The following is a 55209-nucleotide window of genomic DNA, read 5'->3' as shown; positions in this document are numbered from 1 at the left end:
TGGCAAGAATCCGTTTGCGACGTATCCACGCGTGATCGGGCATGAGTTCGTCGGCCATATCGATGCGGTCGGCTCTGGCGTCGGCGCTGACCGCATCGGTGAGCGCGTGGTGGTGGATCCGGTGATCAGTTGCGGCCAGTGCCATGCCTGCCGCATCGGCCGGCACAATGTCTGCCAGCGGCTCCAGGTGATAGGCGTGCACCGCGATGGCGGCTTCAGCCAATTCGCATGCGTGCCGGCGCGTAACGCCTACACTGTCCCTGACGGCATGCCGAGCGCCAGTGCAGCGGTGATCGAGCCGTTTGCCGTGGCGGCCAACGCCACCCACCGCACCGGTGTGCTGCCCTCCGACGTGGCGCTGATCTACGGTGCCGGGCCGGTCGGCCTGAACCTGCTGCAAGTCTTGAAGCGTGTGTATGGCGTACGCACCTTCATCACCGATCATGTCGATGAGCGGCTGGCCCTGGCGCGCGGCTGCGGCGCGGAAGAAGACGAGATCATCAACACCGCGCGCGAACCCCTTGCCCGCGCCCTCGAACGGCGCGGCGTGGGCGGCGGGCCAACGCTGATCTACGACGCGGTCTGCCATCCCGCCATCCTCGAGGAAGCCGTGGCGATGGCCGCGCCGGCGGGCCGCATCGGTGTGCTCGGGTTTTCCGCCGCGCCGTCGGCCGTGCCGCAGCAGGCGCTGACCAGCAAGGAACTGACCTTGTACGCCTCGCGGCTGAACTGCGCGATGTTTCCCACCGTGATCGACTGGATTGCACGGGGGCTGGTGGACCCGGGCCGTATCGTTACGCACCAGATCAACTTCCGCGACGTGGCCGGCGCCTTCGACCTCGCCGAAAGCCATCCGCGCGCCTGCTGCAAGGTGCTGCTCGACCTGGGCGAGGACGCGTGACATGCGTGCGACCTTCGACATCGTCGCGCTCGGCGAGCCCATGGTCGAGTTCAACCACGCCGGCCCGCGCGATTCGCGTACCTATGTGCAGGGCTTTGGCGGCGATACCTCCAACGCCATCATCGCCGCGGCCCGCCAGGGTGCGCGGTGCGCCTACCTGACCAGGGTGGGCGACGATGAATTCGGCCGCATGTGCGTGTACCTGTTGCGCACCGAGCGGGTCGACACCAGCGGCGTGGTCATCGACGGCTCGGCGCCTACCGGCCTCTACTTCGTCCATCACGGGCCGGATGGCCACATCTTCACTTATCGGCGCACGGGTTCCGCCGCGAGCCGGATGCAGCCCGCCGACCTGCCGGTGGCATTGCTGGAACGTGCCACGTGGCTACACGTCTCCGGCATCAGCCAGGCCATCAGCGCGTCTGCCGCGCGCACCGTGCGCGAGGCCATCCGCATCGCCCGCCAGGCCGGCACCAAGGTGTCCTACGATCCCAACCTGCGCCTCAAGCTCTGGCCCCTGGAGCGGGCCCGCGAGGTCATCCTCGCTACCCTGTCCCTGTGCGACCTGTTCCTGCCCAGCCTTGACGACGTGCGCCAGCTTGCCGGCATCGACGATCCCGAAGGCATCGTCGACTGGTGCCACCGGATGGGCGCACCGCATGTGGTCTTGAAGCTGGGCAGCCAGGGTTGCCTGGTGTCCGCCGGCGGACAGCGGACCGCGGTGGCGCCCTTCCCCGTCGACGCTGTCGACGCCACCGGCGCAGGCGACTGCTTCGACGGCACTTATCTGGCGCGGCTGGTAGCCGGGGATGACGCTGTGTCCGCTGCCCGATGGGCGGCGGTGGCAGCCGCGCTGGCCACCACCGGCCAGGGCGCCGTGGCCCCGCTGCCGGAGACGCAGGCGGTCTGGAATGCGCTGAAAGCGCAATCTTGAAGGTGGCGACGCCGCGACATTCACGCTGACTGCGCGCCCGCTCGCGAACGGAATCCGTCGATTCAGCCCATGGGCCTGGAACGGCGCCAGGCGGTGGCCTATACCTGTCGCATGCCAATCTTCCTGACGACGAGGTATCCCATGCACCACGCCTTCCCGCCCAACGATCCCAACGCCATGGCCTACTGGCGCGCGCGCCGCATGGTGCGCGCGCTGCGCGGCTGGTATATCCACCTGCTGGTCTACGCCGTGGTCAATGCGTGGCTGTGGTTCCGCTTCTTCTACTTCCCGTCGCCGCCGTGGTCGCATTACGCCACCACCGGTTGGCCGTGGCCGCTGACCACCACGCTGGCCTGGGGACTGGGACTGGCCCTGCATGGATTGCTGGTCTGGAGCAGGCTGTCGCGTCGCGGCCGCGACTGGGAACAGCGCAAGATCCAGGAATTCATGGACCGGCACTAGCCGGACCTCTGGCCGGCGGCGCGTGGCGCCGGCCAGCTTACATTTGCCGGAACCGATGCATGTAGGCACGCGACACCGGCAGTTCGGCATCGCTGCCGCGCATCCGGACAAAGAGTCGGCCCGACTCGTCGCGCCGCGTGCCGGCCACGTATTCCATATTGACGATGGATGAGCGGTGGATCTGCCAGAACACCTCCGGGTCCAGGCCGGCGATCAATTCCGCCAGCGGCGTGCGGATCAGGTGCTCGCCATCGCGGGTATGGACTACCACGTACTTGTCGTCGCTCTGGAAGTACATCACCTCCTGGATCGGCACGTGGCTGGTGGTATTGCCGCGGCTGGCGCGGACCCACCGCAACTGGCCGCCGCCCTCCGCGCGCGGCTGGGCGCGGGTCAGCTGGTTCAGCAGTTGTGCCAGTTCGGGCAGGGGCGCCGCTTCCTGCAGCGCCTTGCGCAACCGCTCGATGGTGCGGCCGAGCCGTTCCTCGCTGACCGGCTTGACCAGATAGTCCACCGCCGCCCGCTCGAAGGCATCGAGCGCAAATTCGTCATAGGCCGTGACGAACACCAGCCGCGTATCGGTTTCGATGCCCTGCGCCACTTCCAGCCCGGACAGGCCAGGCATCTTGATATCGAGGAAGGCGACGTTCGGCGACAACCGTGCGATGGCTTCGGCGGCCTCGATGCCGTTGGTCGCCTCGGCAACGATCTGCAACTCCGGCCACAGGCGCTGCAGCTTGCCGCGCAGGTACGCACGCAGGTGTTCTTCGTCATCGGCGATCAGGGCGGTTGGCGTCATCGGGCGTCTCCGGTTCAGGATGCAGGCGGCAGCGGCAGATCGATCAGCACCGCGGTGCCCGGCGAGCGCTCTTCGATCCTGACGTGGGCATCGCCGTCATACAGCACCGCCAGCCGTTCGCGCAGGTTCGACAGGCCGACGCCGGCGCCCGCCGACGGCCGGAAGCCCATGCCATCGTCCTCGATCGTCGCCAGCATGCGCGCGCCGCGCCGCTCCAGCCGGACCAGCAGCCGCCCGCCCTCGATCTTCGGCTCCAGGCCATGCTTGATCGCATTCTCGACCACGGGCTGCAGCAGCATCGGTGCGAGCGGCATCGCTTCGAGCTCCGGGTCGACATCGACCGCGTAATGCAGCCGCTCGCCCATGCGGATGCGGATCAGCGCCAGATAATCGCGCAGCAGCTTCGCCTCCTGCGCCACCGTACCCTGTGTCGCGCGGCTGGCGGCAAGCGACGCGCGCAGGTAGGCGATGAAATGCTCCAGCATCATCGTGGCCTTCTGCGGCGCGGGCTCGATCAGGCTGACCACGTTGGCCAGCGTATTGAACAGGAAGTGCGGCTCGATCTGCGCCTGCAGCAGCTTCATGCGCGCCTCGACCAGCTGCTTCTCCGTCGACAGCGTGCGCACCTGTTCCTGCGCCATGTACTCGGCAATCTTGCGCTCTTCCCACCGCCGCCCAAGCAGACCGACGCGGCCCCAGGTCATGATGCCGTGCACCGCGAGGCCGATGCCCCAGCCCAGCAGCGGGCCACCCGCCCACGGCCGGTGCGACGGGCCCAGCAGATGGAAGCCGATCAGCATCGCGTTCACCACCACGTAGACCATGGCATGCAGATAGAAGAAGCGCAACGCGCGCACGCGGTGGCGGGCTTCTTCATAGGCACGCTGCTCGGGGGCGGCGCGCCAGAGGCGCGAGTGGGGGAAAGGCACGGGCGGTGGTTGGGGTGCGAATTTGTGCAGGTTACCACCGGCCCCAAGGGGGCTGATATGCGGGTGCCGGGAATCGACGGGATGGCGGCGTGAAACGACGGAAATCAGGCGTCGACGCCCGGGTGTGGGCCGGCTACCGCTGTGACACCGCCTCGGACATCCCAAAAACAAAACGGGCCACGCCATGCGTAGCCCGTCTTTCAATTCTGGTGCCGGCTGCAGGACTCGAACCCGCCACCTGATGATTACAAATCAACTGCTCTACCTGATGAGCTAAGCCGGCATATTGATGCAGACCGCGATTCTACTGCATTGCGGTCGGCTTTGGGATGGCTTACTTCACTACTTTCAGTGCAGGCTTCTTGCCGCCGATGCGGGGCACCGGGGGCGGCGTGTCGTCGTCGCCGGGGCCGGTGTCGCTGGTGGTTGCCGGGGTTTCGGCTTCGACCGGGGCGAGCTTGGGCGGCGGGTTGTTTTCACGTTCGGTGGCGGCCTGGGTCTCCGGCACGCTGCGTTCGACCGGGAAGGCCATGCCCTGTCCGTTCTCGCGCGCGTAGATCGCCAGCACGTTCTCGACGGGCACGTCGATCTTGCGGGATACACCGCCGAAGCGTGCGCTGAAGGTGATCCACTCGTTGCCCATGTCCAGGCCGCTGGTGGCGTCGAAGCTGACGTTCAGCACGATCTCGTTGTTCTTGACGAACTCGCGCGGCACGTTGGTGTTGGCGTCGACGAAGACGGCGATGTACGGCGTGAAGCCGTTGTCCGTGCACCATTCGTAGATGGCGCGGATCAGGTAGGGCTTGGTGGAGGTTTCAGGCATTGTGCTTCCAATGGCGCCGCGATGGCCCGAGGGCGGTTGCCGTCGGGCCGGTGCCGGTTAGCGGCGCATCACCTTTTCGGACGGGGTCAGCGCTTCGATGTACGCGGGACGGCTGAAAATGCGTTCAGCATACTTCAGCAGCGGCGCGGCGTTCTTCGACAGCTCGATGCCGTAGTGGTCCAGGCGCCACAGCAGCGGCGCGATAGCGACGTCGAGCATCGAGAACTCTTCGCCCAGCATGTACTTGTTCTTGACGAAGATCGGTGCCAGCTGCGTCAGGCGGTCGCGGATCGCGGCGCGGGCGCGTTCGTGGTTCTTTTCCGCGGCCTTGCCCTTTTCGTTCTCCAGCGTGTAGACGTGGGTGAACAGTTCCTTTTCGAAGTTGAACAGGAACAGGCGGGCGCGGGCGCGCTGCACCGGGTCGGCCGGCATCAGCTGCGGGTGCGGGAAGCGCTCGTCGATGTACTCGTTGATGATGTTCGACTCATACAGGATGAGGTCGCGCTCGACCAGGATGGGCACCTGGCCGTACGGGTTCATCACCGAAATATCTTCGGGCTTGTTGAACAGGTCGACGTCGCGGATTTCAAAATCCATGCCCTTTTCGAACAGGACAAGGCGGCAACGTTGGGAAAACGGGCAAGTCGTACCCGAATACAACACCATCATGGTTGGATTCCTTGGGCTTAGCCGGAGCTGGGTCGGACAGTAAGGTCTGCCATTCTGCCAAACTCGGCTACCGAAAAGCAAATAAGTGACAAATGCGGCGCTTTTGCTCAGGCTTCTAGCTGCTACAAATTAGAAAGGCCAGGGGCGGCGCTGCTTTCGCAGCAACCGCCCCTGGCCTGTCTGGATCAGGGCCTGAACCAGGCCCTGGCACAACTTACTTCACATCTTTCCAGTACGCCGCGTTCAGGCGCCAGGCGAACACGGTGAACACGCCCAGGAACAGCAGCACCCAGACGCCCAGGCGCTTGCGGTGGTTCTGCGCGGGCTCGGCCATCCAGTCGAGGAAGCTGACAAGGTCGGCGGCCATCTGGTCGTACTCGACCTTGCTCAGCTTGCCCGGGCTCAGTTGCTCGAAGCCGGCGAACTTGTGCACCTTCTCGCCATGCTCTTCCACTTCGGTGAACTTGGCGGCGCGCTGGCCCTGCAGTTCCCACAGCACGTGCGGCATGCCGACGCTCGGGAACACCAGGTTGTTCCAGCCGGTGGCGCGGCTGTCGTCACGATAGAACGTGCGCAGGTAGGTGTAGAGCCAGTCGTCGCCCCGGGCGCGCGCGATCACCGACAGGTCAGGCGGCTGCGCGCCGAAGAAGGCCTTGGCTTCCTTCGGCTGCATGGCGATGTTCATGGTCTCGCCCACCTTGTCCGCGGTGAACAGCAGGTTCTCGCGGATCTGGTCGTCGGTCAGGCCGATGTCCTTGAGCCGGTTGTAGCGCATCATCGATGCGCCGTGGCAGTTCAGGCAGTAGTTGACGAACACCTTGGCGCCGCGCTGCAGCGACGACAGGTCGGCGGTGTTCACCGGCGCCGGCTCGAGGGGGAAGCCCCCCTCGGCAGCCATGGCGGGCGCGCCGGCAATGCAGGCGCCGGCCAGCGCGAGGATCGAAAGCAGCTTTTTCATCTTGTGTCCTTGTGCTCTTGTCGGGGTTCGCTTCGCTCAGTGCGGGTGGAACGTGACACGCTCCGGGACCGGCTTGAACTCGCCGACACGGCTCCACAGCGGCATGGTCAGGAAGAAGGCGAAGTACAGCAGCGTACCGAGCTGCGACACCTTCTCACCCACCGGCGACGGCGGTTGCACGCCGAGATAGCCGAGCACCAGGAACACCACCACGAAGACGATCAGGATGGTCTTGTGGAAGGCGGGACGATAGCGGATGGACTTGACCGGCGAGCAGTCGAGCCACGGCAGGAAGAACAGGATCACCACCGAGCCGCCCATCACCAGCACGCCCCAGAACTTGGCGTCGATGAAGTAGAAGCCCACGGCCAGAATCACCGCGATGGCGATGGCACCGATCTTGACGCGCGCATCCTTGCTGCGCAGGAACACCATGCCGAGCAGCAGCGCGAAGAACACCCACAGGATCGGCAGGAAGTTCGACGTGGTGGCGCGCAGCATCGAGTAGAACGGCGTGAAGTACCAGACCGGCGCGATATGCGGCGGGGTCTTCAGCGGATCGGCCGGGAAGAAGTTGTTGGCTTCCAGGAAATAGCCGCCCACTTCGGGGAAGAAGAAGATCACGGCCGAGAACAGGATCAGGAACCCGCCCACGCCGAGCAGGTCATGCACCGAGTAGTACGGGTGGAACGGGATGCCGTCCAGCGGGATGCCGTTTTCGTCCTTCTTGGCCTTGATCTCGACGCCGTCCGGGTTGTTCGAGCCCACTTCGTGCAGCGCGATGATGTGGGCGATCACCAGGCCCAGCAGCACCAGCGGCACGGCGATGACGTGGAACGAGAAGAAGCGGTTCAGGGTCGCGTCGCTGACCACGTAGTCACCGCGGATGAACAGCGACAGGTCCTGACCGATCACCGGAATGGCCGAGAACAGGTTCACGATCACCTGGGCGCCCCAGTACGACATCTGGCCCCACGGCAGCAGGTAGCCCATGAAGGCTTCGGCCATCAGGCACAGGAAGATCAGGCAGCCGAAGATCCAGACCAGCTCGCGCGGCTTGCGATACGAACCGTACAGCAGGCCGCGGAACATATGCAGGTAGACCACGACGAAGAAGGCCGAGGCGCCGGTCGAATGCATGTAGCGCACCAGCCAGCCCCACGGCACTTCGCGCATGATGTATTCCACGCTGGCAAAGGCCACCGGAATGCCGGCGGCATTCAGCGTGCCGTCCGGCTTGTAGTTCATCACCAGGAAGATGCCGGTGACGATCTGGATCACCAGCACCAGCAGCGCCAGCGAACCGAAGAAATACCAGAAGTTGAAGTTCTTCGGCGCGTAGTAGCGGGACAGGTGGTCTTCCCACAGCTGGGTCGCGGGAAAGCGGGCGTCGATCCAGCCCAGCAGGCCGGTCGTCTTGACTTGTTTTTCGGCCGCCATGATCAGGCTTCTCCTTTCTCGTCCTTGCCGATCACGATCTTGCTTTCGGACAGGAACTGGTAGGGGGGAACATCGAGATTCTGTGGAGCCGGCTTGTTCTTGAAGACGCGCCCGGCCAGGTCGAAGGTCGAACCGTGGCAGGGGCAGAGGAAACCGGGATCAGTGCCGAGTTGAGGATTGGCACCGGGGGCGAAGGGGCCCGAGGGGGAACAGCCGAGATGGGAACAGATGCCCACTACCACCAGCACGTCCTTGTGTTCCGGACGCGAACGGGTTTCGTTCTTGCAGTACTCGGGCGTCTGCATGGTGAACGGGATATCGGAATTGGGATCGGCCACTTCGCCGTCCGTCTTCTTCAACGACGCCAGTTGCTCCTCCGTGCGCCGCATGATCCAGACCGGTTTGCCGCGCCACTCGACGGTCATCATCTCGCCCGGCTTCAGGGCGCCGATATCCGCCTCGACTGGGGCACCCGCGGCCTTGGCCTTCTCCGATGGTGCAAAGGTACTGACGAAAGGAACCGCTACCGCTACGCCTCCGACGCCGCCAGCGACGGATGTCGCGATCAACCAATTGCGGCGACCTTTATCCACGCTCTTCACGTCTTGCTGGTCACTCATTCCAAACCCCAGGGGAAGTCAATTTAGATTTTGCGTCAACCATAAAGTGTACCTTAGACACCTGCGCACTAGATAGGCAGAAAATGCCACGGCCGCGCGCGATTATCGGACATGCACCCCGGAAATCCGCCTGCACGCTTGATTTCCGGTGAGTGATGCGGCAGGCTTCCAGCTTGAAACCGTTCATCCATAGCCACAAGAAGGAGAACCCCCCATGGGCATGATCTCGGAATTCAGAACCTTCGCCGTACGCGGCAACGTCATCGACCTGGCTGTCGGTGTGATCATTGGCGCGGCCTTCGGCAAGATCGTGGATTCGGTGGTCAACGACCTGATCATGCCGTTGGTGGGCCGTGTGGTGGGCAAGCTGGATTTCTCCAGTATGTTCATTGTTCTGGCGGATCCCCCTCCCGGGACACCGCTGACGCTCGATGCCCTGAAGAAGGCCGGCGTGCCGGTGTTTGCCTATGGCAATTTCCTGACCATCGTTGTCAACTTCATCATCCTGGCCTTCATCATCTTCCTGATGGTGCGCGCCTTCAACCGGATGCGCGCGGCGGAACCGGCGCCGCCGCCCGCCGCCCCGCCCGAGGAAGTGGCGCTGCTGCGTGAAATCCGTGACAGCCTGAAGGCGCGCTGATTTCGAATCCCGAACGATAAAACGGCCCCGCTGGGGCCGTTTTGTTTTGTGTCAGATCAGACCGGATTCGGAATATCGATAAAGGTATGGCGCAGGCCGAAGCGCTCGGCCACATGCTGGCCCAGCGAGCGAATGCCATAGCGCTCGGTCGCATGATGGCCCGCCGCCAGATACGCCACGCCACTCTCGCGCGCCAGGTGCGTGGTCTGCTCCGAGACTTCGCCGCTCAGATAGGCGTCGACGCCGGCGGCCACCGCGGCATCGAAGTACCCTTGCGCCCCGCCCGTGCACCAGCCAACGGTGCGGATCATCTGCTCCGGCGCGCCGATCGCCAGCGGTTCGCGCCCGAGCACGCCGCCGACATGCGCAGCCAGCGCGGACAGCGGCATCGGCGCGGGCAGCGTGCCGGTCCAGCCCAGCTGGTCGTCGCTGAAGCGGCCGGTGGGCGTGAAGCCGAGCTGCAGGCCAAGTTGCACGTTATTGCCGAATTCCGGGTGATTATCCAGCGGCAGGTGGTAGGCGAACAGGTTGATATCGGCGCCGAGCAGGCGCTTCAGGCGCGCATGCTTCTGCCCCACCACGCGCGCATCCTCGTTTTTCCAGAAATAGCCGTGGTGCACGAGAATGGCGTCGGCGCCCGCCTCTACCGCGGCATCGACCAGTGCCAGGCTTGCCGTCACCCCGGTCACCACATGTGTGATCTCCGAGCGACCTTGCACTTGCAGCCCATTGGGACAATAGTCCTTGTAGCGGGAAACTTCCAACAGGTCGTTCAAGTACAATTCAAGCTCTTTTGTTTTCATTTTCTGCTCAAAACTCCAATATGTTGCGGCGCTTTTGGCTGTTCTTTGCCCAGGCTGTCACCGTCGTGCTGGCGGTCTGGTTCGTCGTGGCAACGCTGAAGCCTGAATGGCTGCAGAGGGGGCGCGTCGCGGTCCAATCCGGCTCGCCCATCGTGGCGCTCAAGGAGGTCGTGCCCAACGTGTCCGGTCCTGCGGCCGAAGGGTCATACAGCGAAGCCGCCCAGCTGGCCATGCCGGCGGTGGTCAATATCTTTACCAGCAAGAACGGCAACAAGCGCTCGCCCAATCCGCAGGCCGAGGATCCGTGGTTCCGATTCTTCTTCGGCGACCGCCTGCCCGAGCGGCAGGAGCCGGTCTCCAGCCTGGGGTCGGGCGTCATTGTCAGCGCCGAGGGTTACATTCTAACCAACCACCACGTGGTCGACGGCGCCGACGAGATCGAGATCGCGCTGACCGATGGCCGCAAGGCCAATGCCAAGGTGGTCGGCTCCGACCCGGAAACCGACCTGGCCGTGCTGAAGGTGACGCTCAAGGACCTGCCGGCGATCACGCTGGGCCGGCTCGAGAACGTGAAGGTCGGCGATGTGGTGCTGGCCATCGGCAACCCGTTCGGCGTGGGCCAGACCGTGACGATGGGCATCGTGTCCGCACTTGGCCGCAGCCACCTGGGTATCAACACCTTCGAAAACTTCATCCAGACCGATGCCGCGATCAACCCCGGCAACTCGGGCGGCGCGCTGGTAGATGCGCAGGGCAACCTGCTGGGCATCAACACGGCGATCTATTCGCGTTCGGGCGGCTCGCTGGGTATCGGTTTCGCCATCCCGGTATCGACGGCCAAGCAGGTGATGGAGTCGATTATCTCGACCGGCAGCGTGACGCGCGGCTGGATCGGCGTCGAGCCGCAGGATATGACGCCGGAGATCGCCGAGTCGTTCGGCCTCGATGCCAAGGAAGGTGCACTGATTGCCGCCGTGGTCCAGGGCGGCCCGGCCGACAAGGCGGGCGTGCGGCCAGGCGATGTGCTGACCAAGGTGGATGGCTTGTCGATCACGGACACCACCGCGCTTCTGAATGCGATTGCGCAGCTCAAGCCCGGTGTGGACATCAAGATGACGGTGATCCGGCGCGGCAAGCCGACGGACCTGACGGTCACCATTGGCAAACGGCCGCCGCCGCCGCGCCGCTCGTTGCCGTTTGAAGAAGAGGAGTAAGCCGGGCCTTGCCCCTATCGGAGTCAGCAAACCCGCCAGCGATGGCGGGTTTTTTTATGGCCGCATTCCCCCGGGCACGTGGCGGTGACGGGACGGGTCGGCGTGCTTCGACTTGCGACATAGCCGCAGGTGTCATGCCGCGCGACGCCGGTTGTTCAGGCGATAGCAGCCCATCGGGATCGGTCCACCGGCGTGCCATGCTAGGCGGCCACGATCCGTGTGGCGTGCATGCGAGCTGATCGGATCCGCGGACCAATGGAGCCGTCGCGCGGTCCGGCGGCAATGCGGAAGCGGCGCAAGGCCCCAGCCGTGTCGCTGATTGCCGCCATCGAATTGCACAAAAGAAAACGCCGGCATCCTTGCGGATGCCGGCGTTTTTCAAGTCAACCTTAAGCGGGCAGAAGCCCGCGTCAGATTAGAACTTGTGGCGCAGGCCGACCACAGCACCGAACTGGTCCTTGCCAGCTTGGACGGTGTTGAAGCCGTTCACACCCAGCAGCGAACCGTTGTCGTTCAGAGCGTACGACAGCGAGGTGTACACGTCGGTACGCTTCGACAGCGCGTAGTCGGCGGTCACGACGAATTGCCACGGATCGGCGTCGGTCTTGCGGAAGTCTTGGTAGTACGCAGCGCCCGACAGCGAGAACGCCGGGGTCAGCTGGTAACCCAGACCCAGCCAGTACAGGTTGGAGGTGCCGTTGGTGCCCAGCGGGTTGGCGGCAGTGCCGACTTGGCCCGGCAGAGCCGCGCCGTCAGCAGCCTTGGCCCAACGGTAGCCAGCGTAGACCTTGGCCGGGCCGAAGGCGTAGTTGGCACCAACGGTGGCGCGGCGGATACGCTGACCGCTTTGGTCAACGCCACCAGCCGACACGGTACCGTGGACTTCGTCATAGGCAGCACCAACCGAGAACGGGCCAGCTGCGTAGTTCAGCAGCGCGCCGTACTCTTGGCCGCGGCGGAAGGCGCCGGCGGTTTCCTGGCCGTTGTTGTTGAAGCTGTAGAAGGCCGAAGCGGTCAGGCCACCGAACTTGCCGATGTACTTGACGGTGTTGTCAGCGCGCGAAGCGAAAGCGGCGTCCTGAGCCAGGATACCGTAGCGCGACGAGATGGCCATCGGGTCATAGATCAGACCGAAGTCGTAGAAGGCGGTCTGTTGACGGCCCAGCAGCAGCGAACCGAAGTTGCTTTGCAGACCGACGTAGGCTTGACGACCGAACAGACGACCACCTTGGGCCGAACGACCGTCATCCAGGTCAAAACCGCTTTCCAGGACGAACACGCCCTTCAGACCGCCACCCAGGTCTTCCACGCCACGCAGGCCCCAGCGCGAACCGGACTGGTTACCCGACGACATGCGGAACAGATCGTCGCCGGCAGCGTTGGCCTTGCTGACGTATTCGAGGCCGACGTCAGCCACGCCGTACAGGGTCACGCTCGACTGGGCATACGCGCCACCAGCGGCCAGAGCGGCGACGGCAGCAGCAAACAGTTTCATCTTCATATCGACACTTTCCTTGTCAACTGATTGGGAAATCTTGGTTGCCCAAGTGCTTGGGCGACGCATTTACATTCACGTCTGCTGCGTATTATGTGCCAGCCCCCCCGGCCGTCAGAAGGCTTTTTCGGCGTAAACCATGCTTACTGGCGGTTTTTGTTGTCGGAGAGCAACAGGAATGCGGGCAAGAATCCCCATTTTGGTGCAAACGAACAGCACACCCTGCGAAAAAGCCTGCCTCAGCGCGATTCATCCGGCTGCGTTTCTGCGGAAGTGGCCTCCTCGGCTTCCGGGCGGCCGATGAAACGGGCCAGGATCAGGCCAAGTTCATAGAGGGCCACCAGAGGAATCGCCAGCAGCAGCTGCGACAGCACGTCCGGCGGCGTGACAATAGCGGCGATGATGAAGGCCCCGACGATCACATAGGGGCGGATCTGCTTGAGCTTTTCCAGTTCCACCACGCCGAATCGCACCAGCACGATCACCACCACCGGCACTTCGAAGGTGATGCCGAAGGCCAGGAACGTGGTCATGGCGAAGCTGAGGTATTTGTCGATGTCGGTGGACATCTCCGCCCCCAGCGGCGCGTTGTAGTGCGCCATGAAATGGAACACCGTGGGGAATACCAAAAAATACGCAAACGCCACGCCGCACAGGAACAGGAAATAACTGCTCGATACCAGCGGCAGGATCAGGCGCTTCTCATGCTGGTACAGGCCCGGCGCGACAAACTGCCAGACCTGGTACAGCACCCATGGCAGCGCGATCAGGAATGCCACCAGCAAGGTCACCTTCATCGGCACGAAGAACGAGCCGGTCACGTCCGTGACGATCATCTTGCCGCCCTTGGGCAGCGATTCCATCAGCGGCGCGGAGAACAGGTTGAAGATGACCGGCGCCCAGTAGACCAGCGAGACGAACACCAGGATGATGCCGGCCACCGCCTTGACCAGTCGCTGGCGCAACTCGATCAGGTGGGAGATGAAGGTTTCCTGCTGCGACTCGTCTTGCGGGTCTTGGGGATCGGAGGACCGGGTGTCGCTCATGGCGTGAACCGCTCAGCCGCGGGGGCTGGCAAGTGGATCGATGAAACCGCAACGTGGCGGCGGGGGAAGGCGGACACAACGACAGCGGCCACGGCGGCCGGCAGGAGTTCGCCGCGCGCCATGCTTATTCGAAGAAGGAACGGGAGGGCCGGCTCGCCGGCCGGTGCCGCTTGACGCGAGCCGCGCCCGACTGCACCCAGACGCGGACATTGTGCTGGCGCTTGAACCACAGTGGACGCGCGCCCTGCTTGACGCGCCAGCTCTTGCGCCCGTTGTGCGCCTTGTGCGCCGCGTCCCAGCTGGGCACGAAGCCGCCGCCGGCGTCGCTGCCGCTGCCGGCGCCGCTGGCTGCGCCGGTTTCGGCGCCGCCGAGGGCTTCGTTGAGCGCCTGGGTCTGCTCGCTGACTTCCTTGTGGATGGTGCGCTCGACATCGCGCGCGGCGTCCTCGAACTCCGTGCGCATCTTGCGCAGTTCTTCCAGCTCCACCTCGCGGCTGACTTCCGCCTTGACGTCGTTGATGTAGCGCTGCGCACGGCCTACCAGCGCGCCTACCGTGCGCGCGACCTTGGGCAGCCGTTCGGGACCGATCACGATCAGTGCCACGGCGCCGATCAGCGCCAGCTTGGAAATGCCGAGATCAATCATGCGGACACATCATGCGGACAACATGCGGAATAGCGCGGGCGCGCAACGACACGCGCAGCGAGGTTTGCGTGGAAGGGAGGGCACACCGCCGGCTTATTGCTGGCGGGATTTTTCCTTGGCGTCGACGTCGATGGTGGTGGAATCGCGCAGTTCCTTGGACGCGCCCGGCTGGGCACCCTTGTCCTCGCCGTCCTTCATGCCGTCCTTGAAGCCCTTGACCGCGCCGCCCAGGTCCTGGCCGATATTGCGCAGCTTCTTGGTGCCGAACACCAGCATGACGATCACCAGCACGATCAGCCAGTGCCAAATGCTAAACGAACCCATCTCTTGCTCCTGATGCAGCCGCGGGCGCGATCATTGATGCCCGGACCCGTTGTTCCGTCCCGTGATGGCCGCGCCGGGCGACGGTTGCCGGCGCAGCTTCTGCCCGGGCGTTGCCGCCGCGGACACTCCCCTGCCAAGGCCGCCCGGTCAGGGCAGCGGTCCTTTCCAGGCGTGGCGCGGTCCACCCAGCACATGCAGGTGCAGGTGGTAGACCTCCTGTCCGCCGTCTGGGCCGGTGTTGATCACCGTCCGGAAGCCGTTGGAGCAGCCGGCCGCGCGCGCCAGTTCTGGCACCTTCAGCATCATTCTAGCAAGCACCTCTCCATCGCCGGCGCCGCAATCGGCCAGCGAGTCGACATGTGCCTTGGGAATGACCAGCAAGTGTACCGGGGCCTTGGGATGGATATCGTGGAAAGCCAGCATGTCGTCGTCTTCATAGACTTTGTTCGACGGCAGCTGGCCGGCCACGATCTTGCAGAAGATGCAATTATCCTGAGCGTTCATGAAAATTTCATTGCGACGGCCGTGGCTCCGGTGACCACCTATGCATCGGCTGCCCGACCTCAGAACTGCTGGTCCGGGTACATCGGCTTGCTGTCGTTCAGATACAGCCAGCCCTTGACGATACGATACAGCATCCACAGCGACAGCACGCCCCACACGGCAAAGGCCAGCGGCATCAGCACGACTGTCGCGAACAGCACCCCGCCCAGCACGCCCCAGGCCACCGACCACCAGAACGAGCGGATCTGCCAGGCGAAGTGCGAGGCATACAGCGAGCCGCGCGCGTCATCGCGCTTGACGTAATCGATCACGATGGCGATCAGCGCGGTGATGCCGCCGGTGAGCCAGAAGATCGCATACAGCGCGTAAAGGATGTGCAGCAGCTTGCGCAGGCTGCCCAGCTGTTCGCCGCTGGGAGTGGTGACCTGCCCGGTGTAGTCGTTCGCCATCATCGCCCTCGGTTGAAAGCCTGCCTCGCGGCAGGCGGGAAACCGGCCGGCACCCGCGCCGGCTAGTCCTTGCGCCGGGCCTTTTCTTCCAGGCCGGACAGCCCTTCGCGCCGCGCCAGCTCGTTGACCACATCCGCCGGCGTCAGGCCGAAGTTTGCCAGCAGCACCATGCTGTGGAACCACAGGTCGGCCACTTCATAGACTACCTTGCCGGCCGCGGCGCCGCTCTCGCCGGCGGCGCGCGCGTCCTTGGCGGCCATCACGGTCTCGGTGGCCTCCTCGCCGATCTTCTTCAGGATGGCGTCGTCGCCCTTGCTGAACAGGCGCGCCACATAGGACTTGTCGGGGTCGCCGCCGTTGGCGGGCTTGCGCGATTCCAGCACCTCGGCCAGGCGCGCCAGGACATCGTTGCTGCTGAGTGCGTTGTCGCTCATGGCTTGGTGTAGATCTGGGCAGGGTCCTTCAGCACCGGCTCGACCGTCTGCCAGTCGCCGGCGTCGGCATCGCCCTCGAATTTCTGGAAGAAGCAGGAATGGCGCCCGGTATGGCAGGCGATGCTGTCAATCTGCGTCACCTTCAGCAGCACCACGTCTTCATCGCAGTCCAGACGGATCTCGTGCACCTTCTGCACATGGCCCGATTCTTCGCCCTTGTGCCACAGGCGCTTGCGCGAGCGCGACCAGAACACGGCCTCGCCCAGCTCCACGGTGCGCAACAGCGCCTCGCGGTTCATGAACGCGAACATCAGCACGTCGTTCGATCCGACTTCCTGCACGATCACCGGCACCAGGCCGTTGTCGTCCCATTTCACCTTGTTGAGCCACTTCTTCGGCATGATCAGATCCGCACGGGTATGCCCTCGCGGGCCATGAATGCCTTGGCTTCGCCCACGGTATGCTGGCCGTAGTGGAAGATGCTGGCGGCCAGCACCGCGTCGGCGCGGCCCTGGGTGATGCCGTCGGCCAGGTCCTGCAGGCCGCCGACGCCGCCCGAGGCGATCACTGGCACCGGCACCGCGTCGCTGACGGCGCGCGTCAGTTCCAGGTCGAAGCCGCTCTTGGTGCCGTCGCGGTCCATGCTGGTGAGCAGGATCTCGCCCGCGCCGCGGGTCGCCATCTCACGCGCCCATTGCACTGCGTCCAGCCCTGTCGCCTTGCGCCCGCCATGGGTAAAGACTTCCCAGCGCGGCGCTTCGCCCGGGGCGGAGCTGCGCTTGGCGTCGATCGCCACCACGATGCACTGCGAGCCATAGCGCGCGGTGGCGTCCGAAACCAGTTGCGGATTGGCGATCGCCGACGAGTTGACGCTGATCTTGTCGGCGCCGGCATTGAGCAGCCGGCGCACGTCTTCGACGGTGCGCACGCCGCCGCCCACCGTCAGCGGGATGAATACCTGCGAGGCGACGTCCTCGATAATATGCAGCATCAGGTCGCGCCCGTCGCTGGTCGCGGTGATGTCCAGGAATGTGATTTCGTCGGCGCCCTGCTCGTCATAGCGGCGCGCGATTTCCACGGGATCGCCCGCGTCGCGCAGCTCGACAAAGTTGACGCCCTTGACCACCCGCCCGTTAGTCACGTCCAGGCAGGGGATGATACGTTTGGCTAGCATGAGATTCCTTGTCCGCCACCGCTGCCGTGCCGGCAGCGGCCAGGCGGCCGCGCCCCGCGGCGCCGTTGCTTATTGCCCGTTGCGCAGCTTGTCCGCAAGTGCCTGTGCGTCGGCAAAGTTGAGGTCGCCGGAATAGATTGCGCGGCCGCAGATGACCCCTTCCACGCCCTCGCCTTCGACCGCGCACAGGTTGTCGATATCGGCCAGGTTGGACAGCCCGCCGCTGGCGATCACCGGGATCGACATCGACTGCGCCAGCTTGACGGTGGCATCGATATTGATCCCTTGCAGCATGCCGTCGCGACCGATGTCGGTGTAGATGATGGCCTCGACCCCGTAGTCTTCATACTTGCGCGCCAGGTCCGCCACCTCGTGGCCGGTCAGCTTGCTCCAGCCGTCGGTGGCCACCTTGCCGTCCTTGGCATCGAGCCCGACGATGATATGGCCGCCGAAGGCCGAGCACGCGTCCTTCAGGAAGCCGGGGTTCTTCACCGCCGCGGTGCCGATGATGACGTACGAGAGCCCGTCGTCCAGCCAGCGCTCGATGGTGTTCAGGTCGCGGATGCCGCCGCCCAGCTGCACCGGGATCTCGTCGCCGACCTCGGCGATGATGGACTTGATGGCGGCCTCGTTGCGGGGCTTGCCCACGAACGCGCCGTTCAGGTCCACCAGGTGCAGGCGGCGGGCGCCCTGCTCCACCCAGTGGCGTGCCATGGCGGCGGGATCTTCGGAAAAGACGGTGGCCTGGTCCATGTCGCCTTGTTTGAGGCGTACACACTGACCGTCCTTCAGGTCGATGGCCGGAATGAGCAACATATGCGTGACGAGCGTGGTTGAGTGAGTGAGATTGAGCGAGACCGGCGCATGCCGGTCAGGTCGGGTCGATAGTCGATCGGAAACAGGTCAGGTGCCGGGTCGGTCAGCGGTCGAGCATCGGGTCAACAAGCGAAAACAAGCGAATCGCGAATCGGCAAGCTGCGCTTCAGGGATTCCAGTGGACGAAGTTCCGGTACAGCTGCAGGCCCATGGCCGCGCTTTTCTCGGGGTGGAACTGCGTCGCGAAAATATTATCGCGCGCTACCGCGCTGGTAAACACGACTCCGTATTCCGTTTCGCCGGCAATATGGGCCGGATCCTGCGCCTGCACATAGTAGCTGTGGACGAAATAGAACCAGCTGTCGTCCGGGATACCGTCCCACAGCGGGTGCGGCCTGGCCTGGCGCACCCGGTTCCAACCCATCTGCGGCACCTTGAAACGCGAGCCGTCGGGCTGCGTCATGCCATCCAGCGCAAACCGTACGACCTGCCCGGGCATCAGCGCCAGCGCCGGGGTGCGATCCGTGCCGGCGCGGCTTTCAGTGCTGAATTCGAACAGCATCTGCTCGCCCACGCACACGCCCAGCATCGGCTTGCTCGCGGCGGCCTCGACCACCGCTTGCTGCAGCCCGGACGCGCCCAGCGCCGACATGCAGTCGGGCATCGCGCCCTGGCCCGGCAACACCACGCGGTCCGCCGAGCGGATGCCTTCGGGCGCATCCACCACCCGGACATCGGCTTCCGGTGCCGCGGCGCGCAGCGCCTGCGCCACCGAGCGCAGGTTGCCCATGCCGTAATCCACAATTGCTATGGTAGTCATGATTTCAAAACAGGCAACAATGTCTTCAGCCCGTCCACGATGAATTCCACGGCCAGCGCCGACAGGATCAAGCCCATCAGACGCGTGCCGATATTGATGCCGGTGCGCCCGATCACCCGGGCGATCGGGTCTGCCGCGCGGAATACCAGGTACACCACCGAACCCAGCAGCACGCCGATGCCGACCAGGATCAGCAACTGGTACCAGTGCTGGGTCTTGCCGGCATAGACGATCACCGTGCTGATCGAACCCGGCCCGGTCAGCAGCGGCAGCGCCAGCGGCACCACCGCAATGCTGGACTTTACCTCGGCCTCGTCCTCTTCTTCCGGCGTGGCCTTGGTGCGGCTGGTTTGCGCATTCAGCATGTTCATGGCCATCATGATCATGATGAGCCCGCCGCCCACCTGCAGCGATGCCACCGAGATATTGAAGAACTCGATGATCTGCTGGCCCAGCAGCGCGGACACCGCCACCACGATCGCCACCGAGATCGACGCGATCTTGATGGTACGCAGCTTTTCCGCTTCGGTCTGCTGGCTGGTCAGGCTGATGAAGAACGGGATCGCCCCGATCGGGTTGATCAGCGCCAGCAGCGAGATAAACGACTTGAGCGTATCCATCGGTTGCGGTTGCCAGCATCGCTGGCCGTATTGGCTAGAGAGGTGGGCGGGCGCCGCAACCAGCCGGCACGCCTACGGTTTCAGGAAGCTCAGAGCGTACCCTTGGTCGACGGGATCGTGTTGGCCGCGCGCGGATCCAGCTCAACCGCCATGCGCAGTGCCCGGCCGAAGGCCTTGAACACGGTCTCGCACTGGTGATGGGCGTTGATGCCGCGCAGGTTGTCGATGTGCAAGGTCACGCCGGCATGGTTGACGAAGCCGCGGAAGAACTCGATGGTCAGGTCCACGTCGAAGCTGCCCACGCGCGCGCGCGTGAACGGAACGTGGAACTCCAGGCCCGGGCGGCCGGAGAAATCGATCACCACGCGCGACAGGCATTCGTCCAGCGGCACGTAGCTGTGGCCGTAGCGGGTGATGCCCTTCTTGTCGCCGATGGCCCTGGCCACCGCCTGGCCGAGCGTGATGCCCACGTCTTCCACCGTATGGTGGTCGTCGATATGCGTGTCGCCGGTGGCTTCGACCTCCAGGTCGAACATGCCATGCCGGGCGATCTGGTCCAGCATGTGGTCGAGGAACGGCACGCCCGACGCCAGCTTCTGGCGGCCGCTGCCGTCGAGATTCAGGGAAACGCGAATCTGCGTTTCCGAAGTATTGCGGGTGACCTCTGCAACACGCATGGTGTTAATCCTGCAGCGAAGCTGCGAATGCCTCAAGGAACTGCGCGTTTTCTTCGGGCGTGCTGACCGTGACGCGCAGACAATTGGCCAGCAACGGGTGCATTTTACTCACGTTCTTGATCAATACCTTCCGCGCCAGCAGGCGCTCGAAGGTCTGTGCGGCATCCGGCACGCGCACCAGCAGGAAATTTGCCGCGCTGGGGAACACGGTGACCCCGCGCAGCGCCGCCATGCCGTCGGCCACGCGCGTGCGCTCGGCACGCAGTTGCGCGGCCTGTTCGTCCAGCACCGCCACATGCTCGAGCGCGAACAGCGCGGCGGCCTCGGTCAGCACGTTGACGTTATAGGGCGGGCGCACCTTGTCGAGCTGCGACAGCCATTCCGGCGCGCCGGCCAGGTAGCCCAGGCGGATGCCGGCCAGGCCGAGCTTCGATACGGTGCGCATCACCAGCAGGTTGCCGAAGTCAGTCAGCCGCGGCATCCAGCTGTGCTGGGCGAACGGCTGGTAGGCTTCGTCGACCACCACCAGGCTGTTGCAGACCTCGCCCTGCGCGGCGCGGATGATGGCCTTCATGTCTTCGGCGTCGAACAGGTTGCCGGTGGGGTTGTTCGGGTAGGCCAGATAGATGATGGCGGGCTGCTGCGCGGCCATCGCCGCCAGCATCGCGGCGCGGTCGAGCGTGAAGTCGGCGCGCAGCGGCACGCCGACGAACTGCAGGCCGGCAAACTGCGCGGACATCGCATACATGACAAAGCCCGGCACCGGCGCCATCACCTTGGCGCCCGGCCTGGCCGCGGCCAGCGCCAGCATGCTGATGAGTTCGTCCGAGCCGTTGCCGAGCAGCACGTCCATGCCGGCCGGCACCTGCATCACGCGCTTGAGCGCGGCGCGCAGCGCTTCGCTGCTCGGCACCGGGTAGCGGTTCAGCGCCACCTCGCCCAGCCGCTCGGCCAGTTGCTGGCGCAGCGCGGGCGGCAGGCGGTACGGGTTCTCCATGGCGTCGAGCTTGACCAGACCGTGCGAATCCGGCACGTGGTAGGCGCCCATGGCGCGCACGTCGTCACGGATGATGCGTTCGATCAGGGAGGGCTCTACGGCTGACATGGAAGCTCCAGTGTGGGTTGGGTCAGGGGTTCAGCTACGCTTGAAACGGTATTCCGCGCTGCGGGCGTGGGCCTGCAGCCCTTCGCCATAGGCCAGTTCGGCGGCGATCTGGCCCAGCATCTGCGCGCCGCCCTCGCTCACCTCGATCAGGCTCGAGCGCTTCTGGAAGTCATAGACGCCCAGCGGCGACGAGAAGCGCGCGGTGCGCGAGGTCGGCAGCACGTGGTTGGGGCCGGCGCAGTAGTCGCCCAGCGACTCGCTGGTATATCGGCCCAGGAAGATGGCGCCGGCATGGCGGATCTTCTCGCTCCACTGGCGCGGGTTCTCGGCCGAGATCTCGAGGTGTTCCGGCGCGATCGCGTTGGCGATCTCGCAGGCCTCTTCCATGTCGCGCACCTTGACCAGCGCACCGCGGCCGGAGATCGACGCGGCAATCACGTCGCGGCGCGGCATGGTGCCAAGCTGGCGCTGGATGCTGGCTTCGACGCGGGCGATATAGTCCGCGTCCGGGCACAGCAGGATCGACTGCGCCAGTTCATCGTGCTCGGCCTGCGAGAACAGGTCCATCGCCACCCAGTCGGGGTCGGTGGTGCCGTCGCAGATCACCAGGATCTCGGACGGGCCGGCGATCATGTCGATGCCGACGGTGCCGAACACGCGCCGCTTGGCCGCGGCCACGTAGGCATTGCCCGGGCCGACGATCTTGTCGACCTGCGGCAGCGTCGCGGTGCCGTAGGCAAGCGCGCCCACGGCTTGTGCGCCGCCGATGGTGAAGACGCGGTCGACGCCGGCGATCTGCGCCGCGGCCAGCACCAGTTCATTGCGCACGCCGCCCGGCGTGGGCACGACCATGATGATTTCCTTGACGCCCGCCACGCGCGCCGGGATCGCGTTCATCAGCACCGACGACGGGTAGGCGGCCTTGCCGCCCGGCACGTAGATGCCAACGCGGTCCAGCGGCGTCACCTTCTGGCCGAGCATGGTGCCGTCGGCCTCGGTGTATTCCCAGCTGTGGCTGCCGCATTCGATCTTCTGCTTCTCGTGGTAGGCGCGCACGCGCGCCGCGGCCGCTTCCAGCGCGGCACGGCGCTTGGGCTCGAGATCTTCGAGCGCGGCTTCGAGCTGCTGCTGCGAAACCTCGAGCGCGCCCATCGACGCCGCCTCGACGCGGTCGAAGCGGCGCGTGTATTCCAGCACCGCGGCATCGCCGCGCGCTTTCACGTCGGCCAGGATCTGCGCCGCGGCGCGATCGATGGCCTCGTCCTCGCCGGCCTCGAAGGCCAGCACCTGGCGCAGCGCCTCGGCAAAGCCCGGCTCGCTGGAATCGAGCCGGCGGATCGGCAGGCTTTCCATTTCGGTTGGGTTCATGACTTCTGTTCCTGTCAGGCGGCGACCCGGCCTCAGGCCAGCGCCGCTGAAGCGCGTTCGAAGGCGTCGAGGATCGGTGCCAGCCGCTCGCGCTTGAGTTTGAGCGCGGCCTGGTTCACCACCAGCCGCGACGAGATCTGCACGATCTCTTCCACTTCCACCAGATTGTTGGCGCGCAGCGTGCTGCCGGTGCTGACCAGGTCGACGATGGCATCGGACAGGCCCACCAGCGGGCCCAGCTCCATCGAACCGTACAGCTTGATCAGGTCGACGTGAACGCCCTTTTTCGCAAAATGCTCGCGCGCGGTCTGCACGTACTTGGTGGCCACGGCCAGGCGCGCGCCCTGGCGCACGGCCTTGGCGTAGTCAAAGCCGGCCGGCACCGCCACCGACATGCGGCAGCGTGCGATGTTGAGGTCGATCGGCGCATACAGGCCGGCCATGCCGCTTTCCATCAGCACGTCCTTGCCGGCCACGCCGAAGTCGGCCGCGCCGTACTGCACGTAGGTCGGCACGTCCGAGGCGCGCACGATCACCACGCGCACCGCCGGATCGGAGGTCGGCAGGATCAGCTTGCGCGAGGTCTCGGGATCCTCGGTGACGCGGATGCCGGCAGCTTCCAGCAGCGGCAGCGTCTCGGTGAAGATGCGGCCCTTGGACAGCGCCAGCGTCAGCTGGTTGGGCGATGCGTTGAAAGCGGGGCTCATCGGGCTTCAGTCCTTGGTGCTCAGGCAATGCGGCGGATCTTCGCGCCCACTGCCGACAGCTTGTCTTCCATGCGGTCGTAGCCGCGGTCCAGGTGATAGATGCGGTCGATCACGGTTTCGCCGTCGGCCACCAGGCCGGCGATCACCAGGCTGGCCGAGGCGCGCAGGTCGGTCGCCATCACGTTGGCGCCCGACAGCCGCGGCACGCCGTTGACCACCGCGGTGTTGCCTTCGACGGTGATGTCGGCGCCCAGGCGGTTCAGTTCCTGCACGTGCATGAAGCGGTTTTCGAAGATGGTCTCGGTCACGCGCGCGGTGCCTTCGGCGACCGCGTTCAGGGCCATGAACTGGGCCTGCATGTCGGTCGGGAAGGCGGGATATTCCGAGGTGCGGAAGCTCACCGCGCGGGCGCGGTGCGGCATCGCCAGGCGGATCCAGTCGGCGCCGGTCTCGATGCTGGCGCCGGCTTCGCGCAGCTTGTCGAGCACGGTATCGAGGATCTCGGGCTGCACGCCGCGCAGCACCAGGTCGCCCAGCGTCGCGGCCGCCGCGCACAGGAAGGTGCCGGCCTCGATGCGGTCGGCGATGACGCTGTGGCTGGCGCCGTGCAGGCGCTCGACCCCATGCACCACCAGCCGGTCGGTGCCGATGCCGTCGATCTTCGCACCCATCTTGACCAGCAACTGGGCCAGGTCGGTCACCTCGGGCTCGCGCGCGGCGTTTTCCAGCACGGTCTCGCCTTCGGCCAGCGTCGCCGCCATCAGCAGGTTCTCGGTGCCGGTGACGGTGATCATGTCGGTGACCACGCGCGCGCCCTTCAGGCGTTTCGCGCGGGCATGGATAAAGCCATGCTCGATGGTGATCTCGGCGCCCATCGCCTGCAGGCCCTTGATGTGCTGGTCGACCGGCCGTGCGCCGATGCCGCAGCCGCCAGGCAGCGACACGCGGGCCTCGCCAAAGCGCGCCACCAGCGGGCCCAGCACCAGGATCGAGGCGCGCATGGTCTTGACCAGCTCGTACGGGGCCTCGAGCACATTGACGTCGGCGCCGTTCAGGGTCACGCGGGCGCCGTCGAATTCGGCCTGCATCCCCATCAGGCGCAGCAGCTTGAGCGTGGTGCGCACGTCCTGCAGGTTGGGCACGTTGTCCAGCGCGACGGTATCGGCCGTCAGCAGGCCCGCGCACAGGATCGGCAGGGCGGCGTTCTTGGCGCCCGAGACGCGGATTTCACCCTTGAGCGGGCCGTTGCCGTGAATCTGGAATTTGTCCATGTTCTGTGGTCTGGTCCGGGCACGCGCCCGGGCATCATTGTTCTGGAGCCGCGCGTTCGCGCGGCGCACGATTCTTACTTGCCTTCGCCCGCCTGCCACTCCGCGGGGGTCAGGGTCTTCATCGACAGCGCATGGATCTCGGCGCGCATGCGGTCGCCCAGCGCCGCGTAGACACGCTGGTGGCGCTGGATCAGCCGCTGGCCTTCGAATTCGTTGCTGACGATGGTGGCAAAGAAATGCTGGCCATCGCCCTCGACTTGCAAGTGTTCGCAGGGCAGTCCTTGGGCAATGTAGTCCCTGACTTGTTCCGGTGTAGGCAGCATGGGGTTCTCTTCAGCGTGATTCAGCTTGATTCAACAGGGCCGGCCGCCGCTCAGTGGCGCAGCTTGTATCCGGACTTCAACAGGCGCAGCGCCAGCGCGGCCAGCACCACGAACGCCGATCCGACCACCGCCAGGCTGAACAGCGGCGACACGTCCGAGACGCCGAAGAAGCCATAGCGGAAGCCGTCGATCATGTAGAAGAACGGATTGGCATGGGACACCGCCTGCCAGAAGGCCGGCAGCGAATGGATCGAATAGAACACGCCCGACAGGAAGGTCGCCGGCATGATCAGGAAATTCTGGAACGCGGCGAGCTGGTCGAACTTCTCGGCCCAGATGCCGGCAATCAGGCCGAGCGTGCCCAGGATGCCCGCGCCCAGCAGCGCGAACACCAGGATCCAGCCGACGTTGGCGAAATGCAGGTTGGCGAACCACGCCGTCACCAGCAGCACGCCCAGGCCGACGGTCAGCCCGCGGATCACCGAGGCCACCACGTAGGCGCCGAACATCTCCCAGTGCGACAACGGCGGCAGCAGCACGAACACCAGGTTGCCGGTGATCTTGGACTGGATCAGTGATGAAGAACTGTTGGCGAACGCGTTCTGCAGCACGCTCATCATCACCAGCCCGGGCACCAGGAAAGCGGTGTAGCTGATCTGGTCATAGACCTTGACCCGGTCTTCCAGCACATGGCCGAAGATCAGCAGGTACAGCACCGCGGTCAGCACCGGCGCGGCCACGGTCTGGAAGCTCACCTTCCAGAAGCGCAGCACCTCCTTGTACAGCAGCGTGCGGAAGCCCACCAGGCCGCCGACGGCCATCGGGCCGAGGCGGGTGTCGTCGAGGATTTCGATGTCGCCAGGCTGCTTCATGCCGCGGCCTCCATCGCCGGGTCGGGCAGCGCGCCGGGCATATGCCCCTCGCGGCGCATGATCTGCACGAATACGTCCTCGAGGTCGGCCTTGTTGATTTCCATGTCTTCGATGTCACAGCCCGCTTCGCGGCAGGCGGCCAGGATCGGCTCGACCGCCTGGTAGCCCGACAGCCGCAGCCGCACCGCGCGCTCGCCGGGGTTGGCCGGCATGCGCAGCGGCTCCAGCGCGGCCGGCAGGCTGCCGCGCGCGAAGGTCAGCACCAGCTGCAGGCCGGCAAACTGCGTCAGCAGGTTGCTGGTGCGGTCCAGCGCCACTACTTCGCCGAACTTGAGCATGGCGATGCGGTCGCACAGGGCCTCGGCCTCTTCGAGGTAATGCGTGGTCAGGATGATGGTGTGCCCTTCGCGGTTCAGGCGCGAGATGAACTTCCACAGCGTTTGCCGCAGCTCAACATCGACGCCCGCGGTGGGCTCGTCGAGCACGATCACCGGCGGGCGGTGCACCAGCGCCTGCGCCACCAGCACGCGCCGCTTCATGCCGCCGGACAGTTGGCGCATGTTGGCATCGGCTTTCCCGGTCAGGTCCAGGTTGGCCATGATTTCGTCGATCCAGTCGTCGTTGCGGGTCAGGCCGAAATAGCCTGACTGCAGCCGCAGCGTCTCGCGCACCGTGAAGAACGGATCGAACACCAGCTCCTGCGGCACCACGCCCAGCATACGCCGCGCCATCCGGTAATCGGCGACGACATCGTGCCCCAGCACACTGACGCGGCCGGAATCGGCCCGGTTCAAACCGGCGAGGATCGAGATCAGCGTGGTCTTGCCGGCGCCGTTGGGCCCGAGCAGGCCGAAGAATTCGCCGCGTTCGACGGTGAAGCTGACGCCCTTGAGCGCCTGCAGGTTGCGGTAGCGCTTGCGAACGTCGTGGATTTCAATGGCTTTCATGGCCGATTGTTTGTGGCGGGTCCGGCTCTTTCGGCGCCGGCCGCCAGGAAATGGGGAGCAAAGCGTGCCCGGATATCCTGCTCCGGCATGGATCGGGCCGGCAACAGGCGGGGGGATGGGCGAACAACCCGGAATTATAGGGGATGCGGGGTGGATCCCGCTTGATCCCCGCCGGATCCGCCCCGGGGGCTCGGCGGCCGCGCCAGCGGTCGCCGCGGCATCGCGTGAGGCCGCGTGGATGGCGACCGGCGATGCCGGATCAATGTCGGTGATGGTGTCCCGGTGGGATGGCGGCGGGCGCCGCCGCGCTCGCCAGGCCGAGCAGGCCGTCGACGCCGTACAGGCTGGCCAGTTGCGCCAGCTGCGCCGGCACGCCGCGCAGCACCAGCGCCTGGCCGCGCGCCGCGGCGGCCCGATGCCATGCCAGCAGCACGGCGACGGCGGAGGAGTCCACCTGCGCCAGGCCCGTGCAGTCCACTTCGACGTCGCCCTGCGCCACGCGTGCCAGCCCGTCGCGCAGCACCGCGGCGGCATTCTGGTTGGTCAGCGAGTTGCCCGGCGAAAGCATGGCGTCAGTGGCCTGAATGCGGAAGGAAAGTAAAGGGATCTGAAAACGAAGACTCCCGCGCGGAGCGGGAGCCTGTGTCGCGAACGGCCATTGTAGTGCAACTTCGGCGCGCCGTGCTGCATTGCAACGGCGCACCGCGGGCGTGCCCGGTCAGCTCTTGGCGTTGGCGAGCTGGCGGTTGCGGTCCTGCAGCGTCTTGATCACGCCCTCGACGCCCTGCTGGCCGACGATGGTGTTGAAGCTGCCCTTGTAGGCCTCGGTCAGCCATGCGCCCAGCACGTTGATGTCATAGACCTTCCAGCCCTGCGCGGTCTTTTCCAGGCGGTAGTCCATCTGGATCGGTTCGCCCTTGTTGATGACCTGGGTGCGGATGGTGGCATCGGTATCCTCGGCGGTGCCGCGGTACGGGCGGTATTGCACGGTCTGGTCGCGGATCTGCGCGATGGCGCCGGCGTAGGTGCGGATCAGCAGGGTCTTGAATTCCTCGGTGATCTGCTTCTGCTGCTCGGGCGTGGCCTTGGACCAGTTGCGGCCCATGGCGATCTGCGTGGTCTTCTGGAAGTTGGCGTTGGGGATGATCTTCTGTTCGACCAGCGCGGTGATCTTGCCGATATTGCCGGCCTGCATGTCCTTGTCGGCCTTCACGGTCGACATCACGTCATTGACCACGGCCTTGACCAGCCCGTCCGGGGTGGCCGCGTCCTGAGCCGATACCTGGGCCTGCGCGGTCCCCGCGAAGGCAACCGCCGTCAGGAGGGGGAGCAACAGTCGCTTGAGCATGTGAGATTTCCTTCTTTATCAAAGAGGTCGCGACCCGCGCCTGCGCGTCGATACGCGGCCGGAAGGCCACGGGTCCTTGCAGATTGGAACATAGCGGCGTCGCGCGCGTTGCCATCAAAAGCGCACCATACACCACCTACAAACAATTTGTTTCAGCGGTCACAGCGCATTCACAGCGCCAGTGACGCCTTCGCCGCGTCAGCGGAAGCGCACTCCGGGCATACCCGGCAGCACCGGCGGCAGAGGCATGCTCTGGCCTTCCGGCTGGGTCTCGCCGGCGGCACCGGGCTTGGGCGGCTCCGCGGCCGGGGCCGAAGCGCCCTCCACCGCCGGAGCCGGAGCCGGAGCCGGAGCCGGAGCCGGAGCCGGAGCCGGAGCCGGTGCGGCACCTGCGTCGGGCGCGGCGGGCGCCGGCGCCGCGTCCTCGGTCTTGGCCTCGTCGTCGCCACCCGGCGGATTGCCGTCGTAGATCAGGTACTGGCGCCGCTGCAGGTAGGAATCACGCAGGAACGAGTACTTGTCCAGCGCCGCCTGCTCCAGCAGGTTGCTGGCACCCAGCAGCTGGGCACGGCCGGCGACGATGCGCACCCCGACCAGCGAATTGCGCAGCGAAACCGGATAGAAGTACGCCGACGGATCGGCCTGGCGGTCGACCAGCATGCCGGCGGTGTCGCGGAAGGTGCTCGGGCCGAACAGCGGCAGCACCAGGTACGGACCGGCCGGCACGCCCCATACGCCCAGCGTCTGGCCGAAGTCTTCCTTGTACTTGGGCAGGCCGGCCGGGGTGGCGATGTCGATCAGGCCGCCGATGCCCAGCACGGTGTTCATCGCCACGCGCATGGTGTCTTCGGCCGCGCGCGTCGGCTTGCCCTGCAGCAGGTTGTTCACCGCCGAATAGACATCGCTGACATTGGAGAAGAAGTTCTCGACCGCGCGCTGCACCGGCGTCGGCATGTAGTCGGCATAGAGTTCGGCCACCGGGCGCATGACGCCCTTGTCGAAGTCCTCGTTGATCTTCGAGACTTCGCGGTTGAACGGCTCAAGCGGGTCTTTCGGGTTGGCGGTGGGGCCGGTGGCGCAACCGGCAAGCGCCGCGGCGGCGGCGGCCGTGGCCAGCAGGTTGCGGATGGGGCGGGCGGCGTTCACTTGAGATCTCCAGCCGGGGCCGGCGCGCTGGCGCCGGGGGACGAGCCGCCGCCGGCATCGGCGGCCTTGTTGTACAGGAACTGCCCGATCAGGTTTTCGAGCACCACCGCCGACTGCGTCATGGTGATGCGCGCGCCGTTGGCCAGCATGGCGGTGTCGCCGCCGGCTTCGAGGCCGATGTACTGCTCGCCCAGCAGGCCCGAGGTCAGGATCTTGGCCGAGGTGTCCTTGGGAAACTGGTAGCGCGTCTCCAGGCTCATCTCGACGGTGGCCTGGTAGGTCTTGTCGTCGAAGCGGATCGCGGCGACCCGGCCGACCACCACGCCCGCGCTCTTGACCGGCGCGCGCGGCTTGAGCCCGCCGATATTGTCGAAGCGGGCCTGCACGCTATAGGTGTCCTGGAAGCTGAAGGCGCTCATGTTTCCCGCCTTGAGGGCCAGGAAGAGCAAGGCGACGAACCCTGCCGCCACAAACAGCCCCACCCAGAAATCGAGTGTGTTCTTTTTCATTGGAATCTCTTTCTTCAACCCCGTAGTGTCTGTCGCTGCCGTCTTGTTATCGTAGCGCCCGCATCGTTGCGGCGGGCATCCGCCTCAATTGCTGAACATCAGCGCCGTCAGCAGGAAATCCAGTCCCAGCACCGCCAGCGACGCGATCACCACGGTGCGGGTGGTCGCGCGCGAGACGCCTTCCGGCGTGGGCTTGGCCTCGAACCCCTGGTACAGCGCAATGAACGTCACCGCAATGCCAAAGATAAAGCTCTTGATGACGCCATTGAGCACGTCGGCGCGCACATCGACGCCGCCTTGCATCTGCGACCAGAAGGCGCCGGCATCGACGCCGATCAGCTGCACCCCGACCACGTAGCCGCCCAGGATGCCCACCGCGCTGAAGATCGCGGCCAGCACCGGCATGGCGATCACGCCCGCCCAGAAGCGCGGCGCGACCACGCGCTGCAGCGGGTTCACCGCCATCATTTCCATCGCGGTGAGCTGCTCGCCCGCCTTCATCAGCCCGATCTCGGCAGTCAGCGACGTGCCGGCGCGGCCGGCGAACAGCAGCGCGGTCACCACCGGCCCCAGTTCACGCACCAGCGACAGCGCCACCAGCAGCCCCAGCGCCTGCTCGGAGCCGTAGCGGTTGAGCGTGTAGTAGCCCTGCAGCCCGAGCACGAAGCCGACGAACAGGCCCGACACCGCGATGATCACCAGCGACAGGTTGCCGACAAAGAACACCTGGTCGGTCACCAGCCGGAAGCGGCGCAGCAGCGCCGGCGACAGCGCCAGCACCGTCAGGAACATGCGCGTGGCATGGCCGAGCCCGGCAATGCTGCGGCGCACGGCGCCGCCAATGGCGCTGAAAAAGCCCACCAGGAAACCGGTCATCGCGCGCCCCCGACGAAATCCTCGGCCAGCGACGGTCCGGCGTAGTGGAACGGCACCGGGCCGTCGGCCTCGGCGTGGACGAACTGGTGCACGAACGGATCGGTGGAGGCGCGCAGGGCCTCGGGAGTGCCTTCGGCGGCAATGCGGCCGTCGGCAATGAAATAGACGTAGTCGGCGATCTGGAAAGTCTCGTGCACGTCGTGCGAGACGATGATGGTGGTGGCGCCGAGCGCGTCGTTGAGGCTGCGGATAAGCCGCGCGGTCAGCCCCAGAGAGATCGGGTCCAGGCCGGCGAAGGGCTCGTCATACATCAGCAGCGCCGGATCCAGCGCGATTGCGCGCGCCAGCGCCACGCGCCGCGCCATGCCGCCGGAGATCTGCGACGGCATCAGGTCGCGCGCGCCGCGCAGGCCGACCGCGTTGAGCTTCATCAGCACCAGGTCGCGGATCATCGACTCGGGCAGGTCGGTGTGTTCGCGCAGCGGGAACGCGACGTTGTCGAACACCGACAGGTCGGTAAACAGCGCGCCGAACTGGAACAGCATCCCCATCTGGCGGCGCACGGCGTACAGGCCGGCGGTGTCGAGCTGGTGGATGTCGGTGCCGGCAAAGCGCACCGCTCCCGCCTGCGGCCGCACCTGGCCGCCGATCAGCCGCAGCACCGTGGTCTTGCCGCAGCCCGATCCGCCCATCACCGCGATCACCTTGCCGCGCGGGAATTGCATGGTCAGGCCGGACAGGATCGGCTTGCCGTGGTCCGCGTAGGCGAAATCCACCGCAGTCAGTTCGACAAGGTTTTGAGCAGAATCGGTCACGTTGGCACCGGTCGGGACAGGGGCGCATTATAAGGTGTACTACCTAGCCCTGCTGGCACCCGTGTGTCTCGCGCCACATGAAGCGTGCCTGTGGTGCCTCAGAATTCTCCTGGCCGCCAGGCAATCCGGCCGGTTTCCGCAGGAAACCGGCCGGTGTCCCGCCGCGCCACAGTGCCGCTCAGGGCTCCTGCGCGATCGGCACGTCCTTCAGGATGACCTGCCATTGGATCGATTCCGAGCGGATCGCGGTGGCAAACGCCTCCGGCGAGTCGCGCAGCGGCGTCAGGCCGGCGGCCTGCAGGCGCGAGCGCACCTCGCGCTCGGCCATCACGCCGTCGAGCTCGCCGGCCAGCCGCGCCACGATGGCGCGCGGCGTCTTGGCCGGCGCCATCACGCCAAACCAGGCCGCCGCGGCGTAGCCGTCCTGCCCGGATTCCTGCAGCGTCGGCACCAGCGGCGCCAGCGGGGAACGCGCCACGCCGGTCACACCGACCAGCCGCAGCCCGCCGCTCTTGACCTGGCTCTGGACCGCCGCGAACGAACAGAAGCAGGCGCTGATGCGACCGGCCAGCATCTCCTGCACCACCGCGGCCTCGCCCTTGGCCGTGACCAGCGGCACGCCGCCGCGCAGGCCGCGCACCGCGTACTCGGCGTACAGGTGCGAAGGACTGCCGGACTGACCGTAGCCGTAGCTGTAGGAACCGGGACTCGACTTCACCGCGGTCACCCATTGTTCCGGGGTGCGCATCGGCAGGCGGGCGTCGATCACCAGGAACAGCGGCGTGGTGGCGACGCGCGCCACCGGCGTGAAATCGCGCACGACGTCGTAGGGCACCGGCTCCAGTCCCGGCTGGATCAGCATGTTGGCCTGGTGGAACAGCAGCGTGTGGCCGTCGGAGCTGGCCTTGGCGACGACATCGCCGGCAATGGTGCCGGCGCTGCCGGGACGGTTGTCGACCTCGACCGGCACGCCGAGCCTGGCCGACAGGCGCTCGGCCAGCATCCGCGCCACGGCGTCGGCGACGCCGCCGGCCGGGAACGGCACGATCAGGCGCATCGGCCGATCCGGGAACGACATGCTGCGCGCAAGCGGCTGGGTGCCGGCATGCGCTGGCCTGGCTGGCACGGCGAACGCCAGCGTGGCGCATCCCAGGGCCACCAGGCACAGCACGGGCGGGAGCCAGCGCCGGGCAGCGGCCGCGGGCAGGCGCGGCGCGATTTTCGCTTTACCTCGCCAAAGTCGCGACAAATTGCGCACTTCGGACATCGTTTTCCTCCGGCCCGTCTCCTGAGGAGACGGCAAACTGGTTCTGGGGAAAAAGGATTGGCGAGGCAGTTTCCGTTATTTGTTTTTGAAAATTGTAAGGACAATGTCGGGGCCGCCACAGGCACGTAAACCATAGCCGGGAGAACCCTGAAGGCCTTGCTGCGCCTTGCCAAATGCGCCCTTGCGCCTGGCCACGCAAAGCGCGCCGCTATAATCCGCCGATGACGAATTTCACCGTGCGGCCCATGGTCTTGTCCGACCTGCCGGCCGTGCTGGCGGTGCAGGCCAGCTGCTATACCGAAGTACTGCTGGAAAGCGAGGCGGCGCTGGCCAGCCGGCTGGCGCTGTCGCCGGCCACCTGCTGGGTCGCGCACGAGCCCGCGCAGCGCGGCACCCTCGCCGCCTACCTGTTCACCCACGCCTGGCCCGAAGACAGCCTGCCGCCGCTGGACGGCGTGCTCGACGATGGCTGGCGCCCGCATGCCGCCCCGGACACCCTGACCTGGTTCGTGCACGACATGGCCGTGGCCCCGGCCGGCCGCGGTGCCGGGCTGGCGCCGCGCCTGTACGCGGCGGCGCAGGCGGCCGCGCACGCCGCCGGGCTGCAGCGCTCGCGGCTGATCGCGGTGCAGTCCGCGGCGCCGTGGTGGCGCAGGCTCGGGTACGCCCCGGTGCCGGCGCAGACGGCGGCGCGGCACGCCGGCAAGCTGGCCGCATACGGCGTCAGCGCGGTGCTGATGGAGCGAACGCTGGAGATACCGCCGGCCGGCTGAACGCTGCCATCGCGCACACAACAAAAAGCCCGCCGGCTTGCGCCAGGCGGGCTTTTTGTTGGGATGACGAAGCCGAATCAGCGCGGCAGGTCGCTATGCCCCATCAGGAACGCATCGACCGAGCGCGCGGCCTGGCGGCCTTCGCGGATCGCCCACACCACCAGCGACTGGCCGCGGCGCACGTCGCCGGCGGCGAACACCTTGGGCACGTTGGTGTGGTAGGCGCGCTCGCCTTCGGTCGAGGCCTTGGCGTTCTTGCGCGCGTCGGTGTCGACGCCGAAGGCTTCCAGCATGGAACCCACCGGGTTGGTAAAGCCCATCGCCAGCAGCACCAGGTCGGCCGGCAGGATGAACTCGCTGCCTTCCACTTCCTGCATGCGGCCGTCCTTCCATTCGACGCGGCACGCCTTGAGCGCGGTGACCTTGCCGTTCTCGCCGATGAATTCCTTGGTGGCGACCGACCAGTCGCGCTCGCAGCCTTCGTCGTGCGACGACGAGGTGCGCAGCTTGATCGGCCAGTACGGCCACACCAGCGGCTTGTTCTCTTCTTCCGGCGGCTGCGGCAGCAGCTCGAACTGGGTCACCGAGGTGGCGCCGTGGCGGTTGGACGTGCCGACGCAGTCGGAGCCGGTATCGCCGCCGCCGATCACGATCACGTTCTTGCCCTCGGCGCGGATCTCGTTGGCGCCGTCGCCGGCCACTTCCTTGTTCTGCGGGATCAGGAATTCCAGCGCGAAGTGGATGCCGGCCAGGTCGCGGCCCGGCACCGGCAGGTCGCGCGGCACTTCCGAGCCGCCCGCCAGCACCACGGCGTCGAACTGTTCCATCAGGGCCTGGGCCGAGATGGTTTCGCGCGCATAGTTCTTGATGCCGGCCGGCAGTTCGCCGTCGGTCACCATCACGCCGGGGCGGAAGGTCACGCCTTCGGCCTGCATCTGTTCCATGCGGCGGTCGATCAGCGACTTCTCCATCTTGAAGTCGGGGATGCCGTAGCGCAGCAGGCCGCCGATGCGGTCGTTCTTCTCGAACACGGTCACGTCATGGCCGGCGCGTGCCAGCTGCTGCGCGGCGGCCATGCCGGCGGGGCCGGAGCCGACCACGGCGACGGTCTTTCCGGTCTTGTGGCGCGGCAGCTGCGGCCTGACCCAGCCTTCTTCCCAGGCCTTGTCGATGATGGCGTGCTCGAGCGACTTGATGCCGACCGGCAGCTCGTTGATGCCCAGCGTGCAGGCGGCCTCGCACGGTGCCGGGCAGATGCGGCCGGTGAACTCGGGGAAGTTGTTGGTCTGGTGCAGCACCTCGATCGCCGACTTCCAGTCCTGGCGGTACACCAGGTCGTTGAAGTCGGGGATGATGTTGTTGACCGGGCAGCCGTTGTTGCAGAACGGGATGCCGCAGTCCATGCAGCGCGCACCCTGGAGCTTCGCTTCGCTGTCGGACAGCGCGAACACGAATTCCTTGTAGTGCTTCACGCGCTTGACTACCGGTTCGTAGCCCTCATTCTGGCGCGGAAATTCGAGAAAGCCAGTCGCCTTACCCATGTTGCGTCCTTGGTCATGCTGCGCGGGACCGGCGGCGTCGCCGGCCCTGCGGTGGGGTCAGTATCTTGTCGGGGCCGCGGCGGCTTGCCGCGGCCCTTCGCTACGTTGGTTTGCTGCGCTCGTCTGGCTCAGGCCGCGATGGCTTCGCGGTCGCTGTCGCGGGCGGCCTGTTCCTTGGCGTACATCTCGCCCAGCGCGCGCTTGTACTCGGTCGGGAAGACCTTGACGAACTTGCGGCGTGCCGTGGTCCAGTCGGCCAGCAGCGCCTTGGCGCGCTCGGAACCGGTGTAGCGGAAGTGCTGCTCGATCAGGCTGCGCAGGATGGTTTCATCCAGCACGCGCTTGCCGTCGACCTTGTGCCACGAGGCCTGGGGCTGGCCCTTCTCCTGGTCGGCCGAGGCCAGCACCGCTTCCAGCGCCACCATCGAAGTGTTGCAGCGCTTGTCGAACAGGCCGTCTTCGTCGTAGACGTAGGCCACGCCGCCCGACATGCCGGCCGCGAAGTTGCGCCCGGTGCCGCCCAGCACCACCACCGTGCCGCCGGTCATGTACTCGCAACCGTGGTCGCCAGTGCCTTCCACCACTGCCACGGCGCCCGAGTTGCGCACCGCGAAGCGCTCGCCGGCAACGCCGTTGAAGAACGCCTCGCCGGCGATGGCACCGTACAGCACGGTGTTGCCGACGATGATGTTGCGGGTCGGATCGCCGCGGAACTCGTGCGGGGCGCGCACGATCACGCGACCGCCCGACAGGCCCTTGCCGACGTAGTCGTTGCCGTCTCCCACCAGGTCCAGCGTGATGCCGTGCGCCAGGAACGCGCCGAACGACTGGCCGGCGGTGCCCTGCAGCTGGATGTGGATGGTGTCGTCGGGCAGGCCTTCATGGCCGTACTGCTTGGCGACCACGCCCGACAGCATCGCGCCGACGGTACGGTTGACGTTCTTGACCGGCTGGATGAACGAGACGCGCTCGCCCTTCTCGATCGCCGGACGAGCCTTGGCGATCAGCACGTGGTCGAGCGCCTTGCCGGCCTCGGCCGACAGGCCGTGGTCCTGCACGTCGGTGTGGTACAGCGGCACGTCCGCGCCCAGCGAGACCTGGTGGAAGATGCGGCTGAAGTCCAGGCCGCGCGCCTTCCAGTGCTCGATGCCCGCCTTGGTGTCGAGCAGGTCGGCGCGGCCGATCAGCTCGTCGAAGGTACGGATACCCAGCTGGGCCATGATCTCGCGCGCTTCTTCGGCGACGAAGAAGAAGAAGTTGACCACGTGCTCGGGCTTGCCCTGGAACTTCTTGCGCAGCTGCGGATCCTGCGTGGCCACGCCCACCGGGCAGGTGTTCAGGTGGCACTTGCGCATCATGATGCAGCCCTCGGCAACCAGCGGCGCCGTGGCGAAGCCGAACTCGTCGGCGCCCAGCAGCGCGCCGATGACGACGTCGCGGCCGGTCTTCATCTGGCCGTCGGCCTGCACGCGGATGCGGTTGCGCAGGCCGTTGAGCAGCAGCGTCTGCTGGGTCTCGGCCAGGCCCAGTTCCCACGGCGTGCCGGCGTGCTTGATCGACGACCACGGCGAGGCGCCGGTGCCGCCGTCATGGCCGGCGATCACGACGTGGTCGGCCTTGGCCTTGGACACGCCCGCGGCGACCGTGCCGACGCCCACTTCGGACACCAGCTTGACCGAGATATCCGACGACGGGTTGACGTTCTTCAGGTCGTGGATCAGCTGCGCCAGATCCTCGATCGAGTAGATGTCGTGGTGCGGGGGCGGCGAGATCAGGCCCACACCCGGCACCGAGTAACGCAGCTTGCCGATGTAGTCCGAAACCTTGTGGCCCGGCAGCTGGCCGCCTTCGCCCGGCTTGGCGCCCTGCGCCATCTTGATCTGGATCTGGTCGGCCGAGGCCAGGTATTCGGCGGTCACGCCGAAACGGCCCGACGCCACCTGCTTGATCTTCGAGCGCAGCGAGTCGCCGGCCTGCAGTTCCAGGTCCTTCTCGATCACGCCGTCGCCGAGCACGCCCTTGAGCGTGTCGCCCTGCTTGATGGGGATGCCGCGCAGTTCGTTGCGGTAGCGCTTCTCGTCCTCGCCGCCTTCGCCGGTGTTGGACTTGCCGCCGATGCGGTTCATCGCCAGCGCCAGCGTGGTGTGGGCCTCGGTCGAGATCGAGCCGAGCGACATCGCGCCGGTGGCGAAGCGCTTGACGATCTCCTTGGCGGGCTCGACTTCTTCCAGCGGAATCGCCTTGGCCGGATCGACCTTGAACTCGAACAGGCCGCGCAGCGTCATGTGGCGCTTGCTCTGGTCGTTGATGATGTTGGCGTATTCCTTGTACGTCTGGTAGGCGCCCTTGCCGTCGTCGGCGCGCACCGAGTGCTGCAGCTTGGCGATCGAGTCCGGGGTCCACATGTGCTCTTCGCCGCGGATGCGGAAGGCGTACTCGCCGCCGGCGTCGAGCATGTTTTCCAGCACCGGGCTGTTGCCGAAGGCGTCCTTGTGCAGGCGCAGCGCTTCCTCGGCGACCTCGAAGATGCCGATGCCCTCGACGTTCGACGGCGTGCCGTGGAAGTACTTCTGCACCAGCTCGCGCGACAGGCCGATGGCCTCGAAGATCTGTGCGCCGGTGTACGACATGTAGGTCGAGATGCCCATCTTGGACATCACCTTGAACAGGCCCTTGCCGATCGCCTTGACGAAGTTCTTGACCGCCTTTTCCGGCGACAGGTCGCCCGACAGGCCGCTGGCCATGTCGGCCAGGGTTTCCATCGCCAGGTACGGGTGCACGGCTTCGGCGCCGTAGCCGGCCAGCAGCGCGAAGTGGTGGACTTCACGCGCGGTGCCGGTCTCGACCACCAGACCGGTCGAAGTGCGCAGGCCCTTCTCCACCAGGTGGTGGTGGATCGCGGAGGTGGCCAGCAGCGCCGGGATGGCGACATGGTCGGCATCGACCGGGCGGTCGGTCACGATCAGGATGTTGTAGCCCGAACGCACCGCATCCACGGCTTCGGCGCACAGCGAGGCCAGGCGCGCTTCGATGCCTTCCTTGCCCCACGCGGTCGGGTAGCAGATGTTCAGTTCGTAGGAACGGAACTTGCCGCCGGTGTAGTGCTCGATGTTGCGGATCTTGGCGATGTCCTTGAAGTCCAGCACCGGCTGGGACACTTCGAGGCGCATCGGCGGGTTGATGTTGTTCAGCTCGAGCAGGTTCGGCTTCGGGCCGATGAACGACACCAGCGACATCACCATGTTCTCGCGGATCGGGTCGATCGGCGGGTTGGTGACCTGGGCGAACAGCTGCTTGAAGTAGTGGTACAGCGTCTTGTTCTTCGACGACAGGATCGCCAGCGGCGAGTCGTTGCCCATCGAGCCGGTGGCTTCCTCGCCGGCCAGCGCCATCGGCGCCATCAGGAACTTGACGTCTTCCTGGGTGTAGCCGAACGCCTGCTGGCGGTCCAGCAGCTTGGCCACGGGCTTCTTCTCGGCGGCGACATCTTCCGGCTTGGCGTCGATCTCGTCCAGCTTGATGCGCACGGCGTCGATCCAGCTCTTGTACGGCTTGGCGTTGGCCAGGTTGTCCTTGAGCTCCTTGTCGTCGATGATGCGGCCCTGCTCCATGTCGATCAGGAACATCTTGCCCGGCTGCAGGCGCCATTTCTGCACGATGCGCGACTCGGGGAACGGCAGCACGCCGGCTTCCGAGGCCAGCACCACGACGTCGTCCTCGGTCACGTAGAAACGTGCCGGGCGCAGGCCGTTGCGGTCCAGCGTGGCGCCGATCTGGCGGCCATCGGTGAAGCAGATCGCGGCCGGGCCGTCCCACGGCTCCATCATGGCGGCGTGGTATTCGTAGAAGGCGCGACGGTTGTCGTCCATCAGCGTGTGCTGTTCCCACGCTTCCGGGATCATCATCATCATCGCGTGGACCAGCGGATAGCCGGCCATCGTCAGCAGTTCGAGGCAGTTGTCGAACGATGCCGTATCGGACTGGCCCGGGTAGATCAGCGGCCACAGCTTGGGCAGGTCGTCGCCCAGCACCGGCGACGAGATCGCGCCGGTACGCGCGTTGATCCAGTTCACATTGCCCTTGACCGTGTTGATTTCGCCGTTGTGGGCGACCATGCGGTACGGGTGGGCCAATTCCCACGCCGGGAAGGTGTTGGTCGAGAAGCGCTGGTGCACCAGGGCCAGGGCCGACACGGCGCGCTGGTCCTGCAGGTCCAGGTAGTACTCGCCGACCTGGTTGGCCAGCAGCAGGCCCTTGTACACCACAGTACGGGCCGACATCGACGGCACGAAGTATTCCTTGCCGTGCTTGAGCTTGAGCGCCTGGATGGCGTGGCTGGCGGTCTTGCGGATGACGTAGAGCTTACGTTCCAGCGCGTCCGTGGTCATGATGTCGCGGCCGCGACCGATGAAGATCTGGCGGATCACCGGCTCGGTCTTGCGCACCGTCGGGGACATCGGCATGGCGGCGTCGACCGGCACGTCGCGCCAGCCCAGCACGACCTGGCCTTCCAGGCGGACCGTGCGCTCCAGCTCCTGCTCGCAGGCCAGGCGCGAGGCGTGTTCCTTCGGCAGGAAGATCATGCCCACGCCGTACTCGCCGGCGGGCGGCAGGCTCACGCCCTGCGCGGCCATTTCCTCGCGGTAGAACTGGTCGGGGATCTGGATCAGGATGCCGGCACCGTCGCCCATCAGCGGGTCGGCGCCGACGGCGCCGCGGTGGTCCAGGTTCTCCAGGATCTTCAGGCCCTGGGAAATGATCTCGTGCGACTTCTTGCCCTTGATATGGGCGACCATGCCGACGCCGCAAGCGTCATGCTCGTTGCTCGGGTCGTACATGCCTTGCGCCTGCGGACGCAGGGCGTGCAGGTCTGGGGCGGGGGAAGACTCGCTGATTTGCTCGCTGGTCTGCGCTTGGGCCGAAAGGTTCTTCATTTGGTCCACGGGCTGAATTCCGGTGAAGGCTGCGCGAACTGCTGGACTACCGGAACGGGGACCGCGCGCTTTCTGAAATCCACCCGGACCGGTGGACCGGCGGGAAGGGAAATGGGGACGAAGCTGTCAGCGGGCCGCAGCGGCGTACACGAGCGTGACGCGCCGCACAATGACTGTGGGTGGAGCAACTATATGGGAATCGCCTGCGGCTCGCAAAAAAATTAAATGGGGTCGGATCACGTTAAATAACGCACCGTTTCGGTGAATCAATTAAATGGGGACACATTAAATTTATGACGCTTTTGCCGCATTCCCTGATGGAGTTTGCACCTTTTTGGGGCGACCTTTCGGCAAGGGCTGGACACGTCGTGAACCATGTCTCTCCAACTGCGCCAGGAACGCGTCGCCTCCGAGCGGCCAGCCGCTATGCGCGTGGGCACGCAACGTCTCGAGCGTCTTGCCGGACAGGCCCTCGGCGCTGAGCATGCGGTAGTTCGACTGCCGTTCGAACGGGGTATTGCCCAGTTCCCAGTAGGCCGCGTGGTCGCTGACAAAGGGACTGGCCTCGATGCCGGCGTGGTGGCGGTAACTGCTCCAGCGGTCGGCCTCGGGAGTGTTGACCTCGCCGGCGCGCACCGCGTTGCCCTCGACGTAGAGCATGGCCGGCAGCAGCCACTGGGCCGGATCGAACACGGCGGAGCGGAAGCGCCCCTCCCACAAGGTGCCGGTCCGGCCCGCGACCCGATTGAAGTAGCGCGCGTAGCGGCGCCCGACCGCCTGCATGGTCAGGCTAAGCGCGTCCTCACTTTTTGGCGTTGCCACCAGGTGTACGTGATTGGGCCGCAGCGCATAGGCGTGGATGGCGAGGTCATGCTCGCGCGCTGCCATGCGCAGGCTGTCGAGGTAGTGCAGGTAGTCGTCGGGGCCGAGGAAGACCGGCTGGCGGTTGTTGCCGCGCTGCAACACCAGCGCGGGCAGTCCGGTGGGGGAAAAACGGGGAAGGCGGGCCATGACAGGGTCGTGCGGGCTGCGATGCCCGCATCATAGCCTGATCCGTCCCTAATTTTCAGGGGGCGGTGCCCTCACTGACCGCGAAGATGCGGCGATGCTCGCGGATGGCGTAGCGGTCGGTCATGCCGGCAATGTAGTGGGCGATCAGCCGCGACTGGTCGCCGCCATGGCTGGCCTGGTACTGGGGCGGCAGCAGGCGCGGGTCGGACATGAAGGCCTGGAACAGGTCGCCGACGATGCGCTGGGCCTTGGCCGACATCCGCATCACCAGGTAGTGCCGGTACAGGTGCCGGAACAGGAAGCGCTTGAGCGCCGCGGCTTCCTCGTGGATCTGCGCACTGAAGCCGACCAGCGGGCCGGCGGCACGCACCGCGTCGATATTGCGCGGGTTGGCGTCGGCGATATTGCGGCTGGTGGTTTCGATCAGGTCGACGATCAGCGTGTTGATCATGCGCCGGACCGTCTCGTTGATGGCGCGCCGGCCATTGATGCCGGGGAAGGCCTCGGCCACCTCGGCGCGGTGGCGGCCCCACATCGGCACTTCGTCGAGCTGCTCCAGCGTCAGCAGCCCGGAGCGCAGGCCGTCGTCGATATCGTGGTTGTTGTAGGCGATCTCGTCGGCCAGGTTGGCCAGCTGGGCCTCCAGCGACGGTTGCGTGCCTTCGAGGAAGCGCCGGCCCAGCTCGCCCAGCGCCGACGCATTGACGCGCGAGCAATGCTTGAGGATGCCCTCGCGCGTCTCGAAGGTCAGGTTCAGGCCGTTGAAGCCGCCGTAGCGCTCTTCCAGCTCGTCCACCACCAGCAGGCTCTGCAGGTTGTGCTCGAAGCCGCCATGGTTCTTCATGCACTGGTTCAGCGCGTCCTGGCCGGCGTGGCCGAAGGGCGTGTGGCCCAGGTCGTGCGCCAGCGAGATCGCCTCGACCAGGTCCTCGTTCAGGCGCAGGTTGCGCGCGATCGAGCGGGCGATCTGCGCCACCTCCAGGCTGTGCGTCAGCCGCGTGCGGAACAGGTCGCCCTCGTGGTTGACGAAGACCTGGGTCTTGTACTCGAGCCGCCGGAACGCCGTGCTATGGATCACGCGGTCGCGGTCGCGCTGGAATTCGCTGCGCGACAGCGACGCGGGTTCGGCGTGCACGCGCCCGCGCGTCTGCGCGGAGCGGGCGGCGTACGGGGCGAGGTGGCTTTCAAAGTCGGTCATGCAGCGCGTCCGGTGGCTGGGTCGGGGTGGCGAGGCATAACCGATCGGTCAGGCGACCGGCGCCTCGGTGGGAGGTTTCAGGACGGCGTGGGCCAGCGTCGCGCGCAAATCCGCGTCCGGCACGCTGGTAATGAACGCCTCGCCGAGCTTCTTCAGCAGGATGAACTTGATGCTTCCGGCCTCGGCCTTCTTGTCGACCTTCATCAGTTCGATATAGCGGTCGGCGCCCAGTTCCGGCGCCACCACCGGCAGCATCGCCGCCTGCGTCAGCGTGCGCACGCGCGCCAGCGTCTCGATATCGATAAAGCCGAGCCGGTGCGACAGGTCCGCGGCCATCACCATGCCGCAGCCCACCGCTTCGCCGTGCAGCCAGGCGCCGTAGCCCATGCCGGCCTCGATCGCGTGGCCGAAGGTATGGCCGAAATTGAGGATGGCACGCAGCCCGCCCTCGCGCTCGTCCTGCGCCACCACGCCCGCCTTGATCTCGCACGAGCGCTGCACGGCAACTGCCATCAGCTCCGGGTCGCAGGCGTTCAGCGCCTGGATGTTGCGCTCGATCCAGGCGAAGTAATCGGCGTCGGCAATGGCGCCGTGCTTGATCACCTCGGCCATGCCGGCGGCCAGTTCGCGCGGCGGCAGCGTGCGCAGCGTGTCGATGTCGGCGATCACCGCGTTGGGCTGGTGGAACGCGCCGATCATGTTCTTGCCGAGCGGGTGGTTGATGCCGGTCTTGCCGCCCACCGACGAATCGACCTGCGCCAGCAGCGTGGTCGGCATCTGGACGAAGGGCACGCCGCGCATGTAGCAGGCGGCGGCAAACCCGGTCATGTCGCCGACCACGCCGCCGCCCAGCGCCACCAGCGTGGTCTTGCGGTCGGCGCCGGCCTGCAGCAGCGCGTCGAAGATGCGGTTCAGCGTTTCCCAGTGCTTGAAGGCCTCGCCGTCGGGCAGCGTGACAGTGCGCACGGTCTTGCCCAGCGCCGCCAGCGCGGCCTCGACGCGCGCCGCATAGAGCGGCCCGACGGTTTCGTTGGTGACGATGACGGCGTGCTGGCCGCGCACATGCGGGCGCAGCATCTCGGCGTTGTCGAGCAGCCCGGTGCCGATATGGATGGGGTAGCTGCGCTCGCCCAGGTCGACTTCAAGGGTAATCATGGAGTGGGGTCCTGCGCCGGCGGCCCGGCATCGCCCGCGGGCGGGGACGCCGGCTGCGGGGGATCGATCCGGAAACCGGCCATTTCAAGTTGCATCAACACCATATTAGCAAGCTGCGCCACCGAGGGCTTGCCGGTTTCGATGATGAAGTCGGCGACTTCGCGGTACAGCGGATCGCGCTCGGCGTACAGCGCCTCGAGCTTGCCCTTGGGGTCTTCGGTCTGCAGCAGCGGCCGGTTGCGGTCGTGCCGGGTGCGCAGCCACAGGTCGTGCGGGCTGGCGCGCAGGTACACGACCGTGCCGCGGGCCTTCAGCACCTCGCGGTTCTCGGCGCGCAGCACTGCACCGCCTCCGGTGGCCAGCACAATGCCCTGGCGCTGCGCCAGTTCGCGGATCATCGCGGCCTCGCGGTCGCGGAAGCCGGCCTCGCCCTCAAGTTCGAAGATCACCGGGATGCGCACGCCGCAGTGCGCCTCCAGCTCGTGGTCGGAATCGAAAAACGGATAGTGCAGGCGCCGCGCCACCGTGCGGCCCACGGTGGTCTTGCCGGCGCCCATCAGGCCGACGAAAAAGAGGTTGGGTCGATCGGATTCGGGGCGCTCGGCACCGGATCGTTCGGCTTCGCGCCGATCCGGCGCCTGGCGCTGCGCCGCCGGCCCTGTCGCTGAGGCTGTCACGGGACTGTGGTTCGGGAGCGCGGCATGCGGGCCGTCCTCCCCGGTTGGGAACTGCATCATCTTCTTATGTTGTGGCGCGGCCGGCAAGTGCCGAATGCGGCATAGGCCGCATTTCTTGCCGTCGCGCCGGCATTCGTGGCCCGGCGGTTCGCGGCGCGCGGCGCAAAAAAAGGCCGCATCGGTCGATGCGGCCTGCCAGTCTACTGTATCCGGCGCCCCGGCCCTACCTGAGCGATACGCTTTCGTTCAGGATGCGCGGGGTCAGGAACACCAGCAGCTCGGTCCGGTTGCGGACCTTGGCGTTGTTCTTGAACAGGTAGCCGAGCACCGGAATATCACCCAGCAGCGGCACCTTGTCGACATCGGTGGACTCGGTCTGGGTGTAGATGCCGCCGATCACCACGGTGCCGCCGTTCTCGACCAGCACCTGGGTCTGCACGTGCTTGGTGTCGATGGCAAAACCCGAGGTGGTCTGGATGCCCACGCTGTCCTTGTTCACGTCGACGTCGAGCAGCACGTTGCCTTCGGGCGTGATCTGCGGCGTCACCTCGAGCTTCAGGTTGGCCTTGCGGAACTGCACCGAGGTGGCACCGCTGGACGTTGCCGCCTGGTAAGGCAGTTCGGTGCCCTGCTCGATCAGCGCCTTGATGTTGTTGGCCGTGACCACGCGCGGGCTGGAGATGATCTTGCCCTTGCCGTCCGCCTCCAGCGCCGACAGCTCCAGCGCCAGAAAGCGCGTGGCGGCGCTGTTGAACAGGCTCACCGCGATATTGGCCGGGTTGGTGCCGTTGATGGATCCGGCCGGCAGGCTCAGGAACGGGCCGTTGTCGGAGGTCGAGCCCGGCAGCACGTTGTTGTAGGTGTTGCCGACGCGGGCATTGTTGTACTGCCCGGCAAACCCGAGCTTGACGCCCAGGTTGCGGCTGAAGGTATCGGTGGCCTCGACGATGCGGGCCTCGATGATGACCTGGCGCACCGGGATGTCGATCTTGCCGATAAAGCTCTGCACCTCTTCCAGCTTGGAAGCGATATCCGACACAAAGAGCTGGTTGGTGCGCGCATCGGCCGTCAGCGAACCGCGCTTGGACAGCATGCGCGTGCTGGCACCCGCCGCCCCGGCGGCCCCGATGGGCGCGGCCGCGCCGCCGCCGGCGCCCATGCCCAGCAGCATCCTGCGCACGTCCTCGGCGCGCTGGTAATTGAGCTGGAACACCTGGCTGCGGATCGGCTCGAGGTCGTTGATCTGCTGCTGCGACTCGAGCTCAAGCTTTTCCTTGGTCTGCAGCTCGGCCTTGGGCGCCACCCACAGCACATTGCCGTTGCGGCGCGAGGCCAGGCCCTTCGCATCCATCACGATCTGCAGCGCCTGATCCCACGGCACGTCCTTGAGCCGCAGCGTGATGTTGCCCTGCACGCTTTCGCTGGTGATGATATTCAGGTTGGTGAAGTCGGCAAACACCTGCAGCAGCGAGCGGATGTCGATGTTCTGGAAGTTCAGCGACAGGCGCTCGCCGCGGTAGCCCGGCCCGCTGATCAGCTTGGTCGGGTCTTCCTTGACCGGCCGGACCTCGACCACGAACTGGGTGTCGGTCTGGTACGAGCTGTATTCCCAGTTGCCGCGCGGTTCGATGGTCAGGCGCGCGTTGCCGTTGGCATCGGAGGCGCGCATGCCCTGCACCGGTGAGCCATAGTCGCTGACGTCGAAGTGCCGCCGCAGGTTCTCCGGCAGCGTGGTGCCGAGGAAATCGACCACCACGTTCTTGCCCTGTTGCGCGATATTGATGCCCGACTCGCGCGAGGACAGGTCGACCACCACGCGTCCGGCGCCGTCGGCGCCCCGCCGGAAGTCGATACCGCGCACGAACGGGCGTCCCGCCGCGGCGCCAGGCGCCGTCGCGGCCGGCGCGAAGGTCGGCGCGGCGCTCTTGGCCGCCGGCGCCACGTTATCGAGCGACACCACGAAGACATTGCCGCGCTGGTCGGTGCGATAGGTGGCATTGCGCGTCAGGTCGAGGATCACGCGCGTGCGGTCGCCGATCTGCATCACATTGGCGGCCTTGACCAGCTTGCCGCCGTATTCATATTGCGCGCGCCGCTCGGCAAAGCCGGTATCGAAGAAATCGATCGCCAGCCGTGCCGGGTTCTGCGTGGTGAAGTCCGCCGGCTTCTGCGCCAGCGGCCGTTCCAGCTCGACCACCAGCACGGTCTGCTCCCCGGTCGTACTGACGTCGACCGACTTGATCCGGTTGCCCTGTGCCAGCGCCTCCGGCGCGCCAAGCGCAAGCCACAGCGCCAGCGCGGTGGCCATGGTCCTGATCACGGCGCCCGCGCGCGCACGATACCAGCGCGCGGGGGTCATGCCGCCGCGTCCAGCTTCAGGCTGGTCATTTTCTCTTTCCACTCGGATACCCCCTCCCGGACCAATTCGCGCAGCACGATCTCCTGATCGGTGATGCGGACCACCCGGCCATAGCTCTGGCCGAGATACTGACCCACCTTCACATGGTGGATCTTGTTATCAACACGGACGATGCCGAAGGTTTCCCCCTGCTTCTTCATCATCCCGAGCATCTTGAAGTTTTCGAGCGGATAGTCTTCCAGCGGCTCGCGGCGTCGGCCGGCTTCGGGCGAATCGGCCAGGGTCTTGTTCAGTTCGCCGATCTTGGCCTGCGCGAACGGCTCGGGCGCACTCGCCGCCGCGTATTCGCGCGGCACGTAGGGGCGGGCGTCGGGCACGGGCTCGGGCGGCTTGGCACGCGCGCTGCGGGTGGCATCCATCCACTGGCGCAGCGCGTCCTCGTCGCTGGCGCCGCAGGCGCCCAGCAGGCCGAGCGCCAGCGCCGCCGCCAGCGTGCGCCGCGACGCGCTCCGGGCCAGGGCACGGGTTCGAACGGTGCGGCTCATTTCGCGCCTCCTGCCTTGGCGGCGGCGGCGGCCGCGGCGGCCTTGCGTTGCGCCGCCTGTTCCTCGGCGTCGAGCGCGCGGTAGGCCATCGCCACCGCCTCCATCGACAGCCCGCCCTCCTTGGTGTTGGCCAGCTGCAGGTTCTGCATCGACACGATCCGCGACAGCGCCGCGACGTCGGCGTTGAACTGCGCCACCTCGTGATAACGCCCGGTCACGCGCAGGTTCACCGGGATCTCGGCAAAGTAGGGCTTGATCACCGCCGCCTGCGGCTTGAACAGCTCGAACTGCAGCCCGCGCGCGACGCCGGCATGGTTGACGTCGGCCAGCAGCGCGTCCATTTCCGTCTTGTTGGGCAGCTGTCGCTCCAGCAGCGCCACGCGCTGTTCGACATGCTTCTTCTGCTCGCGCAGTGCCTCGAGGTTGGCCACCTGCGCCACCTTGGACTGGTACGCCTGCTTCAGGCTTTCCTGCTCCTGGCGCTGGCGCTCGAGTTCGTCGAACTTTGCGCTCCAGTAGAACTGCCAGCCCAGCAGCAGCACCACCGCCGCGGCCAGCACCGCGAACAGCACGCGCGGCGCGGCCGGCCAGGTCTCCGGCTCGTTCAGGTTGAGCCCGCGGAACTGGCTGGTCAGGTCAGCCAGGTTGATTTCGGTATTGAGCGCCATGGTCAGGCCTTTCCGGCCGCGGGGGCGGGTGCAGGTGCGGTGGCGGGAGCGGCGGATGGCGCCGAAGCGCCCGCTGCAGCCTTCCTGCCGTCGGCCGGGGCCTCCGGCGCGCGGTACGCAAAGCGCATCGAGAAATCGAACAGCCGGCGCTGCTCGCGCAGGTTGTTGGTCATGGTGACCGCCTTGGATTCGACCAGCTCGGCCTTGTCGAGCCAGGCCACTGCGCCCAGGTTGCGCAGCAGCTCCGAAATACGTTCGTTGGACTGCGCCACGCCGGCGATGGTGAAGGCCTCGCCGGCCTGCTTCAGGCTGGTCAGGTAGACGCCTTCGGGCACCTGCCGCACCAGTTCCTCGAGCAGCTGCACCGGGCGGTTGCGCTCGGTCTGCAGGCTTTCGACGGCCTTCTGGCGCTGCAGCAGCGCGTCGATGTCTTTCTTCAGCGTGTTGACTTCGCGAATCTGCCCGTCGAGCCTGGCGTTTTCCGCGCTCAGCACCTGGTTGACCGCCACCACGGACGCGATGCGCCCGTCGATATAGGCCCCGCCCAGCAGCACCACGGCCGCGCCGGCCCCGGCCGCTGCGCCAAGCATGGTGTAGACCTTCTTGCGCCGCGCCGCCTTGCGGGCTTCATGGTAGGGCAGCAGGTTGACCGAAGGCAGTGTGTTCGTTGACATCTCTTGCCTCCGGTGCGTTATTGCAGGCCGCGCAGGGCCAGGCCGGCACTGACGATATACGCCGGCAGGTCGCGCTGCAGGTAGCGCTCATTGACCTTGGCGTTGGTCGCCATGTTGGCGAACGGATTCGCCAGCGTGGTGGTGATCCTGGTCTGGTGCTGGATCGCCGCCTGCACGCCGAACAGCGATGCATGCCCGCCGGACAGCAGGATCTCGTCGACCCGGCCCAGGCTGGAACTGGCGATGAAGTTGCCGATCGCGGACTGCACCTCCATGGCGAGGGCATCGAGCGAGGGCTTGAGCAGCTGCGCGCGCCAGGCCTCGGGCAGCGTGTTCTTGCGCTTCTTGATCTCGGCCTTGAGCGCGTCGAGCGTGAACATGCGCGCCGCGCTTTGCGTGAGCTGGTCGCCGTAGCTGTTCAGCGGCTGTTCGTACAGTTCTTTCCAGCCCTGGTAGAAGATGGCCTTGGAGCGGCTGCCGCCCAGGTGGACCACCGCCACCACCGGCAGCGCGCGCGCGTCGGCCTCGGACATCTCGTGCGGCACGCCCAGCATCTGCACGATCGAGCGCTGCACCGCGTATTCCTCGACATCCATCACCTGCGGCTTGAGGCCGGCCATTTCGGCCGCGGTCACGCGTTCCTGCACGCGGTCGCTGTTGGCCGCGGTAACGCGCACGCCGATGCCGCCCTCGGTCTCGCTGGGGCCGATCACGGCGAAGTCGAAGTTGACCGCCTGCGACGGCGGATAGAGCCGGTGCGCCTCGGATTCGACCTGGGAATAGAGTTCGTCTTCGGACAGGTTGTCCGGCAGGCTGACCGTCTGCGATTCGGTCAGCATGGAGGGAACGCCCAGCACCACGTCCTTGGAGCGGATGCCGGCCTTGCCGAGCGCACGCCTGAGCGCGATCCCGACTGCCTCGATGTTGATGACGTTGCCATCGGCAACGGCATTGCGGTCCAGCAGTTCGCTGGCGCATTTTTCCAGCCGGTAGTCTTGCCTGCTGCCCCCCACCGAGAGCTCGACTACCTTGACACTGGACGACCCGATATCCACGCCGACCGTAGTCCGGCGCAGAAGCCCCGACAAAATGCCCCGACGCAAGGTGACCCCCTGACTTTTGAACTCGCCCCTGGCTTGAACGCTCTAATCGAGCGAGCCTAGTTTCTTGAATGAAACGTGTGCTTTTTATGTTGGCCGATTCTCACAAAATCCAGCATTGGTGGCAACGTGCCGAACTGGGCCGCACTTGTTTTTGAGAAGGCCCTCATCAATCCGTTGTCAAAACCCCACGGTCGTCGGGTTCCCTTCCATGCCTGCCTGTGCCGCGCGCTTCCCCCCGTAGTCGTCCCCAACGTCGCCCTGCACGCCGGCATCCGTGGCCTTACATCTTGTAACAGCGCGATAGCGGCGCCCCCGCCACTGTGCGCGCGGGCGGGCCGATGCCGGAAGATATAATCGCGGGCACCCCTGACTAGGTATTTCCCTTATGGCCACAGCACAACACAAGCCGCCCCACCCTGCCCGCCGTTCGATCTGGACGCGGCTCATGTTCTGGGCGGTGGGACTGGTTGTCGCCGGTGCCGTCGTGATTGCGCTGCTGCTCGGCTACGCGCTGCTGGTGGCCGCGCCCAACCTGCCTTCGCTGGACACCATCACCGATTACCGGCCCAAGATTCCGCTGCGGATCTACACCGCCGACAATGTGCTGATCGGCGAATTCGGCGAGGAGCGGCGCAACTTCGTGCCCATCGCCGAAATCCCCGACGTGATGAAAAAGGCAGTGCTGGCGATCGAGGACGACCGCTTCTACGAGCACGGCGGCGTCGACTTCGTCGGCGTGATGCGTGCCGGGCTGGCCAACCTGCGCGGCGGGCTGTCGCAGGGCGCCTCCACCATCACCATGCAGGTCGCGCGCAACTTCTTCCTGTCCAGCGAGAAGACCTACACCCGCAAGATCTACGAGATGCTGCTGGCGTACAAGATCGAGGCCAACCTGAACAAGGACCAGATCCTCGAGCTGTACATGAACCAGATCTACCTGGGCCAGCGCGCCTATGGCTTCGACAGCGCCGCGCGCGTGTACTTCGGCAAGTCGGTGCGCGATGTGACGCCGGCCGAGGCGGCGATGCTGGCCGGGCTGCCGAAGGCGCCGTCGGCGTACAACCCGGTGGTCAACCCGCGCCGCGCCAAGGTGCGCCAGGAATACATCCTGCAGCGCATGCGCGACCTGCGCTACATCACGCCCGAGCAGTACGACGAGGCCGTGCAGGGGGAGCTGAAGGTGCGCACCGAGGGCAACGAGTTCTCGACGCACGCCGAATACGTCGCCGAGATCGTGCGCCAGCTGATGTACGCGCAGTACCGCGAGGAAACCTACACGCGCGGCCTGACGGTCTACACCACGCTGACCAAGACCGACCAGGACGCCGCCTATGAAGCCGTGCGCACCGGCATCATGAACTACGAGCGCAAGCACGGCTACCGCGGTCCCGAGGCCTTTATCGACCTGCCCTCCGACCCGGCCGAGCGCGAGCAGGCCATCGACGATGCGCTGGTCGAGCACCCGGGCAGCGGCGACCTGCGCTCGGCCGTGGTCACCAGCGTGTCGCCCAAGCAGGTCAAGGCGACGCTGCTGTCCGGCGAAGTCGCGACCATCGAAGGCGCGGCGCTGCGCTTTATCTCGCCGTCGCTGTCGGCCAACGCGCAGCCCAAGATGAAGATGCGCCCGGGCGCGGTGATCCGCGTGACGCAGGACGAGAAAAACAACTGGTCGGTGACGCAGCTGCCGGAAGTGGCCGCGGCGTTCGTGTCGATCAACCCGCAGGACGGCGAGATCCGCTCGATGGTGGGCGGCTTCGACTTCAACCGCAACAAGTTCAACCGCGTGACCCAGGCCTGGCGCCAGCCCGGCTCGAGCTTCAAGCCGTTCATCTACTCGGCGGCGCTGGAAAAGGGCTTCTCGCCGGCCACGGTGATCAACGACGCGCCGCTGACGATCGGCCCCGATACCGGCGGCCAGGTGTGGGAACCGAAGAACTACGACGGCCGCTTCGAGGGCCCGATGACCATGCGCCGCGCGCTGGCCAAGTCCAAGAACCTGGTCTCGGTGCGGATCCTGCGCGCGATCGGCACGCAGTACGCGCAGGACTACATCACCCGCTTCGGCTTCGAGGCCGACAAGCACCCCGCCTACCTGCCGATGGCGCTGGGCTCCGGCGCGGTGACGCCGTTGCAGATGGCGGGCGCCTACTCGGTGTTCGCCAACGGCGGCTACCGCGTCAACCCGTACCTGATCCAGAAGGTGGTCGACGCGCGCGGCAACGTGATCTCGGAAACCCATCCGCAGCGCGCCGGCACCGATGCCGTGCGCGTGCTCGACGCCCGCACCGCCTTTATCGCCGACACCATGCTGCGCGACGTGGTGCGCTACGGCACCGCCAACAGCGCCAAGCAACGCCTGGGCCGCAATGACCTGGCCGGCAAGACCGGCACCACCAACGACGCGGTCGATGCCTGGTTCGCCGGCTATACCCCCAACCTGGTGGCGATCGCCTGGATGGGCTACGACCAGCCCAAGAGCCTGGGCGTGCGCGAGACCGGCGGCGGCCTGGCGCTGCCGATCTGGGTCGGCTACATGAGCAAGGCGCTCAAGGGCGTGCCGGAATCTCCGGAACGGCCCGCGCCCGAAGGCGTGCTGATGGTGGGCGGCGACTGGACCTTCGAAGAGAATGCCGGCGGCGCTGGCGTGGCGTCGGTGGGCCTGGGCGATCCGTGGCCGGGCAAGCCGGAGGAATCCACGACCCCGTCGGTCGATACCGAATCCGAGAAACGCAAGATCCTGGAGATGTTCGGCGGCGCCTGAGCGCGCTCGCCAGACAGCAGAAAGCCGGCCGCGAGGCCGGCTTTTCTTTTGCGCTCCGAGGCCTGCGCCGGCCGGTGTCAGTGCAGGCTGAGGCTGGCGCCCGCCTGCTCGCTGACATAGCCCGACAGCGCCGCGTACAGTTCTCCGCCGTTGCGCGTATCGACCCAGCGCTCGCCCTCGCGGCGGAAGTGGAAACCGCCGGCGCGCGCGGCCACCCACAGTTCCTGCATCGGCGCCTGGCTGTTGATGATGATCTTGGAACCGTTCTCGAATTCCAGTTCCATCACGTTGCCGGTGCGGCTGATTTCAATGTCGGCATCGGCCGCGTCGGCGGCCGCCTCGACCGCGGCTTCGATGCGGTCCAGCTCGCGCGTGGCCAGGGCCAGGAACTCGCTTTCGCTCAAGGGGGGCATGCTAAACTCCGAGACCGCCGTTGCCGCCGCTGCCCGGACCGGGCGTACGTGGCGCGAACGGCTTTTTTTGTTAAGAATCCTCCGGATGGCCGGCCAGCGCGCCGGGCCATCCAACGCCTTGCCAACAAGCCAAAAGGACGACCCGATGCTGCGTCGTGTTGCGATTGTATCGGCGTTTGCCGCCGCCCTTGCGATGCCCCTGCTGGGCGGATGCGGTATCCGCGGGCCGCTGACCCTGCCCAAGGTGCCGCCCGAGCCGACCCCGCCGACCGTGCCGGATCCGGGCCTGGGCCGTGCCGATGCCGTGCCGCCTGCAGCTGCCACGCCGGCACCGGCATCGTCCCCCGCCGCCCCCACCACCCGATGACCATGACCGCATTTTTCCATCGCCAGGACGGCGCGCTTGCCGTCGAGCAGGTGCCGCTGGCGCGCATCGCCGCCGAGTTCGGCACGCCCACCTACGTCTATTCGCGCGCGGCGCTGACCGCCGCGTACCAGGCCTACGCCACCGCCTGCGCGGGCCGCAAGGCGCAGGTCCAGTACGCGATGAAGGCCAACTCCAACCTGGCGGTGCTGCAGGTGTTCGCCCGCCTGGGCGCGGGCTTCGACATCGTCTCGGGCGGCGAACTCAAGCGCGTGCTGGCCGCCGGCGGCGATCCGCGCAAGGTGGTGTTCTCGGGCGTGGGCAAGAGCGCCGCCGAAATGGAACTGGCGCTGGCGCAGGACGTGCGCTGCTTCAACGTCGAGTCGATCCCCGAGCTGGACCGCCTCAACGAAGTGGCCGGCCGCGTCGGCAAGCGTGCGCGCGTGTCGCTGCGCATCAACCCCGACGTCGACGCCAAGACCCATCCCTATATCTCCACCGGCCTGAAAGGCAACAAGTTCGGCATCGCCTTCGAAGACGTGCTGCCGACCTACCGCGCCGCCGCCGCACTGCCGCACCTGGCGGTGACCGGCATCGACTGCCATATCGGTTCGCAGATCACCGAGGTCGAGCCCTACCTGGAAGCGCTGGACAAGGTGCTGGACGTGGTCGAGGCGCTCGAGCGCGAAGGCATCAGCCTGGAGCACATCGACGTGGGTGGCGGCCTGGGCATTACCTACACCGACGAGACCCCGCCGGACATCACCGGCTTCGCCACCACGCTGCTGGAGCGCGTCGCCGCGCGCGGCCATGGCCATCGCGAGGTGCTGTTCGAGCCGGGCCGCTCGCTGGTCGGCAACGCCGGCGTGCTGCTGACACAGGTGGAGTTCCTCAAGCCGGGCGCGGCCAAGAACTTCTGCATCGTCGACGCCGCCATGAATGACCTGGCGCGCCCTGCCATGTACGAGGCCTACCACCGCATCGAGCCGGTGGCGCTGCGCGATGGCGCTGCCGTGACCTATGACATCGTCGGCCCGGTGTGCGAATCGGGTGACTGGCTCGGCCGCGACCGCGCCCTGGCGGTGCAGCCCGGCGACCTGCTGGCGGTGATGTCGGCCGGTGCCTACGGCTTCACCATGAGCTCCAACTACAACACCCGCCCGCGCGCCGCCGAAGTGATGGTCGACGGCAGCAAGGCGCATCTGGTGCGCGAGCGCGAGCTGGTCGAAGACCTGTTCCGCGACGAACGCCTGCTGCAGGACTGAGTCCCACAGGCCCGGCCCGCCGCAGCTTACGCGGCGGGCTGGCGCGTCCCCCCGGCTGGCTTGCGCAGCCGCCACCACACCCGCATCCCCAGCAGCACGAACACCACCGCGGCGTAGATCGAGACCTCGCCGAAGTCGTTCTTGCCTGCCTTGTGCCACCAGTAGTGCAGGATGGCCAGCACGGCGATGGCATAGACCAGCCGGTGCAGCGCCTGCCAGCGTTTGCCGCCGAGACGGCGCACCATGCCGTTGGTCGAGGTCAGCGCCAGCGGCACCATCAGCATGAAGGCGGTGAACCCGACCGTGATGAAGGGCCGCTTGTACACGTCCTTGATCATGTAGGCCAGGTCGAAGCCGCGGTCGACGCCGATCCACAGCAGGAAGTGCTGCAGGCCATAGAAGAACGCGAACAGGCCCAGCATGCGCCGCATCCGGATCAGCCAGTTCCAGCCGGTGAGGCGGCGCAGCGGCGTGATCGTGAGCGTCAGGCACAGCATCACCAGGGTCCAGGTGCCGGTCGAACGCGTGACGAACTCGAGCGGGTTAGCGCCGTACTGTTCGGTCGCGCCCAGGTACAGCAGCCGCACGAACGGCAGCAGCGCCAGCACCCAGATCAGCAGCTTGAGCGCGCGCACCCGCGGCGGCGCCAGCGTTGCCAGGCCCGCCGGCTTGCGCACGGCGGCCGCGGCGGCGGGGGAAGAGGTAGCCATGCGCTCGCCTTGCATCAGAAGAACTTCTTCAGGTCCATGCCCTGGTACAGCGCCGCCACCTGCTGGCCATAGCCGTTGAACGGCAGGGTCTTGCGCTTGGGCGCGAACAGCGCCCCGAAGCCGCTGCCGCGCTCTTCGCCGATGCGGCGCTCGGTGGCCTGGCTCCAGCGCGGATGGTCGACGTCCGGATTCACGTTCGAATAGAAGCCGTATTCCTGCGGCGCGGCCAGGTTCCAGCTGGTCGGCGGCTGCTTGTCGACAAAGCGGATCTTCACGATCGACTTGGCGCTCTTGAAGCCGTACTTCC

At 66.3% G+C, this 55209-nt stretch carries 58 protein-coding genes and 1 tRNA gene (2 of these 59 running past the window's edge); 9 read left to right on the top strand and 50 right to left on the bottom strand.

Translation table 11 applies throughout. From position 1 onward, the window contains the following. The 3 genes from C7416_RS24930 to C7416_RS24920 form a co-directional block, all read left to right on the top strand. Window positions 1–901: the 3' portion of a Zn-dependent oxidoreductase gene (locus tag C7416_RS24930; RefSeq protein ID WP_111521360.1), read on the top strand. Its footprint begins 134 nt before the window's first position; the window shows 901 of its 1035 coding nt (coding positions 135–1035); its start codon lies off the left edge, out of view; the stop codon is at window positions 899–901. 1 nt (window position 902) lies between these two features. After that, complete coding sequence (locus C7416_RS24925) at window positions 903–1835, top strand: sugar kinase (protein WP_111521359.1); 933 nt, start codon at window positions 903–905, stop codon at window positions 1833–1835. A gap of 141 nt (window positions 1836–1976) precedes the next feature. Further along, window positions 1977–2297: a 2TM domain-containing protein gene (locus C7416_RS24920; RefSeq protein WP_111521372.1), complete on the top strand. Its 321-nt coding sequence runs from the start codon at window positions 1977–1979 to the stop codon at window positions 2295–2297. A gap of 37 nt (window positions 2298–2334) precedes the next feature. Here C7416_RS24920 and C7416_RS24915 read toward each other — a convergent pair whose 3' ends face one another. From C7416_RS24915 to petA, 8 genes are all read right to left on the bottom strand, one after another. Then, window positions 2335–3096, bottom strand: coding sequence for a LytR/AlgR family response regulator transcription factor (locus C7416_RS24915; RefSeq protein WP_111521358.1), 762 nt, complete (start codon window positions 3094–3096; stop codon window positions 2335–2337). Window positions 3097–3110: 14 nt separating this feature from the next. Next, the gene (locus C7416_RS24910) at window positions 3111–4025 is read right to left on the bottom strand and encodes a sensor histidine kinase (protein WP_111521357.1); all 915 of its coding nucleotides are present in this window, start codon (window positions 4023–4025) and stop codon (window positions 3111–3113) included. A 207-nt stretch (window positions 4026–4232) separates the two neighbouring features. After that, window positions 4233–4308: transfer RNA gene (locus C7416_RS24905), tRNA-Thr, on the bottom strand. A 51-nt stretch (window positions 4309–4359) separates the two neighbouring features. Next, window positions 4360–4848, bottom strand: a complete 489-nt coding sequence (locus C7416_RS24900) for a ClpXP protease specificity-enhancing factor (RefSeq protein ID WP_111521356.1) — start codon at window positions 4846–4848, stop codon at window positions 4360–4362. Window positions 4849–4905: 57 nt separating this feature from the next. Beyond that, window positions 4906–5517, bottom strand: coding sequence for a glutathione S-transferase N-terminal domain-containing protein (locus C7416_RS24895; protein ID WP_010812311.1), 612 nt, complete (start codon window positions 5515–5517; stop codon window positions 4906–4908). 214 nt (window positions 5518–5731) lie between these two features. Beyond that, window positions 5732–6475 carry a cytochrome c1 gene (locus C7416_RS24890; protein WP_111521355.1) on the bottom strand — a complete coding sequence of 248 codons (744 nt, stop codon included), beginning with the start codon at window positions 6473–6475 and terminating at the stop codon, window positions 5732–5734. A 36-nt stretch (window positions 6476–6511) separates the two neighbouring features. Further along, window positions 6512–7915, bottom strand: coding sequence for a cytochrome b (locus C7416_RS24885; RefSeq protein ID WP_012354073.1), 1404 nt, complete (start codon window positions 7913–7915; stop codon window positions 6512–6514). Between the two features lie 2 nt (window positions 7916–7917). Beyond that, the gene (gene petA, locus C7416_RS24880) at window positions 7918–8535 is read right to left on the bottom strand and encodes a ubiquinol-cytochrome c reductase iron-sulfur subunit (protein ID WP_018004948.1); all 618 of its coding nucleotides are present in this window, start codon (window positions 8533–8535) and stop codon (window positions 7918–7920) included. A 214-nt stretch (window positions 8536–8749) separates the two neighbouring features. Here petA and mscL point away from each other — a divergent pair, with 214 nt between their 5' ends. Further along, window positions 8750–9175, top strand: a complete 426-nt coding sequence (mscL, locus tag C7416_RS24875) for a large conductance mechanosensitive channel protein MscL (RefSeq protein WP_111521354.1) — start codon at window positions 8750–8752, stop codon at window positions 9173–9175. A 56-nt stretch (window positions 9176–9231) separates the two neighbouring features. On the opposite strand, the gene C7416_RS24870 is transcribed toward mscL, so the two are convergent. Further along, the gene (locus C7416_RS24870) at window positions 9232–9978 is read right to left on the bottom strand and encodes a Nif3-like dinuclear metal center hexameric protein (protein ID WP_111521353.1); all 747 of its coding nucleotides are present in this window, start codon (window positions 9976–9978) and stop codon (window positions 9232–9234) included. 20 nt (window positions 9979–9998) lie between these two features. Here C7416_RS24870 and C7416_RS24865 point away from each other — a divergent pair, with 20 nt between their 5' ends. Further along, complete coding sequence (locus C7416_RS24865) at window positions 9999–11192, top strand: Do family serine endopeptidase (protein WP_018004945.1); 1194 nt, start codon at window positions 9999–10001, stop codon at window positions 11190–11192. Between the two features lie 415 nt (window positions 11193–11607). Here the strand turns inward: C7416_RS24865 and C7416_RS24860 are convergent, their stop codons facing one another. From C7416_RS24860 to C7416_RS24730, 27 genes are all read right to left on the bottom strand, one after another. Beyond that, window positions 11608–12693, bottom strand: a complete 1086-nt coding sequence (locus tag C7416_RS24860; RefSeq protein WP_111521352.1) for a porin — start codon at window positions 12691–12693, stop codon at window positions 11608–11610. A 233-nt stretch (window positions 12694–12926) separates the two neighbouring features. Beyond that, window positions 12927–13733, bottom strand: coding sequence for a twin-arginine translocase subunit TatC (gene tatC / locus C7416_RS24855; protein WP_111521351.1), 807 nt, complete (start codon window positions 13731–13733; stop codon window positions 12927–12929). A 124-nt stretch (window positions 13734–13857) separates the two neighbouring features. Further along, complete coding sequence (gene tatB / locus C7416_RS24850) at window positions 13858–14379, bottom strand: Sec-independent protein translocase protein TatB (protein ID WP_111521350.1); 522 nt, start codon at window positions 14377–14379, stop codon at window positions 13858–13860. Window positions 14380–14472: 93 nt separating this feature from the next. Then, window positions 14473–14703 (bottom strand): Sec-independent protein translocase subunit TatA, encoded by a 231-nt coding sequence (gene tatA / locus C7416_RS24845; RefSeq protein ID WP_018004941.1) that lies wholly within the window; start codon window positions 14701–14703, stop codon window positions 14473–14475. A 147-nt stretch (window positions 14704–14850) separates the two neighbouring features. After that, window positions 14851–15207, bottom strand: coding sequence for a histidine triad nucleotide-binding protein (locus C7416_RS24840; RefSeq protein ID WP_111521349.1), 357 nt, complete (start codon window positions 15205–15207; stop codon window positions 14851–14853). 59 nt (window positions 15208–15266) lie between these two features. Further along, window positions 15267–15659: a DUF4870 family protein gene (locus C7416_RS24835; protein ID WP_018004939.1), complete on the bottom strand. Its 393-nt coding sequence runs from the start codon at window positions 15657–15659 to the stop codon at window positions 15267–15269. Window positions 15660–15718: 59 nt separating this feature from the next. After that, the gene (locus C7416_RS24830; protein WP_012354084.1) at window positions 15719–16090 is read right to left on the bottom strand and encodes a phosphoribosyl-ATP diphosphatase; all 372 of its coding nucleotides are present in this window, start codon (window positions 16088–16090) and stop codon (window positions 15719–15721) included. Further along, window positions 16087–16491, bottom strand: a complete 405-nt coding sequence (gene hisI, locus C7416_RS24825; RefSeq protein ID WP_092317504.1) for a phosphoribosyl-AMP cyclohydrolase — start codon at window positions 16489–16491, stop codon at window positions 16087–16089. The genes C7416_RS24830 and hisI overlap by 4 nt, the downstream gene beginning before the upstream one ends. A 2-nt stretch (window positions 16492–16493) precedes the next feature. Next, window positions 16494–17264, bottom strand: a complete 771-nt coding sequence (hisF, locus tag C7416_RS24820; RefSeq protein ID WP_062801924.1) for an imidazole glycerol phosphate synthase subunit HisF — start codon at window positions 17262–17264, stop codon at window positions 16494–16496. Between the two features lie 69 nt (window positions 17265–17333). Further along, a complete protein-coding gene (gene hisA / locus C7416_RS24815) occupies window positions 17334–18080 on the bottom strand; it encodes a 1-(5-phosphoribosyl)-5-[(5-phosphoribosylamino)methylideneamino]imidazole-4-carboxamide isomerase (protein WP_111521348.1) in 747 nt (248 codons plus the stop codon). A 166-nt stretch (window positions 18081–18246) separates the two neighbouring features. Further along, on the bottom strand, window positions 18247–18900 hold the full coding sequence (hisH, locus tag C7416_RS24810) for an imidazole glycerol phosphate synthase subunit HisH (RefSeq protein WP_018004935.1): 654 nt from the start codon (window positions 18898–18900) through the stop codon (window positions 18247–18249). After that, window positions 18897–19520, bottom strand: a complete 624-nt coding sequence (locus C7416_RS24805) for a YchE family NAAT transporter (RefSeq protein WP_111521347.1) — start codon at window positions 19518–19520, stop codon at window positions 18897–18899. The genes hisH and C7416_RS24805 overlap by 4 nt, the downstream gene beginning before the upstream one ends. Window positions 19521–19609: 89 nt before the next feature. Beyond that, on the bottom strand, window positions 19610–20197 hold the full coding sequence (hisB, locus tag C7416_RS24800; RefSeq protein WP_010812330.1) for an imidazoleglycerol-phosphate dehydratase HisB: 588 nt from the start codon (window positions 20195–20197) through the stop codon (window positions 19610–19612). A gap of 4 nt (window positions 20198–20201) precedes the next feature. After that, window positions 20202–21302, bottom strand: coding sequence for a histidinol-phosphate transaminase (hisC, locus tag C7416_RS24795; RefSeq protein ID WP_111521346.1), 1101 nt, complete (start codon window positions 21300–21302; stop codon window positions 20202–20204). Window positions 21303–21332: 30 nt separating this feature from the next. After that, on the bottom strand, window positions 21333–22670 hold the full coding sequence (gene hisD, locus C7416_RS24790; protein ID WP_111521345.1) for a histidinol dehydrogenase: 1338 nt from the start codon (window positions 22668–22670) through the stop codon (window positions 21333–21335). Between the two features lie 32 nt (window positions 22671–22702). Beyond that, window positions 22703–23377, bottom strand: coding sequence for an ATP phosphoribosyltransferase (gene hisG / locus C7416_RS24785; RefSeq protein ID WP_062801929.1), 675 nt, complete (start codon window positions 23375–23377; stop codon window positions 22703–22705). 20 nt (window positions 23378–23397) lie between these two features. Beyond that, window positions 23398–24648, bottom strand: coding sequence for a UDP-N-acetylglucosamine 1-carboxyvinyltransferase (gene murA / locus C7416_RS24780; RefSeq protein WP_111521344.1), 1251 nt, complete (start codon window positions 24646–24648; stop codon window positions 23398–23400). A 74-nt stretch (window positions 24649–24722) separates the two neighbouring features. Continuing rightward, window positions 24723–24971, bottom strand: a complete 249-nt coding sequence (locus C7416_RS24775) for a BolA family protein (protein ID WP_111521343.1) — start codon at window positions 24969–24971, stop codon at window positions 24723–24725. A 50-nt stretch (window positions 24972–25021) separates the two neighbouring features. Then, on the bottom strand, window positions 25022–25843 hold the full coding sequence (locus tag C7416_RS24770) for an ABC transporter permease (protein ID WP_111521342.1): 822 nt from the start codon (window positions 25841–25843) through the stop codon (window positions 25022–25024). Next, on the bottom strand, window positions 25840–26790 hold the full coding sequence (locus C7416_RS24765) for an ABC transporter ATP-binding protein (RefSeq protein ID WP_062801932.1): 951 nt from the start codon (window positions 26788–26790) through the stop codon (window positions 25840–25842). The genes C7416_RS24770 and C7416_RS24765 overlap by 4 nt, the downstream gene beginning before the upstream one ends. Window positions 26791–27049: 259 nt before the next feature. Then, window positions 27050–27358, bottom strand: a complete 309-nt coding sequence (locus C7416_RS24760) for an STAS domain-containing protein (RefSeq protein ID WP_111521341.1) — start codon at window positions 27356–27358, stop codon at window positions 27050–27052. 150 nt (window positions 27359–27508) lie between these two features. Next, complete coding sequence (locus C7416_RS24755; protein ID WP_111521340.1) at window positions 27509–28138, bottom strand: MlaC/ttg2D family ABC transporter substrate-binding protein; 630 nt, start codon at window positions 28136–28138, stop codon at window positions 27509–27511. Window positions 28139–28336: 198 nt separating this feature from the next. Beyond that, window positions 28337–29284 (bottom strand): MlaA family lipoprotein, encoded by a 948-nt coding sequence (locus tag C7416_RS24750; RefSeq protein WP_111521339.1) that lies wholly within the window; start codon window positions 29282–29284, stop codon window positions 28337–28339. Continuing rightward, window positions 29281–29793 (bottom strand): outer membrane lipid asymmetry maintenance protein MlaD, encoded by a 513-nt coding sequence (gene mlaD, locus C7416_RS24745; RefSeq protein WP_092317537.1) that lies wholly within the window; start codon window positions 29791–29793, stop codon window positions 29281–29283. Before mlaD ends, C7416_RS24750 begins: the two co-directional genes overlap by 4 nt. 84 nt (window positions 29794–29877) lie before the next feature. Then, on the bottom strand, window positions 29878–30657 hold the full coding sequence (gene mlaE / locus C7416_RS24740; RefSeq protein WP_111521371.1) for a lipid asymmetry maintenance ABC transporter permease subunit MlaE: 780 nt from the start codon (window positions 30655–30657) through the stop codon (window positions 29878–29880). Between the two features lie 8 nt (window positions 30658–30665). Continuing rightward, window positions 30666–31484 carry an ABC transporter ATP-binding protein gene (locus tag C7416_RS24735; protein ID WP_111521338.1) on the bottom strand — a complete coding sequence of 273 codons (819 nt, stop codon included), beginning with the start codon at window positions 31482–31484 and terminating at the stop codon, window positions 30666–30668. Between the two features lie 178 nt (window positions 31485–31662). Continuing rightward, complete coding sequence (locus tag C7416_RS24730) at window positions 31663–32751, bottom strand: tripartite tricarboxylate transporter substrate binding protein (RefSeq protein WP_111521337.1); 1089 nt, start codon at window positions 32749–32751, stop codon at window positions 31663–31665. Window positions 32752–32972: 221 nt separating this feature from the next. Between C7416_RS24730 and C7416_RS24725 the strand changes: the two genes are divergently transcribed. Then, window positions 32973–33524 carry a GNAT family N-acetyltransferase gene (locus C7416_RS24725; RefSeq protein WP_111521336.1) on the top strand — a complete coding sequence of 184 codons (552 nt, stop codon included), beginning with the start codon at window positions 32973–32975 and terminating at the stop codon, window positions 33522–33524. Window positions 33525–33601: 77 nt separating this feature from the next. On the opposite strand, the gene C7416_RS24720 is transcribed toward C7416_RS24725, so the two are convergent. The 11 genes from C7416_RS24720 to pilM form a co-directional block, all read right to left on the bottom strand. Beyond that, complete coding sequence (locus C7416_RS24720; RefSeq protein ID WP_111521335.1) at window positions 33602–35065, bottom strand: glutamate synthase subunit beta; 1464 nt, start codon at window positions 35063–35065, stop codon at window positions 33602–33604. 128 nt (window positions 35066–35193) lie between these two features. Next, window positions 35194–39903, bottom strand: coding sequence for a glutamate synthase-related protein (locus C7416_RS24715; protein WP_111521370.1), 4710 nt, complete (start codon window positions 39901–39903; stop codon window positions 35194–35196). A gap of 387 nt (window positions 39904–40290) precedes the next feature. Further along, window positions 40291–41010: a transposase gene (locus tag C7416_RS24710; RefSeq protein WP_111521334.1), complete on the bottom strand. Its 720-nt coding sequence runs from the start codon at window positions 41008–41010 to the stop codon at window positions 40291–40293. A gap of 55 nt (window positions 41011–41065) precedes the next feature. Continuing rightward, entirely contained in the window at window positions 41066–42208 is a 1143-nt protein-coding gene (locus C7416_RS24705; RefSeq protein ID WP_018004915.1) for a deoxyguanosinetriphosphate triphosphohydrolase, read from the bottom strand. A gap of 48 nt (window positions 42209–42256) precedes the next feature. Continuing rightward, entirely contained in the window at window positions 42257–43363 is a 1107-nt protein-coding gene (gene aroB / locus C7416_RS24700) for a 3-dehydroquinate synthase (RefSeq protein WP_111521333.1), read from the bottom strand. Further along, window positions 43360–44040, bottom strand: coding sequence for a shikimate kinase (locus C7416_RS24695; protein WP_373424989.1), 681 nt, complete (start codon window positions 44038–44040; stop codon window positions 43360–43362). The genes aroB and C7416_RS24695 overlap by 4 nt, the downstream gene beginning before the upstream one ends. A gap of 223 nt (window positions 44041–44263) precedes the next feature. After that, window positions 44264–46399, bottom strand: a complete 2136-nt coding sequence (locus C7416_RS24690; RefSeq protein ID WP_111521331.1) for a type IV pilus secretin PilQ — start codon at window positions 46397–46399, stop codon at window positions 44264–44266. After that, window positions 46396–46944, bottom strand: coding sequence for a pilus assembly protein PilP (locus C7416_RS24685; RefSeq protein ID WP_111521330.1), 549 nt, complete (start codon window positions 46942–46944; stop codon window positions 46396–46398). The genes C7416_RS24690 and C7416_RS24685 overlap by 4 nt, the downstream gene beginning before the upstream one ends. Continuing rightward, a complete protein-coding gene (locus C7416_RS24680; protein ID WP_111521329.1) occupies window positions 46941–47612 on the bottom strand; it encodes a type IV pilus inner membrane component PilO in 672 nt (223 codons plus the stop codon). The genes C7416_RS24685 and C7416_RS24680 overlap by 4 nt, the downstream gene beginning before the upstream one ends. A 2-nt stretch (window positions 47613–47614) precedes the next feature. Continuing rightward, window positions 47615–48286 carry a PilN domain-containing protein gene (locus tag C7416_RS24675; RefSeq protein ID WP_111521328.1) on the bottom strand — a complete coding sequence of 224 codons (672 nt, stop codon included), beginning with the start codon at window positions 48284–48286 and terminating at the stop codon, window positions 47615–47617. 17 nt (window positions 48287–48303) lie between these two features. Further along, window positions 48304–49374, bottom strand: coding sequence for a type IV pilus assembly protein PilM (gene pilM, locus C7416_RS24670; RefSeq protein WP_181461313.1), 1071 nt, complete (start codon window positions 49372–49374; stop codon window positions 48304–48306). 400 nt (window positions 49375–49774) lie between these two features. Between pilM and C7416_RS24665 the strand changes: the two genes are divergently transcribed. Continuing rightward, window positions 49775–52150, top strand: a complete 2376-nt coding sequence (locus C7416_RS24665) for a penicillin-binding protein 1A (protein WP_111521326.1) — start codon at window positions 49775–49777, stop codon at window positions 52148–52150. Between the two features lie 77 nt (window positions 52151–52227). Here C7416_RS24665 and cyaY read toward each other — a convergent pair whose 3' ends face one another. Next, window positions 52228–52563, bottom strand: a complete 336-nt coding sequence (gene cyaY / locus C7416_RS24660) for an iron donor protein CyaY (RefSeq protein ID WP_062801950.1) — start codon at window positions 52561–52563, stop codon at window positions 52228–52230. A gap of 145 nt (window positions 52564–52708) precedes the next feature. Here cyaY and C7416_RS24655 point away from each other — a divergent pair, with 145 nt between their 5' ends. Then, window positions 52709–52930, top strand: coding sequence for a hypothetical protein (locus C7416_RS24655; protein WP_012354118.1), 222 nt, complete (start codon window positions 52709–52711; stop codon window positions 52928–52930). A 2-nt stretch (window positions 52931–52932) separates the two neighbouring features. Further along, the gene (gene lysA, locus C7416_RS24650; RefSeq protein WP_111521369.1) at window positions 52933–54192 is read left to right on the top strand and encodes a diaminopimelate decarboxylase; all 1260 of its coding nucleotides are present in this window, start codon (window positions 52933–52935) and stop codon (window positions 54190–54192) included. A 26-nt stretch (window positions 54193–54218) separates the two neighbouring features. On the opposite strand, the gene msrQ is transcribed toward lysA, so the two are convergent. Both msrQ and msrP read right to left on the bottom strand, forming a co-directional pair. Continuing rightward, on the bottom strand, window positions 54219–54902 hold the full coding sequence (gene msrQ / locus C7416_RS24645) for a protein-methionine-sulfoxide reductase heme-binding subunit MsrQ (RefSeq protein ID WP_240988194.1): 684 nt from the start codon (window positions 54900–54902) through the stop codon (window positions 54219–54221). 14 nt (window positions 54903–54916) lie between these two features. Beyond that, window positions 54917–55209, bottom strand: the 3' end of a protein-coding gene (gene msrP, locus C7416_RS24640; RefSeq protein WP_111521324.1) for a protein-methionine-sulfoxide reductase catalytic subunit MsrP. Its footprint extends 709 nt past the window's final position; the window shows 293 of its 1002 coding nt (coding positions 710–1002); the start codon falls outside the window, past its right edge; its stop codon occupies window positions 54917–54919.

The organism is Cupriavidus phytorum (assembly GCF_003254285.1).
In the GTDB taxonomy this organism is placed as follows: Bacteria; Pseudomonadota; Gammaproteobacteria; order Burkholderiales; family Burkholderiaceae; genus Cupriavidus; species Cupriavidus phytorum.
Note: the sequence above shows the minus strand (reverse complement) of the source record. Positions and strands in the feature narration are given on the sequence as shown.

Excerpts from the sequence above, each read along its gene's own strand:
- C7416_RS24925 (WP_111521359.1), top strand. The coding sequence starts at position 903 with ATGCGTGCGACCTTCGACATCGTCGCGCTCGGCGAGCCCATGGTCGAG.
- C7416_RS24920 (WP_111521372.1), top strand. The coding sequence starts at position 1,977 with ATGCACCACGCCTTCCCGCCCAACGATCCCAACGCCATGGCCTACTGG.
- C7416_RS24915 (WP_111521358.1), bottom strand. The coding sequence starts at position 3,096 with ATGACGCCAACCGCCCTGATCGCCGATGACGAAGAACACCTGCGTGCG.
- C7416_RS24900 (WP_111521356.1), bottom strand. The coding sequence starts at position 4,848 with ATGCCTGAAACCTCCACCAAGCCCTACCTGATCCGCGCCATCTACGAA.
- C7416_RS24895 (WP_010812311.1), bottom strand. The coding sequence starts at position 5,517 with ATGATGGTGTTGTATTCGGGTACGACTTGCCCGTTTTCCCAACGTTGC.
- C7416_RS24890 (WP_111521355.1), bottom strand. The coding sequence starts at position 6,475 with ATGAAAAAGCTGCTTTCGATCCTCGCGCTGGCCGGCGCCTGCATTGCC.
- C7416_RS24885 (WP_012354073.1), bottom strand. The coding sequence starts at position 7,915 with ATGGCGGCCGAAAAACAAGTCAAGACGACCGGCCTGCTGGGCTGGATC.
- petA (WP_018004948.1), bottom strand. The coding sequence starts at position 8,535 with ATGAGTGACCAGCAAGACGTGAAGAGCGTGGATAAAGGTCGCCGCAAT.
- mscL (WP_111521354.1), top strand. The coding sequence starts at position 8,750 with ATGGGCATGATCTCGGAATTCAGAACCTTCGCCGTACGCGGCAACGTC.
- C7416_RS24870 (WP_111521353.1), bottom strand. The coding sequence starts at position 9,978 with ATGAAAACAAAAGAGCTTGAATTGTACTTGAACGACCTGTTGGAAGTT.
- C7416_RS24865 (WP_018004945.1), top strand. The coding sequence starts at position 9,999 with ATGTTGCGGCGCTTTTGGCTGTTCTTTGCCCAGGCTGTCACCGTCGTG.
- C7416_RS24860 (WP_111521352.1), bottom strand. The coding sequence starts at position 12,693 with ATGAAGATGAAACTGTTTGCTGCTGCCGTCGCCGCTCTGGCCGCTGGT.
- tatC (WP_111521351.1), bottom strand. The coding sequence starts at position 13,733 with ATGAGCGACACCCGGTCCTCCGATCCCCAAGACCCGCAAGACGAGTCG.
- tatB (WP_111521350.1), bottom strand. The coding sequence starts at position 14,379 with ATGATTGATCTCGGCATTTCCAAGCTGGCGCTGATCGGCGCCGTGGCA.
- tatA (WP_018004941.1), bottom strand. The coding sequence starts at position 14,703 with ATGGGTTCGTTTAGCATTTGGCACTGGCTGATCGTGCTGGTGATCGTC.
- C7416_RS24840 (WP_111521349.1), bottom strand. The coding sequence starts at position 15,207 with ATGAACGCTCAGGATAATTGCATCTTCTGCAAGATCGTGGCCGGCCAG.
- C7416_RS24835 (WP_018004939.1), bottom strand. The coding sequence starts at position 15,659 with ATGATGGCGAACGACTACACCGGGCAGGTCACCACTCCCAGCGGCGAA.
- C7416_RS24830 (WP_012354084.1), bottom strand. The coding sequence starts at position 16,090 with ATGAGCGACAACGCACTCAGCAGCAACGATGTCCTGGCGCGCCTGGCC.
- hisI (WP_092317504.1), bottom strand. The coding sequence starts at position 16,491 with ATGCCGAAGAAGTGGCTCAACAAGGTGAAATGGGACGACAACGGCCTG.
- hisF (WP_062801924.1), bottom strand. The coding sequence starts at position 17,264 with ATGCTAGCCAAACGTATCATCCCCTGCCTGGACGTGACTAACGGGCGG.
- hisA (WP_111521348.1), bottom strand. The coding sequence starts at position 18,080 with ATGTTGCTCATTCCGGCCATCGACCTGAAGGACGGTCAGTGTGTACGC.
- hisH (WP_018004935.1), bottom strand. The coding sequence starts at position 18,900 with ATGACTACCATAGCAATTGTGGATTACGGCATGGGCAACCTGCGCTCG.
- C7416_RS24805 (WP_111521347.1), bottom strand. The coding sequence starts at position 19,520 with ATGGATACGCTCAAGTCGTTTATCTCGCTGCTGGCGCTGATCAACCCG.
- hisB (WP_010812330.1), bottom strand. The coding sequence starts at position 20,197 with ATGCGTGTTGCAGAGGTCACCCGCAATACTTCGGAAACGCAGATTCGC.
- hisC (WP_111521346.1), bottom strand. The coding sequence starts at position 21,302 with ATGTCAGCCGTAGAGCCCTCCCTGATCGAACGCATCATCCGTGACGAC.
- hisD (WP_111521345.1), bottom strand. The coding sequence starts at position 22,670 with ATGAACCCAACCGAAATGGAAAGCCTGCCGATCCGCCGGCTCGATTCC.
- hisG (WP_062801929.1), bottom strand. The coding sequence starts at position 23,377 with ATGAGCCCCGCTTTCAACGCATCGCCCAACCAGCTGACGCTGGCGCTG.
- murA (WP_111521344.1), bottom strand. The coding sequence starts at position 24,648 with ATGGACAAATTCCAGATTCACGGCAACGGCCCGCTCAAGGGTGAAATC.
- C7416_RS24775 (WP_111521343.1), bottom strand. The coding sequence starts at position 24,971 with ATGCTGCCTACACCGGAACAAGTCAGGGACTACATTGCCCAAGGACTG.
- C7416_RS24770 (WP_111521342.1), bottom strand. The coding sequence starts at position 25,843 with ATGAAGCAGCCTGGCGACATCGAAATCCTCGACGACACCCGCCTCGGC.
- C7416_RS24765 (WP_062801932.1), bottom strand. The coding sequence starts at position 26,790 with ATGAAAGCCATTGAAATCCACGACGTTCGCAAGCGCTACCGCAACCTG.
- C7416_RS24760 (WP_111521341.1), bottom strand. The coding sequence starts at position 27,358 with ATGCTTTCGCCGGGCAACTCGCTGACCAACCAGAATGCCGCCGCGGTG.
- C7416_RS24755 (WP_111521340.1), bottom strand. The coding sequence starts at position 28,138 with ATGCTCAAGCGACTGTTGCTCCCCCTCCTGACGGCGGTTGCCTTCGCG.
- mlaD (WP_092317537.1), bottom strand. The coding sequence starts at position 29,793 with ATGAAAAAGAACACACTCGATTTCTGGGTGGGGCTGTTTGTGGCGGCA.
- C7416_RS24730 (WP_111521337.1), bottom strand. The coding sequence starts at position 32,751 with ATGTCCGAAGTGCGCAATTTGTCGCGACTTTGGCGAGGTAAAGCGAAA.
- C7416_RS24725 (WP_111521336.1), top strand. The coding sequence starts at position 32,973 with ATGACGAATTTCACCGTGCGGCCCATGGTCTTGTCCGACCTGCCGGCC.
- C7416_RS24720 (WP_111521335.1), bottom strand. The coding sequence starts at position 35,065 with ATGGGTAAGGCGACTGGCTTTCTCGAATTTCCGCGCCAGAATGAGGGC.
- C7416_RS24715 (WP_111521370.1), bottom strand. The coding sequence starts at position 39,903 with ATGTACGACCCGAGCAACGAGCATGACGCTTGCGGCGTCGGCATGGTC.
- C7416_RS24710 (WP_111521334.1), bottom strand. The coding sequence starts at position 41,010 with ATGGCCCGCCTTCCCCGTTTTTCCCCCACCGGACTGCCCGCGCTGGTG.
- C7416_RS24705 (WP_018004915.1), bottom strand. The coding sequence starts at position 42,208 with ATGACCGACTTTGAAAGCCACCTCGCCCCGTACGCCGCCCGCTCCGCG.
- aroB (WP_111521333.1), bottom strand. The coding sequence starts at position 43,363 with ATGATTACCCTTGAAGTCGACCTGGGCGAGCGCAGCTACCCCATCCAT.
- C7416_RS24690 (WP_111521331.1), bottom strand. The coding sequence starts at position 46,399 with ATGACCCCCGCGCGCTGGTATCGTGCGCGCGCGGGCGCCGTGATCAGG.
- C7416_RS24685 (WP_111521330.1), bottom strand. The coding sequence starts at position 46,944 with ATGAGCCGCACCGTTCGAACCCGTGCCCTGGCCCGGAGCGCGTCGCGG.
- C7416_RS24680 (WP_111521329.1), bottom strand. The coding sequence starts at position 47,612 with ATGGCGCTCAATACCGAAATCAACCTGGCTGACCTGACCAGCCAGTTC.
- C7416_RS24675 (WP_111521328.1), bottom strand. The coding sequence starts at position 48,286 with ATGTCAACGAACACACTGCCTTCGGTCAACCTGCTGCCCTACCATGAA.
- C7416_RS24665 (WP_111521326.1), top strand. The coding sequence starts at position 49,775 with ATGGCCACAGCACAACACAAGCCGCCCCACCCTGCCCGCCGTTCGATC.
- cyaY (WP_062801950.1), bottom strand. The coding sequence starts at position 52,563 with ATGCCCCCCTTGAGCGAAAGCGAGTTCCTGGCCCTGGCCACGCGCGAG.
- C7416_RS24655 (WP_012354118.1), top strand. The coding sequence starts at position 52,709 with ATGCTGCGTCGTGTTGCGATTGTATCGGCGTTTGCCGCCGCCCTTGCG.
- lysA (WP_111521369.1), top strand. The coding sequence starts at position 52,933 with ATGACCGCATTTTTCCATCGCCAGGACGGCGCGCTTGCCGTCGAGCAG.
- msrQ (WP_240988194.1), bottom strand. The coding sequence starts at position 54,902 with ATGGCTACCTCTTCCCCCGCCGCCGCGGCCGCCGTGCGCAAGCCGGCG.